Below are 57,671 nucleotides of genomic sequence, written 5' to 3' on the forward strand. Positions count from 1 at the left end.
AGCCAAAAATAGCGACGTGAGAAGACATGATGAGAAAATTATTGAGCGTAAAGTAATAAGGCGACATGAAAGAGAAAAAAATGATGATCGCTATCAAGGCAAAAAAAGCTCTACCCTCTAATAATAAGCGGCCAATATCTAACTTCTTTGGTTGAGCAGACGTTTGAGTGGTCGTAGACATGTGAAACTCCAAATTATTCTTATAGTCTTTTAATGGGCTACCGATTCACCGGATGCCGCCATGATTTTTTCTTTGCTTACTGTTGAGTCAAATTCAGCTGAAATATGACCTTTGTGCATGACAATAATGCGATGAGCAATACTGAGGCACTCAGCAACTTCAGAGGTAGAATAAATGACGGCAAGACCTTCTTTTGCCCGCTCTGAAAGCAACTTAAATACTTCGGCTTTAGCGCCAATATCAATGCCTCGGCTGGGTTCGTCGAGAAGAAGTACTTTAGGGTTAGTGGCTAGCATTTTACCAATGACTACTTTTTGTTGGTTGCCCCCTGACAAAGAGCCAATGGCGGCGTCGGCCCCTGACGTTTTTACCGTCACAGCCTTAATGGATTGGCCTATCAGCGTGTTTTCGGTACTTGATGAGGTGAATAGCTTTTTAGTGAAATCAGAAATACTGGCTAAGGATAGATTTTGGCCAACAGACATGGTTTGGACCAGTCCATCTTTTTGGCGGTCTTCTGGAACTAAAGCCAAACCCATATTAATTCGTTCAGCGATAGAAAGCTTACCGATGTCTTCTGTGCCAAGAAAGATTGTGCCACTTTGTGCGCTAAAGCGCCCTGCGAGGCATTCCATAAATTCGGAGCGCCCAGCGCCCATTAATCCATAGACACAGATTATTTCACCTGCTTTGACTTGCAAAGACAGTTTGTCGACAACATTGAAGTTGGCTCCATTAGGATCTGCGATCACTAGGTCGTTGACTCTTAGTGCTGTATCGCCAAACTCATAGCCTTCGGGTGGCGATCCTAGGTCGAAATTTTCACCGACCATATTACGTACAATCCATTCAAGGTCGATGTCTTTGCGAGGTGCGTACGCTGTCATTGTGCCATCTCTAAGGACAACAGCATGATCTGTGACTAGCAGTGCCTCTTCTAGATGATGTGATATGTAAACAATGGAAACGCCCTTACTGGTTAAATCATGGATCACTTTAAAAAGCACCTCTACTTCTGCAGCACTGAGTGCAGAGGTCGGTTCATCCATGATGAGGACTCTAGATTTTTGTGATATTGCTCGTGCAATTTCGATGATTTGTTGTTGACCGAGGCGTAATTCTTCAACGGGCGTTAATGGATCAATATCTTCTTCAAGATCGGCCATTAGTTCTCGGGTTTGCAGCTCTTCTTCAGCAAAATCAACACGGCCATTGGTAATGATTTCACGACCCATAAAAATGTTGTCGCGTACATTCATATTAGGCGCTAGGCTAAGCTCTTGGTGAATAATAGAGATACCATTTGCTCTAGCTTCATTGGCATTATTAAAGAGAATAGGTGATCCATCTAAAATAATGTCACCTGATGTCGGGGCGATAACGCCAGACAGTATTTTCATTAAAGTGGATTTACCTGCACCATTTTCACCAAACAAAGTCGTTACTTGTCCATGGTAAATATCAAAATTAACACCTTTCAAAGCATGAGTGTTGCCAAAAGATTTGGTTATATGGCGTGCTGCCAAAACAACCTTGCTTGCTGGTTCAGTCGCTGAATGATCGAAAGCTGGATTCATTTCAGATTCATCCTTACGGGCGTGATTAGCCAGTTTTTATCATTGATGAGACGAAATACACCGGATATTTCGACGCTTGTACCGGTTAGCTTGCTTCGGTCAAGATCTTCTAGGATGTCTGCTTTCATCGTTCTGTTTAGAGCGGCGCCCACATCTTGGTATTCGATTTGATTGGTGAATTCGCCGAAGGTTATTTCGCCTGTTGCATCACGTAGGTCTGTGCCATTTATGGCTGGGCCTGTTTGAATTCGAACCGTTTGATTATCTGGGAAGCCGGGGATGTTGACGTTAAAAATGCCGGATTTTCCTGTTGCAATGGTGCCTTCAAAGGAGACTGGGATAACCGGTCCTATTCCACCACTTATCCCATACTTTTGCCCAGCGGCTTTTTTATCGGCTCGCAATGCTTTAAGCAGAGTATTTGCATCAACGGCATTGTCTAAAATATAAGACTTTACTTCTGCGTAGTGGATATTTGCATAGTTGTCTGGAGAGAAAGCTTGTTGTCTTAGATCGTCAGTAGAACCGTTAACAACGACTTTTGTGTCTAATGCCATCGCACCTACGACTACGACAGTCGTAAGAGCGCTTACGATGGCTATCTTTCGTTTTTTCGCAACAATCTGATTAGATTGTTGCGGTTGCAAAGTTTTTTTTATCATTTTTATTTTACTCCGGCTATTTTCCTCTAAAGCACACATGCTTTGCTTTGTGCTATGAGCTGTTTGATCGAGCCAAGATCAAGGTTTGTTTTTAGAGGATTGCATGATCTTTGACCATAACAATGGTATAAAAAAAAACACCTGTCAATGAAATTTATTGCATAAATAACAAAAAAAATCACTCATGTTGTTTGTGTGTTTTTCAAGAATGTATTCGGTGTAGGGTATCTATATGTGTTTTGAGCCTGTGTAAATAAAAAATGTATTTAATAACTTATTGAAAAATAAATATTTTATTTAATTTTTCGGATTGGTTTTTATTTTTTAATACATTCTTTTTTGTCTTTAATGGAGGGGGTGTAGGTGAAAAAAGAAACAAATTCATGGTTGACAGAATGTCGTAGTGAGGAAATAATACACAAAATAAGTAATAAATTTCATTTTGGCTTTGCGTTTCTTAGCCAGAACAAAACGGGGTTCAATCATGCTTCTAATAATAAAGATGTCCCGCTTTGCTTCCCTTTATTGCGCAGGTTTTTGCGTCTGGAGGGCTGACAAGTGATTACCGATCTAATCGTAGGTATTGATGCTGGCACATCGGTGATTAAGGCCGTTGCCTTTTCACTGGATGGCAAGCAAGTTGCCGTATCATCAGTACGAAATACCTATAACACAACGTTCGATGGTGCTGCGACTCAGTCTTTGGGCCAAACATGGGATGATTGTGTTTGTGCGATAAAAGGTTTGAGTCAAAAAATCGAGGGCTTTCAACAGCGAGTGGTTGCTCTGGCTGTAACCGGACAGGGTGATGGAACATGGTTAATAGATGAGGCTGGTGCACCTGTTTGTGACGCCTGGTTATGGCTAGATGGCCGCTCCGCACCAACGGTAGACATCCTTAATGCGAAACCCAATGAACGTCAGCGTTTTGAAAAGACAGGCACGGGTCTCAATACTTGCCAGCAGGGTGTTCAGCTTGCGCATATGGCATCCCACTTCCCACAATTATTAAAAACCGCCACAACGGCTTTTCATTGTAAAGACTGGTTGTACTTTAATTTAACTCAAGTGAGGGCAACTGACCCCTCTGAGGCGAGCTTTACTTTCGGCGATTTTCGTACTCGTCAATACGATGACCAAGTTATCGACAGTCTGGGGCTTGGTGGTTATCGCGCACTTTTACCAGAGATTATTGATGGCAGCGAAACAACACATCCTCTTTCGCAAGAAGCCGCTGACCTAACAGGGTTAAAAGTAGGCATTCCTGTTTCTTTGGCGTATGTGGACATGGTAATGACTGCCTTAGGGGCGGGTGTTCACACTGGACAAGATAACGTTGCTTGCTCGGTCATTGGCTCCACAGGTGTGCACATGAGGTCGGTTTTGTCAGATGATGTTTTTCTGAATGATCAAGGCACTGGTTACGTGATTGCTTTGCCTATTCAGGGAAGGGTTACGCAAGTACAAACTAACATGGCGTCCGCATTAAACCTAGATTGGCTGTTAAATGTTGCCGCGGAATTATTAAAAGACTTTGGTTGTGAATGTACACCTCAAATGTTGGTCAATAAGGTCGAGCATTGGCTACAGGAAGCGGACGAAGGCCAGCTGCTTTATCACCCTTATATTTCTGATGCGGGAGAGCGTGGACCATTTGTTAATGGTCGTGCTAGAGCCAGCTTTACGGGGTTGACTTATCATCACCGATTCCCGGACTTGGTGCGTGCGGTTGTTGAAGGTCTTGCTATGGCAATGCGTGATTGCTATGAGGCGATGGGAGGGCGCACAGAGGAGCTTCGCCTAAGCGGTGGGGCGGTTAGGTCGCCAACTCTGCGGAAAATATTGGCAGCCTCAGTTGGCGCAGGTGTAAGAGTGTCGGGGCGTGAAGAGGCTGGAGCGGCCGGTGCGGCAATGATGGCTGCGGTGGCGATAGGTCAATACAAAACGATGGACGACTGTATTGCTGAGTGGGTAACGCCACTACTTGGTCAGGTTGAAAAGGCAGATGTTGCGCTCGGTGATCGCTATGACAGACTTTTTAAGGTGTTTTATAGGCAACGTTTGGCGCTCCCTGAGACCTGGCTTGCCATGGAGCAGTTAAGATTTTCCAAGTGAATTCTTCAGATAAGTCATAGCCTGATCTTTGGTGGTGAAATAAGAGGTTCTTTATGAATAACGAACAGGTGTTAGATCTTTTTGTGATTGGTGGTGGTATTAACGGTGCTGGTATTGCCCGTGATGCCGCAGGGCGAGGTTTGAGTGTTGCTCTTTGTGAGAAAAACGATTTAGCGCAAGGCACATCGTCTCGCTCTGGAAAGTTGGTGCATGGTGGCTTACGTTATCTTGAATACTATGAATTTCGTTTGGTGCGAGAAGCTTTGATTGAGCGAGAAGTGCTGCTGAATTCTGCCAGTCACATTATTTGGCCTATGCGCTTTGTGTTGCCGCACAGCAAAGAAGATCGTCCGGCATGGTTAGTTCGATTAGGGCTGTTTCTTTATGATCATCTTGGCGGGCGTAAACGTCTTCCGGGAACTCGAACGCTAGATCTCTTACGAGACCCTGAAGGGGCACCAATAAAGGATCAATACACCAAAGGCTTTGAATATTCAGATTGCTGGGTTGATGACTCACGATTGGTGATTTTAAATGCTTTGGATGCCGCAAAAAAAGGTGCCGAAGTACTCACTAGAACGCGTTGTTTATCGGCGAAACGCCAAGATGATCATTGGTTGATCACAACAGAAAATGAATTTACTAAAGAAACGCGTAGCTTTAAGGCAAAGGTCTTAGTGAACGCGGCAGGCCCTTGGGTGCGTAATATTGTTGATGATGTTGCGCATTCACAAAGTTCGCGAAACATTCAGTTGGTCAAAGGTTCTCATATCATCGTGCCTAAATTCTGGCAAGGGCAGCAAGCTTATCTTGTTCAAAATCATGATAAACGCGTGATCTTTATTAACCCTTATGAAGACAATAAAGCATTAATCGGTACCACAGACATTCCCTATAAAGGGCGTGTAGAAGATGTGGCACCAGATGAGTCAGAGATCGAGTATTTGTTAGCGGCTGTCAACCGCTATTTTAAAGAGTCGCTACGTCGCAATGATGTGATTGCCAGTTTTTCTGGTGTTCGCCCTTTGTTTGATGATGGTAAGGGTAATCCTTCTGCGGTAACGCGCGATTATGTGTTTGATCTTGACGAAAGCGGGGGTGTGCCGCTATTAAATGTATTTGGCGGTAAGCTCACTACGTTTCGTAAGCTGTCAGAGCACGCGATTGAAAAGATTGAAAAGTTCTTTCCGAACATGGGGCGTAATTGGACGCGCGGTGCGGTTTTGCCGGGTGGCGATATTCGTAATGCAGACTTCCAAAGCTTTATACAAGACTCTAAAGCCGCTTATAGTTGGATGCCTCGCGCCTTGCTTATTCATTATGGCCGACATTATGGTTCTTTGATTAAAAAAATTGTTGCTGATGCCAAGAGTGTTGACGACCTAGGTATTCATTTTGGTTCGAATCTTTATGAGTCTGAAGTGCGTTATTTGGTTGAAAACGAATGGGCGATGACGCCTGAAGATGTACTGACTCGTCGGACGAAGGAAGGGCTTCATTTGAGTGATGAGCAAAAAGTGTTTTTCTCTGACTGGTTTCAAGGACAGTTTATCACCTCACAAGCTCATTCAAACGCATCATAAGAGAGGCTAAGCATGCCGTTAACATTAGGACTGAATACAAACCCTCTGGTGAACCGATTTGCCGAGCCAGCGGATTTAATCGATACCATTGCGCATGATATTAAAATTCGCGATGTGCAACTGACGCATGAATTCATCAACCCCAGTTGGCCCGCTTCTGTCATTCGTCGGTTAACAAGAGAGATGAAAATGGCCTTGGGGCGTACCGGAGTTCGTATTACATCTGGTATGACAGGTCCCTATGGGCGTTTAAACCATTTTGGTCATCCAGACGCCGACGTTCGCCGTTATTATATTGAATGGTTTAAAATTTTTGCCGATATAACGGCCGATCTAGGTGGCCACGCGGTAGGAACACAGTTTGCCATTATGACTTATAAAGATTTTGACGATGCAGTGCGCCGTGAGGAGTTGACTAAAATCGCGATTGATTGTTGGGCAGAAGTTGCCGAACACGCAAAGCAAGCGGGTTTAGATTATGTGTATTGGGAGCCGATGAGCGTCGGGCGAGAGTTTGGTGACACGATTGCATCTGCGATGACGTTACAGCAGCGCCTAACCGCTGCCAATATGGCGATACCTATGTGGATGATGGCAGACATTGATCATGGGGACGTCACATCCAGTAACCCTGCTGACTACGATCCCTATGCTTGGGCTGAAGTAGTGCCAACGGTGTCGCCCATTATTCATATTAAGCAAAGTTTAATGGATAAGGGAGGGCATCGACCTTTTATCGCTGAATACAACCAAAATGGCCGTATTCAGCCTGCGCCTTTACTCGATACCTTGTATAAAGGTGGAGCGAAGGATAATCAGATTTGTCTTGAATTGAGTTTTAAAGAGCGCGATCCAACAGACTATCAAGTGGTTGATCAAATTGCTGAAAGTGTGGCGTTTTGGGCTCCGCATATTGATAGTGGTGTTCAGGACTTGCATATTTAATGATGGCTTAATGAGAGTGGTCTCTACTTATCTTTCAAACTGTAGTGTTATTATCAATAGTATAAGGTTTCGCTCAGTTTTAATGAGAGGAAATATGAATGACTGATATAAATTAAGACGTGCTGATTTTTACATTGGCCTTGTCCGTCATAATTCAACACCATGGAGTGATAGAGTGTGGATGAAAGAAAATCTAATATTGAGCCAGACAGCTCTTTAGCTATTCGAGCCGCTTGGCTGCATTATGTTGGTGGTTTGACTCAAGCCGCTGTTGCAAAGCGACTTGGATTAACATCGGTTAAGGTTCATCGTTTAATATCAAAAGCGGTTGCTGAAGGGGCTGTAAAAGTCACCATAGATGGCAATGTTACCGAGTGCGTAAAACTGGAAGATCAGCTCATAGCTCGATTTGGTTTGAGTCAGTGCACTGTCGCGCCAGATTTGGGAGAAGAGGGAATACCGCTTAAAACCTTAGGTCAGGCGGGCGCTTTTTATTTACAGAATGTATTGACGACACAGTCTAATATCACGATTGGTTTGGCGCTTGGTCGAGCTTTGGCTGCGGTCGTTCATCAGCTTCCTAAACTTGATATTTCTAATATTCGTTTTGTGTCTTTATTGGGCGGATTAACACGAGACTACTCTATCAATCGAGACGATATTTTACATTGGATTGCTGCCAAAACAGGGGCGCCTGCCTACACCATGCCAGTGCCTTTATTGGCTAATACCGTTGAAGATAGAATGGTTCTCCTTGCTCAAAAAGGCGTGCAAGATGTTTTTACAATGGCCAATAATGCCGATATAAAATTTATTGGGATTGGGACGGTAGCGCAAACCGCGCAGCTAGTATCTTCTGGACCTATTAAACCTGAAGAAATCATTGAAATTGCCCGGTCAGGTGCTGTTGGCGAGGTTATGGGGCATTTTTACGATGAAAATGGGCATTTCGTTGAAACGTCTTTAAGTGCTCGTATGTTATCCGTTTCCTTAGAGGGTAATAAAGGCGAGGTTATTGCTGTTTCTGGTGGGGAAGAAAAGGTTGAAGCTATCCGAGCGGCGCTTAAAGGCGGCTTGCTTACCGGATTGATTACCGATGAGTTAACCGCTCGTGCTGTCCTAGCAAACAATTAGTCGTTACGGCTTATACCCCGTCGTATGGTAAGTTTTGCCTTGTAATGTCAACGCTCACTAAAAAATGCCCATTAACCACCTTTTGATCAAGATGATTACTGGGCTAAGGGTCGAGGTCGTGTAACAACGGCTTTCGCTGTGTCTCATATAAATGTGATATTTTTTGTGATTTTTCACATTACCTAAGCGTCTCCACCGTGTTTTTTCTGTATATCTCCTACTTTACTGTCAAAAATCCATGTTGTAAGTGTTATTCTAGTCTCGACGTTGTGTGAAAACGGGTATGTTTTCGCGCTTTTTTTGTGATTTTAACTCAAAATTTCTTAGGTTTATTGTGTTTATAACATTATATTTAACAAATTAAAGTAAATTTTGTTAAATATAACTTTTAAAATGTTATTTTTAACGTTATAACATGCATAAGAGATTTGCTATCGAAGTGAGTGTTTATGAAGCGTGATGAACGTAGACAGCAAATTATCGATCTCCTTGTTGAAAATGGTGTTGTTGATCTAGAAGAACTGGCGAAACGTTTTGCCGTTTCAAAGATGACAATTCACCGTGATTTAGACGAACTTGAAGCGGGTGGTTTGCTGCGTAAAGTGCGAGGTGGCGCCACTATTGAAGCGGGTATGCAATTTGAAAGTGATTTTAGATTGCGAGAGCGTCAAGGTAGTGCGGCTAAAGAACGTATGGCGTTAGAAGCATTGCAACTGGTCGAGCCGGGGATGACTGTGATGGTCAACGATGGTTCTATGGCTGCTGTGCTTGGGAGCATACTTCCTCGTAAAAAACCGCTGACGGTTATTACCAACAATGCCTCCATTTTGGAAGCATTAAAGCTCGAAAAGGGGATTGATCTTATTGCGCTTGGGGGAATGTATTCTTCTAAGTTTAATGGTTACTTTGGTGTGTTGGCTGAGCAAAATTTAACCAGCTTGCGAGCGGATATTGCTTTTTTATCGAGCCCTGCTGTATCAGGAAACCAAGTGTTTCATATGGATGCAGATGTGATTCGAGTGAAAAAAGCCATGCTTAACGCAGCCGTTAAGACATGTTTGCTGGTTAACCATACACGGTTTGATCATGTAGCACTTCATGTGCTGGCAAATCTCGATGATTTTGACTGGGTCATCACCGACCAAGTTCCGGAGCTAAGCGTTCAACAGCAGTTGGTGAGCGCTGGCATTCAGTTAACTATTGCGAGACCACTGGAAGATACATGACGAATAAAAAGCAGTTTTGGGTTGGTACAAGTTGGAAGATGAATAAGACATTGGCAGAAGCCCAGGCGTTTGCGGCCGCGTTACAGGCTGATGATGTGAATGCGGATGCCAATATTCAACGATTTGTTATTCCTTCATTTACGAATATTCGAGAAGTGAAAAAAGTGCTTCGTGATACGTCGGTAAAGGTTGGAGCTCAAAATATGCATTGGGCAGAAGAAGGCGCATGGACGGGAGAGATTTCTCCACTCATGCTGAAGGACTGCCAGCTCGATATCGTTGAATTGGGTCACTCTGAACGACGCGAGTATTTTGGTGAAACGAATGAGACTGTCGGCCGTAAAGTCGAGTCTGCTGTTCGTCATGGTTTAATTCCTCTTATCTGTGTTGGTGAAACATTGGCAGATAAAGAAAGTGGTCAGGCAGCTTATGTTTTGGCAGAGGAAGTTCGCGGTGCGTTGCAGTTTTTGAGCGACGACCAAAAAAGAGCCCCTATTTTGTTCGCATATGAGCCCGTTTGGGCGATAGGTGAGCGAGGGGTTCCGGCCTCTGCAGAGTATGCCGACGCAAGACAAGCTGAAATTCTGGATGTTGCCAAAAAAGTATTGGGACGCAAAGTTCCTTGTTTATATGGCGGCTCGGTGAACCCTATTAACTGTGAAGAACTTATAGCCTGCGAACACATTGATGGTTTATTTATTGGTCGATCCGCTTGGAACGTTGATGGATATATCGATATTTTGAACAAATGTGCCGCAGTCGTTCGAACGCAACTATAAAACCGAGGATAGCATCATGAGAATTGCAATTGCTGGAGACAGTGCTGGCGAAGGGCTAGCAAAAATTTTAGCTGACCATCTAAAAGATCGTTACGATGTAGAGGAAATTTCTCGTACTGACTCTGGAGAGGTTGAGCCGTTTTATGCCAATTTATCTGATCGTGTCGCCAATGCGGTTTTAGACGGCAAATATGATCGTGCCATTTTATGTTGTGGTACAGGAATTGGTGTGTGCATTGCGGCAAGTAAAGTGCCGGGTATTCGCGCAGCACTCACTCACGACACTTATTCAGCAGAGCGTGCCGCACTTTCTAACAACGCACAAATTATTACCATGGGCGCACGTGTTATTGGACAAGAGTTAGCGAAGTCCATTGCCGATGCTTTTTTGATGCAGGCATTCGATGAAAATGGACGCTCTGCGGATAATGTTAAAGCCATCAACTCTATTGATGAAAAGTATCATTCTCGCCCGTAATTTATCGATTTAGACTGTAAAGTGGAGGTGCTGTGTTAACTCGTAAGCAGAAATCAGAGATGGTAGAAATTGTTCGAGACGTTGCAAAGGTAGAAGTTTTACCAAGGTTTAGAAGGCTTTCGGAGGGTGCTATATCGTCCAAAACAAGCTTTGACGACCTTGTAACTGAAGCAGATGTTGCCTCTGAAAAAGCATTAACACAGCGCTTTCAAGCCTTGTTGCCTCACGCTATCATCATAGGTGAAGAAGCGGTATCAGAAGATGAGTCTGTATTGGATCAAATTGATACGGATGGGCTGGTTATTATCATCGACCCTATTGATGGGACATGGAACTTTGCTCATGGCTTAGCAACCTTTGGTGTATTAATCGCTGCTATTTATCAGGGCAAAACCGTTTATGGTTTGTTATACGATCCTTTAAATGATGACTGGATCGAGGCCAGTTTAGGTGAGGGTGCTTGGTATGTTCGCCCTGATCAATCGCCAAGACGTTTAATACTGAGTGATCAGCCTGTTGACTCTAACCTAGTAGGATTCTTTTCACCCTTTTTGTTTGAGGATTCAGCTGCTCGTGAGCGGGCTGCTCTGCAGCAAGTTAGCTATGCACGTTCTTCTAGTCTGCGCTGCTGTTGTCATGAATATCGAACCATGGTGCAGAACGGTGTTGATTTCTTCATTAGTCCAAAACCAAAGGTATGGGATCATGCCGCTGGTATTCTTGCTTATCAGGAAGCGGGCGGTCATGTGTGTATGCTTGATGGTACGCCTTACAAACCCATGGTCCGAACCGGTGTCATTATCGCTGCACGCACTGAGGTGATTAGAGACCGGATTAGAAAAGACTTCAGTTTTATCGTTTAACAGCGGCTAATTAGTTTGCCAGTTTAGTCATGTCTAGTTGCTTAAATTCAGGTTAAAACGTACGCTTCGAATCTCAGCAGATAGGCTTTTGAAGCTTTATTTGTTGTTCTTGTGAAGGTGCCAGTTTGACTGGTGAAACGGGAAACAGGTGCGTTTTATTAACAATCCCTGTACTGCCCCCGCAACGGTAAATAAGTGGTGTATTTTTCTCGCTTCCACTGTTCATTAATAGCCATATTTTGAATGGGAAGGGACGAGGATTTTTCATAAATACAGATCGGCCAAACACTTATCAGTCCGGAGACCGGCCTTCATTGATTAGGACTTTTGTTCGCTAGCAAACGCAGCGCTGCAAAGTCCGCTAATTTGAATCATACGGGTGAGTATGAAGCCTATTTTGGAGGCACATTGTGCATATTGAACCTGGCGTCGTTGATGGCGCAAAAATAGTGTTAAGTTACGCGACAGCGTTAGCGGCCTTTGGCTTTTCTGCCAAAGCATCTGTTGAAATGATAAAAAAGCATGGGCTAATGTCGTTAGTCAGTCGTAGTGCATTAACAACGCTTTTTGTCTTTGCTTTTTTTGAATTGTTGCCTCATCACGCAGTTGGCGTGTCGGAAGTGCATCTCATATTAGGCTCGACGTTATTTCTTATCTTTGGCCCTGCGGCGGCGTCTATCGGTTTGTTCTTAGGTTTGTTGGTTCAAGGCGTGTTCTTTGCGCAATTCGACCTTCCTCAGTACGGGATGAACGTCACCACCTTGTTGTTGCCCTTGTTTGCGATGTCAGTGGTTGCGCGTCGTATCATTACCGACAATACCGCCTATGTTGATATTTCCTATAAGCAGGCATTGCAGTTGTCTTTAACTTATCAAGGTGGCATTGTCGCTTGGGTGGCTTTTTGGGCATTTTATGGACAAGGTTTTGGCGCGGAAAACTTAGCGTCTGTGGCAACCTTTGGCGTGGCTTATATGAGTGTTGTGCTTATCGAACCTGTTTTGGATCTTGCTGTTTTAGCAGGGGCGAAGAGCCTACATCGTTTTAAACATTCTGCTTTGTTTGAAGCGCGTTTGTTTAATTAATCTATTTTAAGCACTGTTCAAATGCCCACTTTGCTTGCCGCGAAGTGGGCACTTCTTATGACTAAAACTCTCTGCGTCCATGCTCACTAACAAATTCTAAAAAGGCTCGATTGGCTTTTGACAGATAACTGTCTTTGCGCCAAGCAATACCAAGGTCTAACCAGATTGCTGGCTCAAAGGGGCGAGTAATGAGTTCATCATCGTCTTCAATCACCATGGCGAGTAGGGTGGAGATGCCAAAGCCTTGCTGTGTAATGGATTTGATCAGGGGGATTAAGTTGGTCTCGAAGCCAATTTTTGGCGTTCTGTGATAGTCTTTGGCGAGCTTGTCGACGATGCGACGATGAAAATAGCCTTCTTTGAACATCACCAATTCTTCATCAAAGAACCGCTCTGGCGAGATGCTTTTTAGTTGACTAAAAGGATGGTCTGTCGCCACGGTCACCAGCATTTCTTCTCGAATCAGCGCTTGTGTTTCTAAGCCGTCGGGAAGGGTTTCAGCGACAATCACACTGAGATCCAATTCGCCATTCTCTAGCATCTTTTGCAATTGCCAAGTCCCGCCTTCGATGACTTTGAGGGTAATGGTGGGGTATTTATGATGAAACGCCATCAGAATCGGCGGAAAATAATAAGAGCCTAACATACTCGGAATGCCCACTCGCACTTCGCCTTGGCTCAAGCCCTTCAGCTCGCTCATTTCCAACAAAGCATCATCAGTTGCCTGAATGATTTTTTCGGCATGAATCAGCAATTTTTTGCCTTCGTCAGTCAGACCCACATTACGGTCAGCTCGATGAATTAAGGTCAAGCCTAAATCCATCTCCAGTTTTTTAATCGCCATACTCACCGCTGGTTGGGCAACGCTAAGTTGTTGCGCAGCTTTGGTAAAACTCTCGGTTTTTGCAATGGCAATAAAATAACGCAAGGGTTTGATGTCCATCAATAAGCCTTATGGATTGGATAAGATGGATATATTTTATTGATTATTTTGCTGGGCGTATAGTGTCGGCTTAGTGTGTTGTTTTATTCATGTAAGTATTGGTGTCAGATGAAAATAAAGCTTAATTTTCCGCTACCTTGGCTTGTTAAACGCCGACCTAAGCCTTGGAGTTACTAGCATACTCAATGGCCAGAAGTATAAGGATCTTTAATGTGAAATCGCCAACCTGCCGCTGGTAAACCTGTAGCGAACTAGACAAACTGATTTTAAGCTCCGAAACATCTTTTTCACTCATACCACCAGGAATCGGCGCGTCAATACTTTGCGCCACTACTTCTTTAGACTCCTTGATGAGGGGCATTATAGCTGAGACTGTCTGCGTTACTGTTTCTTCTGAAAATCCTCGATCAATAAGGGATTCACGAAGCGCTTTCTCGATTTCAAGGTTATTTCGTATATCCCGACTCGGGAACTCCACAATTTTGCTCATATCGATACCGTTTAACGCCTGTAGCTGCGGCAAATTGCGAGCGCAGCGAGTAATTTGTCCGACAGACTACACTTGTTACGAGTCATTTGGCTCACCAGGCAGTGGATTTCGAGACCGTAGCCCCCAAATAGGTTTTCCGTCTTCAGATGCTCTTGCGCCAATCTTCAACAAAAGACGTTTCGTGGTTTCCTCATCAGCTCCGATTACGTGCTGAAGACGATCAAGCGAGCGCCATTTATGCTTGGGATGATTCAGCATTTCCGTGAGCATTTCTATCTGCGGGCTCTCTTGCCGATCAACTTCCTTTTTGCGCAGATATTCCGCGACGATTTGAACCGATATCGTAGCAACGGAACCAATTACAGCACCGCCCAACCCGATCAACGCTATGAGTATCTTCTCAGTCATGACTATGGCCCGTAACATTTTAATAGTGCGCATGCGCATCTACACTGTTTTTAATTTCCATATAAATCCCTATAAAAAACTGATTTTATGGCACTTTTTAATTTTTCCCACAGGCTGGTTAACTGGAAAAACGAGCATGCATGTTATTTCATTTATCCACAGCACGTTATTTCGGCTCTGTAAATTCTTATCCATTGATACTAAAAGACTTTCTAACTTGCTGCCAGTACAAATGCGCTAAATCATGACTGTTTTTTAGACAAACCGTGCCAATAATGAGCGACCACAAAAATAAACGGCATACTTGTACCGTTTTTTATCAATTATCCACAAGGGGCGTGATGGGTTCTGTGGGAATACAAAGTGAATTCCGCGTCGGGCTGAAGCCGCGACCTACAGGTGAAGGCTGCATTATTTCAATAGTGGATAGTGCCGAAGAAGAGATTAACCCTATCCTCGGTCTTCCCTTGAGACAAAAAGGGAAGGGGCTTGGTGATTAGTCAACATTACCTTGTGCGCTTGAAATCAGCCCGATGCGTTTTTTTCACAAAATGACTCCAGTTTTTTAATCGCCATACTCACCGCTGGTTGGGCAACGCCAAGTGGTTGCGCGGCTTTGGTAAAACTCTCGGTTTTTGCAGTGGCAATGAAATAACGCAGCGGTTCGATGTATATCAATAATTTTTATGGATTTGATAAGGTAGATATATTTTATTGATAAAACGTCAAGGCGTATAGTGTCGCCATACTGTGTTTTGTATTTGAGTCTTATCTGGGTCTTATTGGGAAGTGATTCCCGCGGAGTGTTGTTGTGATTGGAGTGTTGTTGTGATTGAAGTGGGCAGTTCTGTATTTTGGCGGGGCACGGTGGCGCTTATTATTGGCTCTTTTATGATTTTTGCCAATGTCTATGTGACGCAACCCTTGTTGCCGATGATCGCCAACGAGTTTTCCATTAGTCCGTTGCAAGCCAGCGCTAGTTTTACCATTACCACGCTGACACTGGGGATTTCTTTGCTCTTCTATGGCCCGATTTCAGATGCCTTGGGCCGCAAAGGCATTATGGTGATGACCATGGTCGGTATCACTGTCACCACTTTTTGTTTGTCCTTGGTGCAAAGCTACGAATCGTTATTGGCATTGCGGGCTTTACAAGGTTTCTTTTTGGCTGGGTTGCCGGCGATTGCGGTGGCGTATTTGGGTGATGAATACACGCCAGAAGCCTTGCTGGTCGCGGTTGGTTTGTATATTAGCGGTAACACACTAGGCGGCATTGGCGGTCGTTTGATTGGCGGCTTTGTTGGTGAATGGTTAGGGCGTTCGGCGACCTTTGGTGTGATGAGCGCGATTAGCCTGATTTGTTTATTGGCCTTTTTCTTGCTGTTACCAAAATCTCAACATTTTGAACCGAAACCTTTACGTGTTGGCCATATTCTAATGAACATGAAAGGCCATTTGCAGAATCGCCGTTTGCTCACGTGTTATCTGATCGGCGGTTTTAGCTTTTTCATTTTTATTAATCAATACAGCTACGTGACCTTCGTTTTAGAAGCGGCGCCTTATAATCTAACCGCTAAATACGTTGGCTTACTCTTTTTAACCTACTTGTCTGGCACATTGGGTTCCGCTATTTCCGGAAAACTGGCCAAACGCTGGAGCCAGCCCAATATCATGGTATTAGGCACTTGTATCTTTATGTTGGGTTCTTTGGTTACTTTGGGGGATTCTTTACTGGCGATTATCTCGGGCTTATTGATTAACAGCTTTGGTTTCTTTTTATGTCATTCTACGGCCAGCGGGTTTGTCAGCCGTAACGCGAAGCACGCCAAAGCCAGTGCGTCTTCTTTGTATTTGGTGTTTTACTACTTAGGCGCCAGCTTGGGTGGCTTTTATCTTGATCCATTTTGGCAAGCCAATGGCTGGACTGGCGTTATTCTTGGCTCTTGGTTGGTGCTTGGTGCGGTTGTTTTAGCGGGCATGAGCTTGATTCGAGACAGCAAACGTACAAGGCTGTCGGTTCTTGATTAGGCGCGATCATGAGTGGTGTCCTATTCAATCGCGCAACAGTCGCAAGGTGCTCAATCAGGCTTGTTTGGATTGAAGGCAGGGTTCACGCATAGGTTGTGATCAGCACATCGAGCATGGCGGCGGCGGCAATCGAAAGGTTGGATCTGGGCTGACAGATCACGCCAACGCGGCGACGAATTTCGGGTTCTATCACTGGGCGGCAGATGGCGCCTTGTTCCAGGGCTTGTTGGCGACACAGGGCAGGTACGACGGCGACGCCCATGCCTTCGCTGACCATACGTCCTACGGTTGCCAGTTGGTGAGCATCAAAGGCGACGTTGAGTTCGATGCCCGCGTTGCTCAATGTACTTTCTATCATGGTGCGCACGCTGGAAGGGCGCTGTAAGGTAATGAAGTCGTATTCCAAAAGAGCATGCCAAGCAATGGTGTCTTGTGTTTCCAGTGGGTGATTTTTTGGCAAGATGGCGATGAACCTGTCTTCATAGAGTGGGTAGAAAGACAAATCCACAAGGTTGCTCGGCTCGAAGGAAATGCCCAATTCCACTTGGTTGTTGCGCACCATTTCGACCACCATATCGGATAACACATCATCAATAGCGACCTGAATATTTGGGTACGAGGCGTGATAATTACGAATCGCTTTTGGCAATAATGACGCGGCAAAAGACGGCATGGCTGCGATGGTGATTTTACCAAGCTGCAGCGCGAAACGTTGCTTCATCTCGTCTTCGGCGTTTTCCCACTGGGCGAGTAATCGTCTGGCGATGGACACCAAGGCTTCACCTTCTGGAGTGAGCGCAATATGACGTGTGGTGCGCGTAAACAGTTTCCCACCTAAATTATCTTCTAGGCTTTTAATCGACAGGCTCAGCGCGGGCTGTGACAAATGCAGCTGTGTGGCCGCGCTGGCAAAGCTCATGGATTGGGCGACAGCTAAGAAAGCTCGAACTTGTTTGACATTCATTTAGGCAGGCTTCTTTTGTTATTGTTTTGAAAAACTTATTAATAAATAGAAAAAACAAATTTAATTAATTTATTACCTTAGGTCAAACTGGTTGTTATTGACAGGTAATCTAAAAATAACAAATTAGGAGAATAAAATGGCCGGTTTTGACAAAGTCGTTGCTTCTTTTGAAGAAGCCATGATCGGGCTAGAAGATGATATGACGGTGCTGGCAGGTGGTTTTGGTCTGTGCGGTATCCCAGAGAATCTGATTGCTGAAATCAAACGCAAAGGCACAAAAGGGTTAACCGTTGTGTCGAATAATTGCGGAGTGGATGGGTTTGGTTTGGGCATTTTGCTGGAAGATAAGCAAGTCCGCAAAATGGTGTCGTCTTATGTGGGTGAAAATGCCTTGTTCGAAAAGCAATTATTGAACGGCGAGCTGGAAGTCGAACTAACACCACAAGGCACATTGGCGGAAAAAATGCGCGCTGGTGGCGCTGGAATTCCTGCTTTTTATACGGCTACTGGCGTCGGTACACCGGTTGCGGAAGGCAAAGAAACCAAAGTATTTAATGGCCGTGAATACCTGTTGGAAGAAGCCATTGTTGGGGACTTTGCCATTGTGAAGGGCTGGAAAGCCGACCGTTACGGTAATGTCATTTATCGCCATACCGCGCAAAACTTCAATCCCTTAGCCGCAACCGCTGGCAAAATCACCGTTGTAGAAGTGGAAGAAATCGTCGACATAGGTGAGTTAGATCCTGCTCATATCCATACGCCGGGTATTTATGTGGATCGAGTCGTGCTGGGTACGTTTGAAAAACGCATCGAAAAAAGAACCGTTAAAGCCGCCGAATAAGACAACAGAACAAAGCAATATAATAAGACAACAGAATAAAAAAAGAGGTTTCTTATGTCACTGACAAGAGAGCAAATGGCGCAACGTGTTGCCCAAGAATTACAAGATGGTTTTTACGTTAACCTTGGTATTGGTATTCCTACCTTAGTCGCCAATTACGTGCCAAAAAATATGGATGTCATGCTGCAATCTGAAAACGGTTTGCTTGGCATGGGCGAGTTCCCCACCGAAGACACCATTGATGCTGATATGATCAACGCCGGTAAACAAACCGTGACCACGGTGAAAGGCGCGTCGATATTTTCCTCTGCGGAATCTTTTGCCATGATACGTGGCGGCCATGTCGATCTAACGGTGTTGGGCGCCTTCGAAGTGGATGTGAACGGTAATATCGCGTCGTGGATGATTCCTAACAAGTTGATCAAAGGCATGGGCGGCGCGATGGATTTGGTGGCTGGCGCTGAAAACATTATTGTCACCATGACCCATGCGTCTAAAGATGGCGAATCCAAACTGTTGTCGAATTGCTCTTTGCCATTGACGGGCAAAGGTTGTATTAAAAAAGTCCTGACCGATTTGGCTTGGCTAGAAATCGAAGAGGGCGCTTTCGTGTTGAAAGAAAGAGCGCCGGGTGTGTCAGTGGAAGAGATTATCGAAAAAACCCAAGGCAAACTTATCGTACCGGACCATGTGCCAGAAATGGTATTTGCCTAATAACAATTAAAGGAGTTTTTTATGAAAGCCGTCATCGTTGCTGCTGCAAGAACCCCCATTGGTGCTTTTAATGGCGCTTTATCTTCGTTGAGTGCGGTGCAATTAGGCACGCAACTCTTGTCTGGCATGTTAGCCAAACAGCCTATGTTAAAAGATCAGATTGACGAAGTGATTTTAGGCCAAGTGCTGGCGGCGGGCTGTGGTCAAAATCCGGCTCGCCAAACGGCGATTCATGCCGGATTAGCAAAACAGGTTTCTGCCATGACGATTAACAAGGTCTGTGGTTCGGGTTTGAAAGCCGTGCAACTGGCCGCGCAAGCGGTATTGAACGGCGATGCCAAAATGGTGGTTGCCGGTGGACAAGAAAGCATGAGCCAAGCGGCGCATGTGTTACCCAATAGCCGCTCTGGTAAGAAAATGGGCAACTGGGCGCTATTAGATTCCATGGTGACAGACGGTTTATGGGATGCCTTTAACGATTATCACATGGGTCAAACCGCGGAAAACATTGCTTCGCGTTGGGATATCAGCCGTGCAGAGCAAGACGTCTTTGCCGCCAACTCGCAACAAAAAGCCGCACAAGCCCAAGCCGCAGGGCGTTTTGTTGAAGAGATTTTGCCTATTTCCATTCCTCAGCGCAAAGGCGAGCCGGTGATGGTCGACGCCGATGAGCAAATTCGTCCTGATACCACCGCTGAATCCCTTGGCAAACTGCGTCCTGCGTTTGCTAAAGAGGGCACGGTTACTGCTGGCAATGCGTCTACCTTGAACGATGGCGCGGCCATGGTGATTGTCACTTCGGATGTGGAAGCCAAGCGTTTGGGCTTGCCCATTCTTGCGGTGATTGAAGCGTCGAGCAGTATGGGCGTTGATCCAGACATCATGGGAACCGGCCCGATTGCCGCGACGCAAAAAGCATTAGCAAAAGCCAATTGGCAGGTAGCGGACTTGGACTTAATTGAAGCCAACGAAGCCTTTGCCGTGCAAGCCCTTTGTGTCAATAAAGAGCTTGGCTTGGATCCTAACAAGGTAAATGTCAACGGCGGTGCCGTGGCGCTGGGTCATCCTATCGGTGCGTCTGGTTGTCGAATTTTAGTAACGTTACTTCACGAAATGCAGCGTCAAAAACTTAACAAAGGACTGGCAACCTTATGTATTGGCGGCGGCATGGGCGTGGCTATGCTGGTGTCTCGTTAGCTCGAATGACTTGAACTATCCAATAAAAAAATATAATAAATAGGAAATACTGATGAATACTCTCGAACAAAAACAAACCGGTTTACAAAAAGTCAGTCAATTTTTTGTGGCGCTGTTACAGCGCTACCTGCCTGATCCTTTCATCTTCGCGATTGGATTAACCTTTGTGGTTTTCCTTTTTGTCATGCCAAGTACTGGGCAGGGGCCGATGCAAGTGGTGAACGCATGGGCCGGTGGCTTTTGGAATTTGCTTAGCTTCTCCATGCAAATGGCGATGGTGGTGGTAACGGGCCATGCGATGGCGAGTGCGCCAGCGTTTAAGCGTAAATTGGCGATGCTGGCCGGTGCGGCGAAAACACCGGGCCAAGCGATTATCCTAGTGACCGCTATCAGCGCGATGGCGTGCTGGGTGAACTGGGGATTCGGTTTGGTGGTGGGCGCGATTTTTGCCAAAGAAATCGCCGCTCGTGTTAAAGGGGTGGATTACCGCTTGTTGATCGCCTCAGCATACAGTGGCTTTTTGTTCTGGCACGGTGGTTTGTCGGGCTCTATTCCCTTGTCTATTGCGGGTGGTGCGAATATAGAAAAGGTAACAAATGGCGCGGTGACTGCTGCGATTCCAACCTCTGAAACGATCTTTTCTACAATGAACTTAACCATCTTGGCGGTGATGTTTGTCACTATTCCGTTGTTGAATCGTTTGATGCACCCTGCACCACAAGACACCATCACGATTGATGCGGAACTACTCAAAGAGCCAGAGGTTGTTGCTATTGAAAAAGCGGACATGACGCCAGCGGAACGTTTAGAGAATAGTCGTGTTTTGTCATTGCTGTTAGGCGTAATGGGCTTTGCGTATATTATTTATTATTTCATCAATAATGGTTTTGCGCTGAACTTGAATCTGGTCAATTTTATCTTTTTGTTTTCCGCTATTTTGTTACATGGCACGCCAAAGAGTTTGTTGATTTCGATTTCCCAAGGGGCGCGTAACTGTTCGGGTATCTTGCTGCAATTCCCATTTTACGCAGGGATTATGGGTATGATGACGGCAACGGGGGATTCTGGCGCGTCACTGGCGGGGTTGATTTCTCAAGCATTTGTGTCCATTTCTAATGAAACGACTTTCCCGCTTTTCACCTTTTTGAGTGCGGGTATTGTTAACTTCTTTGTTCCTTCTGGTGGTGGTCAGTGGGCGGTACAAGCGCCGATCATGATGCCAGCTGGTGCCGCGTTGGGGGTTGACGCTGCGAAAACCGCGATGGCGATTGCTTGGGGCGATGCCTGGACTAACATGATTCAGCCGTTTTGGGCATTGCCAGCGCTTGCGATTGCAGGGCTGGGTGCAAAAGATGTAATGGGTTACTGCCTCATGGCGTTGATCGGTTCTGGTGTGATCATCTCTCTTGGCTTTTTGATTTTCTAACAAGGTTTTAAAGTGTCAAAGGGGCAGACGCTTTTAAGGGTTCTGCCCCTTTTTAATGCCCAAATAATGGCATGAAATAAGCAAGCAATATGCTGATTTTCTTAGAAAATAGCCTTTTATGGTTAAATTGTTATAGATGCTATCGGCACCGTTTTTTTGTATAAATACGCTTTATAATGCAGCGTATTTTTTGCATTGAAACGGATAGGAAATGGTCATTGAGCAAGGTGGTAGCGGAAAAAGCATAAGCCGTAAAAATATCCGTAGTAGAGGCATGGTGTCGCTATTCAGAAAATATTGCATTGGCTTTATTTTGCTGTCTGCGTTACCCGCATATGCAGATATAAATTGGATGTCGGCTACTCTGGATAATGATTTTTTTGTCAATGAAGACAATGGTTATACCAATGGTATTTATATTTCATTTTACGATGTAAATGATAAGCCGCTATCGATTCAAGCGCCTGATATTTGGGTAAAACCGTTAATGTGGAGTATGCCCAACAGCCCCAATGTCGACAGTACTATCAAGCTATACAGTCTTGGTCAAACGTTAGCCACGCCTTATGATATTGGCATGCCAGTCCCGCCAGAAGGGTCTTTCCCTTACTCTGGATTATTGAGCTTTACCAATGCTTATATTTTGGTTACTGCTGATTATGCCGACAGAGTCAGCACCACGCTGGGGGTGGTTGGCCCTCTTGCCATGGGGGAGCAAACGCAAAAAGCAGTGCATAAAGTGATTAGTGCTAAAACCCCAAAAGGCTGGGACACACAATTAGAAAATGAAGTCGTGTTTGAATTGTCTCGTGGTCGAACATGGCGTTCTTGGGTATCTGATACCGGTAAAATGGATTTACTGTCAAGCGTTAACGCCAGCGTTGGCACGCTAAAAAGTGCAGCCAGCACGGGGGCTATGCTGCGCTATGGGCAAAACCTGAAAGACTCTTACGCGACCGCGTTATTAGCCGAATCCAGAACCTCGAATCCTATCGCTGTGAATCAAGGCTGGTTTGTGTACCTTGGCTTGAGTCTAAATTATACTTTTAATCAGATCTTCACCGATGGCAACACCTTCCGTGACAGTCGTTCCATAGACTACGATCATAACAACAATATGTTTTCATCAGGCGTTACTTACTCTTGGGGTGATGCCGCGTTATCTTTTGCGATTAATTCCCCTTTTAGCTTTAGCGGTGATGAACATGACCGAGAAATGGACAAGTACACTCGCTATGGCACCTTCACTTTTGCTTGGCAGCTTTGATCGCTAGCGAGCCTAAAGAAGGCCTTTTGGGTATTGGGGCAATCAGATGAAAGCGGTTAAATAGTGTTTCCACTCCAGTGTTTTGCCGTAATAGTGACCGTGAGAGAGGTGCTGTAGCTTGCCGTCTTTCTCAACCACTAGGGTTGGGTAACCCCTGACTTGCATTTTTTCCATTAATTGGTGGCTTTGTTGTACTTGCTTTAGCATGTTAGGTTCTGAATTGGCCATTTTTTCATTCCAAATCGTTTCATCCAATCCCATCGAAACCGCTAGCTTGGCCAACACATCCAGCTTTTCCAAATGTTCACCTTGTTGATAATGGGCGATTTGAATAGCCGCTAGCATTTTGTGGGCTTCGATGCCCATTTCTTGGCCGACAAAGATGGCGCGTGTTGTCGCGTAAGAATCAACAACAAACTCATCAGCCGCCATCACTCTTGCCTTATAAGACTCACCAAACAGCACGTTTGTCATGGCGGCAATTTTCTTGTCTGCTTGCAAAATATGCTGTCTAAAAGAGGTATCAATGGCACGCTTCGGAATCATCCCACCAGGGTGATAGATAAGCTCGAACTCAGGTGTATTTGCTAACACCTCAATCAAAGGGGAGGCACCGTAGCACCAGCCACACATAGGGTCGAAGAAGTAATGGATCTTGGTCATGGGCGGTTACCTTATCTTAAAAGCGTGTTTAAAAGAGTTTCCTTAATGTTACTAAGCATAAAGAATTGTCTTGCTCTGAAAAATACATGAAAATGAACATGATTGTTTCTTATATCGTTCAAATGGAAGGGTGGAAAATGGACAGAGTGACCGCCGCTAAGGTCTTTATTGATGTTGCCCAATCGCGGAGCTTTTCTCGCACAGCAGATCGTTTGAATATGTCGCGCCCTATGGTGACGCGTTATATAGAAGCCATGGAAGATTGGTTGAAAATCCGTTTGTTGCATCGCACAACCCGAAAAATCTCCCTCACCAGTGCTGGCGAAGCCTGCTTAAAAGACGTGGAACAGTGGTTGGAGCAAGCGGATAAAATCACCGCCTTGGTCAACACCAGCGAAGCGCTATCGGGCGTGGTGCGAATCACCTCCAGCATGTCGTTTGGTTTCTCCCAACTGATGCCTGCCATTCAAGACTTTATGGAGAAACACCCCAAAGTCCATATTGATATTGATCTAGAAGACAGCACGGCAGATTTAACGGAAAAAAGTATCGACCTTGCCATACGCCTCGCCTCGAACCCAGATCCGTCGTTAATCGGTAAACCCATTGCCGTGTGTGAATCCGTGTTGGTGGCGTCTCCGGCGTATCTTGAAAAAGTACAACAAACGATAGGCGACATTACCCATCCGCAAGACTTAATACACCACGATTGCTTAGGTTACAAAAACTTAGCACGCCACATCTGGCACCTATCTCAGAACGAGCAATTTGAATCGGTTTCTTTGGATTGTCGTTTAAGCATCAACGAAGCCACGGCACTGTTACACGCCACACTAAATGGCATGGGCGTTTGTCTACAGCCGACTTATTTAGCCAACCGCTACATTCAAAACGGCAGCTTGCAACATCTTTTGCCCGACTGGAAACCCAAAGACCTGATTATCTACGCGCTGTATTCGTCTCGAAAACATTTATCGCCCAATGTACGCGCCTTGATCGACCATTTAGAAAGCTACTTTGCCGAGCACCCTTGGTGAGAATGTTTGATTGGACATAAGGTTTTAATTCAATCTATTTCCTAAACCACTCCGCTAATGCTTGCCATTGTTGTTCTGACTGAGCGGCGAGCATTTCGCCGTCTAGCATGGTTGGGCGGTACTCTTGGCCGTCGAGTGTTCGGCAGACGCCGCCCGCTTCGGTGTGAATCAGTACGCCGGCAGCGTGATCCCAAGGCAGCATTTTATAGGTCAGGCTGAAGTGAAAGTGACCTTGGGCGATTTGTCGATACGCTGGGCAAGAGGGTAGGTTGTTGATGCGTACAAAGCGTGCGGCTTTTTGTGCGAAGTCGTGTTTTTTCTGACCTTTATAGGCGTTGACCGACATGATGCCGGTGAGTTTATCTAGGTCTGGTTCGGCTTTTATGTGTAAAGGCAAGGGCGCTTGTGCTGGTTGAGTTTTGCCTTTTTCACTCATGGCGGTACGCTGAAAAAACGCGCCTTCGCCTAGATTGGCGTAAATCCAGTCGTCGTTTACGGGGTCATACAATAAGCCAAAGCGCGTTACGCCTTTTACCACTACGGCGAGTATGATGCCGAAATCTGATAAGCCATGGGCGTAGTTCCAAGTACCATCGATTGGGTCGATAATCACGCAGGTGTCGGCGGTGGTAATTTTGTCTGTGGTCGATGGGTCTTCGGCGACGGCTTCTTCACCAACGATTTCCCAATCCGCAAAGGCGTGCTGAATTTCATTTGTTATAAAGGCTTCACTGGCTTTGTCGGCAATGGTGACAAGGTCGGTTAGGCTGCTTTTGGTTTCCACATCGGCGGCGCTTAACTGACGAAAGTTTGGCATGACGATCTCTTGTCCGGCTCGACGGACGATGCTGATCAGTCTTGCTTGCGTCGCTTTATCGAGGTTCATGCATTGCTCCTATTCTTTATGTTAAAGATGGGATAATTATACGCGATGCACATGAGGGTTTGTTAATAAATCCATTCTCTGGGAAGGCTACGCCAATTGCCTTGTGCCGCTGCTGTCACTTTGGTGGTGCAGTAAGTTGTCGACGGTGGTTTGGGCAATGTGGTTCAGTGCTTCTATGGTGAAGTAGCCTTGGTGACCGGTGACGACGACGTTAGGGAAGGTGAGCATGAGCTGAAAAACGCTGTCTTGAATGATGTGAGACGACATGTCTTCAAAGAAGATTTTGTTTTCTTGTTCGTAGACATCTAAGCCTAAATAGCCAATTTTTCCGCTGTACAGCGCGTCGATGGCTTCTTGTGCATGAACCAATGCACCACGACTGGTGTTGATGATCATTACGCCGTCTTTCATTTTTGCTAGGCTGTTTTTGCTGATGAGGTGATGAGTCGATGTGTTCAATGGGCAATGTAGGCTAATGATGTCGCTTTGTTGGTAGAGTTCATCAAGAGGGATGTATTGGCAGCCTTGGTCAATAAGCTCTTGTGATGGGGATAAGTCATAGCACAATACTTCGCAGCCGAAGCCTTTCATGATGCGGCAAAATGCGGTGCCAATGCGACCCGTGCCAATGCAGCCAACGGTTTTGCCCGCTAAGTTAAATCCCATTAGCCCTTCTAAGGCAAAGTTGCCTTCTTTGACTCTATGATAGGCGCGGTGTGTTTTGCGATTTAGCGTCATGATAAGCGCAACGGCGTGTTCGGCAACCGAGGTGGGACTGTAATCGGGCACATGGAAGACTTTAATGCCTTCGGCTTTTGCGGCTTCTAGGTCGACGTTATTAAAGCCTGCGCAACGTAAGGCGATGGTTTTGACGCCTTGTTGTTTTAACAGACGAATGACGTCGGCATTGACATCGTCGTTGACGAAGCACGAAACCGCATCAAAACCTTTTACTAAGCTGATTGTCTCCATGCTTAGGCGACTTTCAAAGTAAGTCATGGACAAGTCAGCATCGTTTGTGGCGCTGGCGAGGGTTCTTTTGTCGTAAGGTTTGCAGGAAAAAACAGCAACTTTCATAAAACGTGATCCTGTCGTTTTGTCAAAAAGGGTCTGTTATTTATAACCTATAAACATTGCTCATGCTTGGGTTGCCGCTACATACCTTGACCTAAAGCAATAGTAAATGCTTTAGCCGTTAACAGTCCGTGTTACTGAGACAAGGTGTCTAGGGTTTTGAGTAACCAATCCAGTTCTTGGTCGCTGTCTAGGCGCGCCGCCATGACTTTTTCGTGTTCCATGACGCGTTCCGTGAGGTTTTGGAAAAAAGTTTTACCCTGTTTGGTCATAAAGAGGGCGTAAGAGCGGCGATCATTAATCGCTGGGCGGCGCTCAAGAATGTCCATCTTTTCAAGCTTATCGACGGCGGCGACCATGGCGGATCTGTCGTTACCAAGGGCTTGGGCGACAGCGGTTTGAGTCAAACCAGGGTTACGTTCAACAATGGCAATAATAGCGAATAGACCAGGACTGATGCCCAAGTCGGAACAGACTTCAGAAAACTTAGTAAAAAAGTTCATTTGAGCACGACGCAGGCGATAACCAACGAGGCTGTTTAAGATGCCAAAGTCTATTGATGGGTCGGTTTTTTTTGTATCGTCAGCCATGTCTGTCTCATTTCTTGTCGAATAATTGAGTATTGTAATATAGAACGCCGCTTTGATGTACCTCAAAACGATTGAATTTAAGATAATTGAATTTAAGATAATTGGACGTTGTATCAATAAAGCGTGAGCATGATGCCCACGCTTTTTGAGTGACTAACCGATCAGGTGAACCAAGCCTAGGGTAATGCCTGGGAAGAGGATCAACAAGGCGACCCTGACAAAGTCAGAGATCAAGAATGGAATCACGCCTTTAAAGCACTCTTTGAGTTTTAAAGAGTCATCAAAGGACTTGATAATAAAGACGTTCATGCCCACCGGAGGCGTGATCAACCCGACTTCCACCACAATAAGCGCGAGTATACCAAACCAAATACCCAAATCGGCTTGCGGTATGCCAAAATCCATCACCATGATGATTGGAAAATAAATCGGAATGGTCAGTAGTATCATCGCCAGACTGTCTAAAAAGCAGCCCATGACTAAATAGGTCAGTAGCATGCAAACCAATATAGTGTAAGGCGATAAGCCAGAATTCTGTATGAGTTCTACGCCCAAGTCCGGTAATCTTGATAAAGCAATAAAGACACTAAAAAGGTCGGCTCCGAGTACGATGAAAAAGATCATCGCCGACGAAACAGCGGTGCGCATCAAGCAGACTAATAAGCCATCCAGACGCATTTTTCCATGGGTAAAGGCCAGCATGGCGGTTAAAATAACCCCAACCGACGCGGCTTCAGTCGGAGTGAAAAACCCCAGATAAATACCGCCCAATACGACTAAGAAAATCCCCGTAATGTGCCAAACGTCTTTAGTGGATTTGATTTTTTGCGCCCAAGTGGTTTTCTCGCCACGAGGCCCAGAATTCGGATAAATACGCACATAAATGGCAATGGCAAGAATATAACCACCCGCCGCTAAAAAGCCCGGTATAAAAGCCGCAATGAACATTTTGGCAATATTTTGCTCGGTGAGTACCGCAAAAATGATCAACACCATAGACGGTGGAATCAAAATCCCCAAGGTGCCGCCAGCGGCCAAGGCGCCCGCTGCTAAGCTGCCCGAATATTTAAGGCGTTTCATTTCGGGGAGTGCGACTTTACCCATGGTCGACGCGGTTGCCAAAGAGGAACCACAAATGGCACCAAATGCCGCGCAACCAGCAATAGCCGCCATGGCGATACCGCCCCGCTGGCGACCAATCCATGTGTTACAGGTGCGGAATAATTCTGCGGTGATGCCTGAACGGGTGGCCAGTTCGCCCATTAATAAAAATAACGGCACAACCGACAAATCGTAGGTGGAGAACTTAGCCACAGGTGCGGTGCCAAGGTATTCCAGCAAAGCCGGAACGCCACCGATAAGAGAATAGCCAACCGCGCCACAAACCAGCATGGTTAACGCAATAGGGATGCGTATGCTCATTAGAACGAGCAGGGCTGCCATCATGAAAAAGGCCAGCTCAATATTACTCATGTTTACCTCCAACGAACACAGTGAACAGATTATAAAGACCACACAGTCCACAAAGTGTCATGGCGACCACGCCCACAATGTAGGTCCACCAAGTCGGTAAGGCGAGCAATATGGATTGCTCCATATACTCTTTGGCTTCGAAGCCGCTTAAGCCCATTCGATAGACAAAGAGAAATGCCACCAAGGTAAAAATGAGATCGCTAAGCGTATCCAATTTATGCAGAGTGCTTGGTTTACAATGTGCGGTGAATAAATCCACAACGACATGGCCTTTTTTGATGTAGCACTCAGGTAAGAAAAGAAAAACCGCCATGGCGAGGCCCATTTCAGTGATTTCGTAATCGCCTTCTATCGACTGCCCAATGGTGGTTCGACCAATAATGCTGGCGACGGTAATCGCCGCCAGCATTAACATGATAAAACCACCGGCTAGCGCAAATAGACTCGACAAACGACCTAAGAAAGATCGTTGTATATCTGTCGTTAATTTGATCATGCTAACTCATCCAACCAGACGGTTTAAAAGTCTTCGTATTTTTTGATCAGTGCTTTGGTTTTATCCAAAAGGCGCTGACCCTCGTAGCCATCGTCCGTCATATCTTCTACCCATTTTTCACTGACAGGCGCCATGGCGTCTTCCCAGCGTTGGTGTTCGTCTCCTTCGATATAATCAAACGTATTGCCATTATCAACGGCATACTTACGTGAACTCACTTCATAGTTATCAAACAGATCGCCGATATGACCGGCGAAAGGAACGCCTGAGTTTTGATCAATGATCTTTTGTAGATCGGCTGGCATATCGTTATAGACTTTTTTATTCATCGAAAACACAAAGGTGTTGGTGTACAAGCCGGTGCCTTTAAATTCGGTATGGTATTTTACTAACTCGTATATTTTCATTGGATAAACGATTTCAAACGGTAATACCGCGACATCAAAGACGCCTTTTGAAATTGCGCTGGCCATATCAGTGACTGGCATGAAAATAGTGTTTGTGCCGATTTCATTAAAGCCTTCAGACATAACTTTATTGGGCGCGCGTACTTTCATACCTTTGATATCTTCGAGTGTTTTGATGGCTTTATCTCTGGAATGAAAAGAGCCAGATGCATGCGTATGCAGTGCAATTACATGCACGTCTTTTAGCTCATCTTGCATTTCTGTTTCGCCGTACTCTTGTAATGCCATACTGGTTGCCTTGGCAGTGCCAGGGATAAAGGGCAGTTCAAACGACGTCATTTTAGGAAAGCGCCCGGGCGTATAACCGGCAATTGTCCACGACAAATCGACGATTCCCTTGCGAACTTGGTCAAAAAGCTGTGGTGGTTTGCCGCCTAGCTGCATGGCGGGATACACATCAATTTTTATGCGGCCATTGGAGTCTGCTTCGACTTTTTCCGCCCAAGGCGTTAGGAACTGAGTGTGGGCCATCGACATGGGGGGAAGCATGTGATGAAGCTTTAGCGTGTATTCAGGGTCTGCCGCGGCGGCGTTGATTGACACAAGAGAGCCTGCCAGTAACGCGATGCTTTTTAGCATGATTTTGTTCATTTTAATCACCTTTGTTTTTGTTGTTATCCGTTGCGTTTTATTATTTTTCAACATGGGCTTACACCAACGTCCATGGTTTTTCCCGATTCCTTCCTGAGAGTGAATCCATTTTTGACACAAATTGTTGTGCTTTTCAACAATTGTGTTTATAGATTTTTTGCTCAAGGTATTCAAAAAAGACAATCTTAGCAAAAACGTTTGTAAAAAAAATAGTTGTGATGTACAACATTAATAGATCCCCAACCCACTAAACAACGATAAAAAATATTTGAGGGTAAAAAATGAGCAAGATTATTTCCCTAGCGCAAGCTGCTAATTTGATCCCTGATGGTGCCAATGTTGCTTGGTCTACCGTGGGCATGTCGTATTTTGCTGAAGCGGTTGCCAAGGCGGTTGAGCAACGTTTTGAAACAACAGGTCATCCACAACAGTTAACGCTTATCCATGATTGTGGTTGTGGGGATGGCAAAGACGCGGGCATGTCACGCATGGCGCATCCAAATTTGGTGAAGCGTTTGATTTCTGGTCACACCGGCCAAGCGCCTAAAATGGCACAGATGATCACCGACAATGCCATTGAGGCCTATCTGCTTCCGCAAGGGGTGTTGACCACCATGTGGCGTCAAATTGCCGGTAATAAACCGGGGGTGATTACCAAAGTCGGTATGGGCACCTATGTTGACCCTTTGATTAGTGGCGGTAAGGTTACTTCCTTGACCACCGAAGAGTTGGTTAAACGCATCACTATTGAAGACGAAGAATGGTTGCTGTACAAAAAATTCCCGCTCGATGTGGTGGTGATTCGTGCGACAACCGCCGATGAAGACGGCAACTTGTCGGTTGAAGAAGAAGCCATGTTGGCGGAAATATTGCCCATGGCGCAAGCCGCAAAAAACAGTGGTGGCATTGTGATTGCGCAAGTGAAATACATTGCCGAGCGCCATTCTATTCACCCTAAAGAAGTCAAAGTCCCCGGTGTGCTGGTGGATTACATCACTGTCGCGCCCGCCGAAGATCACAAACAAACCATTACCACCACCTATAACCCAGGTTTGGCGGGTAATTCTCGTGTGCCATTAAATGCCTTGCCGCCTATGCTGTTCAGTGATCGCAAAGTCATTGCCCGTCGTGCCGCCATGGAGCTGAAAGCCAATGTCATGGTGAACCTAGGGATTGGTATGCCAGACGGTGTCGCGGCGATTGCGGCAGAAGAAAAAGTCTCTCATTTGTTTACCTTAACCACAGAACTTGGCACTTACGGCGGTATTCCCGCGTCTGGCGGTGACTTTGGCGCAGCGTGGAATGCCGATGCGATTATTGAGCACGAAGCGCAGTTCGATTTTTACGATGGCGGCGGTTTGGATATTGCCTTCTTGGGGCTGGCGCAAGCCGACAAAGACGGCAATTTAAACGTCAGTAAATTTGGTCCTAAAGTGGTCGGGCCGGGCGGTTTTATCAATATTTCCCAGAGTGCGAAAAAAGTCGTGTTCTGCGGCACGTTAGTGAATGGCGCTAAGCTGGGCTTCGAAAACGGCAAGATGAAAGTATTAGAAGAAGGCAAGGTGCAGAAGTTTGTCGAAGCGGTTGATCACATTACTTTTAGTGGTGCGGTTGCGCGCGCGAATCATCAGCCTGTGGTGTTTGTCACCGAACGCTGCGTGTTGGAACTGCGTCAAGAAGGTATGGTGCTGACCGAAGTTGCACCGGGATTGGATTTAGAAAAAGACGTGCTAAGTGTGATGGCGTTTCGTCCCATCATAGCCGATGACCTGAAAACCATGCCAGAGGCGATATTCGCTGAACAGTGGGGCGGTTTAGGCGACATCATGGCGGCGGCCAATCCGTTATAAAAACAACAAGAATCAATCAGCGAGAAAATCTTATGTCTATCAAGAATGTCGAAATTCCTTACGGTGCTTACTGGAGTACGCCGTTTACCAAATGGCAAGGTTCATTGCAGCATTTGCATTCGATGAAATTTGCCGCTCATGTGGCAAAAAATGAGCTAGCGAAACGCAATATTGATCCGTTGGTGTTTGACTCTGGTGTGCTGGGGATGACCGTCAATCAGTATCAATCTTTTAACGGTGCGCCGTGGCCCTTGTATGAGATTGGCGCGGTGAATACCGCCGGTCACGCCGTGAATCAAGTGTGTGCCACCAGTGCTCGTGGTTTGTTTGCCGCGGCGTCGGAAATTGTCTGTGGCATGGCAAAGGTATCTTTGTTGATCACCGCCGATCGCTGTTCAAACGGCCCACATATTTACTACCCGAATGCCAAAGGCCCAGCGGGGGCGTCGGAAGACCAAGTGACCTACAACATGATGAACGATTGTGTGGGCGGTCATTCGATGATGCAAACCGGCGAAAATGTCGCCAAGCGTTTTGACATCACGCGCGAAGAATTAGACCGAGTCACTTTCCGTCGTTTTGAGCAGTACCAAGATGCATTGAAAGACGATCAAGCCTTTCAAAAACGATATATGACGCTGCCTTTGTCCGTGCCAAGCGCCAACTTTAAAAAAGAAGAGACGGTGGTGACTGGCGATGAAGGCATTTTTCCAACCACGTTGGAAGGCTTGCAAAAGCTAAAACCGATTCAAGAGGGCGGGGTGATTACGTTTGGCAATCAAACCCATCCTGCTGATGGCAATGCGTCGGCGATTCTTTGTCGCTCAGAAGACGTGGCGTCTTTAACCTCGCGTCCTGAAATCAAGATAGAAGTGTTGGGTTTTGGGCAAGCACGAGACGATTTGGCCTTCATGCCAGCCGCCCCAATCGAAGCGGCAAAACGCGCCCTTGCGGTAGCGGGTATCGATATTAAACAAGTGAAAGCCATCAAAACCCACAACCCCTTTGCTGTCAACGATGTGGCCTTTGCCAAAGCAATGGACATTGATGTGATGACCATGAACAACTACGGCTGCTCGTTAATTTGGGGGCATCCTCAAGGGCCAACGGGCATGCGCGCCATTATCGAGCTGATTGAAGAGCTGACCATTTTGGGTGGCGGTTATGGTTTGTTCACCGGCTGTGCTGCTGGGGACACTGGAATGGCCGTCGTAATAAAAGTATCTGATCGCTAATTATAAGATTAAAGGTAATCCAAGATGACATATCAATTTATTAATTATTCCGTAGAAAATGGCGTGGCGCATTTGCAGCTTAATCGCCCTGAGAAGAAAAACGCCATCAATGACAGCTTGTGTCTTGAGATTGAGCACGTTTTTTTGAATTTAGCCGATGAGGTCAATGTCATTGTGCTGTCTGGTGCGGGCCCTGAATTTTGTTCTGGTTTGGATCTTTTAGAGCACAAAGCGCGCGAACCTTTCCAAGTGGTGAAGCATTCGCAAATGTGGCATCGCGTGTTTGGTCACATTCGTGAGTCAGGTATTCCGGTGGTGGCGGCCATGCACGGCGCGGTGATTGGCGGCGGTTTGGAATTGGCGATTTGTGCCCATGTTCGTGTCACCGAAGAAAACACCTTTTACCGTTTGCCGGAAGGCAAGCATGGCATTTTTGTGGGAGGCGGTGCGTCGGTTAATGTGGCGAATGTGATTGGCGTCAGCCGCATGACCGAAATGATGCTGACGGGTCGAGATGTAAAAGCCGATGAAGGTTTGCGTATTGGTCTAGCGCATTATGTGGTGGGTAATGGTGAGGCTTTGGCAAAAGCTTTCGAGATCGCCCAAGGCATTGGCAAGAACTCCAAATATTCTAACTGGGCAATGACCACAGGACTGAGCCGTATTAGCAATATGTCGGCACAGGAAGGTTTGTACACCGAGTCATTGATTTGCGGTATTACGCAAACCAGCGACGAAGTAAAAGCCCGTATTGATGCGTTTTTGAATCGTAAAAAAAGCTAAGAAGTTTATGCATAGCATGAATCTTGATACTTAATTCACTTGCGCCTGTTTCGCAAGCTCAACGCGTCAGCGTGAATCAAATATCAAGGTTCTTTTTATCAGGGAACGAGGGGAATCTTGGTATGCAGTTCTTAAAATAAAAAGTACTTGCGCCTGTTTCGCAAGCTCAACGCGTCAGCGTGAATCAAATACCAAGGTTCTTTTTATCAGGGAACGAGGGGAATCTTGGTATGCAGTTCTTAAAATAAAAAGTACTTGCGCCTGTTTCGCAAGCTCAACGCGTCAGCGTGAATCAAATACCAAGGTTCTTTTTATCAGGGAACGAGGGGAATCTTGGTATGCAGTTCTTAAAATAAAAAGTACTTGCGCCTGTTTCGCAAGCTCAACGCGTCAGTGTGAATCAAATACCAAGGTTCTTTTTATCAGGGAACGAGGAAAAGACTGAGTAAATTTATTCTTTGTCATAAAAATAACAGCAAGATCAGGAGTATTTAAATGCAAATTCAAGACAAACATTTTGTGGTGACTGGTGGTGCTTCGGGTATTGGTGAAGCGGTGGCACGTCGTTTACACGGACTCGGGGCAAAAGTCACCTTGGCCGATGTCAATGAAGCTGGGTTGGCGCGTGTAAAAGCGGCGTTAGGCGAATGCGTACAAGGCTGCGTGACGGACATTGTTGACGAAGCATCCGTGCAAAGTGCGTTGGATAAAGCGGTTGAAGCCTTTGGTCCGATTAGTGGTTTGGTGAACTGCGCGGGTATTCCCGGGGCAGAACGCATCGTTGGTCGTGAAGGTCCCCATCGTTTGGCGTCTTTTCAGCGGGCGGTATCAGTGAACTTAATTGGCACTTTTAATATGATTCGTTTGGTGGCTGACAAAATGCAGCATAACGAACCAGAAGCCAATTTAGAGCGCGGCGTGATGATTAATACCGCCTCTGTGGCGGCGTTTGATGGCCAGATTGGGCAGGCCGGTTATGCCGCTTCCAAAGGCGGTGTTTGCGCCATGACTTTGCCGATTGCTCGTGAATTAGCGCGCTTTGGCATTCGTGTGATGACCATTGCGCCAGGGTTATTCAAAACCCCCATGATGGATGTATTGCCAGAAGAAGTGCAAAAGTCCTTGGGTGAATCTGTGCCATTTCCGCCGCGTCTTGGTGAACCAGATGAATACGCCGCGTTGGCTCAGCACATCATTGAAAACAGCATGCTGAATGGCGAAGTGATTCGTCTTGACGGTGCCATTCGTATGGCCGCGAAATAATTTTATTTTTGTATTTTGGAGTCGATGATGACCTATCAAGCACCTTATAAAGACATGCAGTTGCTGGTGGCTCAGGCTTACCAGCAACAAGGCTTGGATGCCATTGACGCCATGCAAGGCTTTGATCCTGAGCTAGCGAATGCGGTGATGGAAGAAGCGGCGAAATTTGCTTCTGGCGTCCTTGCGCCGCTAAACGCTGTGGGTGATGTGCAAGGCTGTCGTTTTCAAGGTGGCCATAGTCAAAAGGGTAATAGTCAAAAGGGAAAAGTAACGACAGCGGACGGCTGGCGAGAAGCGTATCAGCAATTTGCCGAATCGGGCTGGATTGGCTTGGCGCTGCCAGAGGCGTTTGGTGGTCAAGGTTTGCCCAAATACATTGCTCAGCCAGTGAATGAAATGTGGCTGTCAGCGAATTTAGCCTTTGTGATGTTTCAGGCTTTGGCACAAGGTGGCGCGGAGATTTTATTAAACTTTGCCAACGAATCCATTCAACAGCGCTATTTGCCCAAGATAGTCACTGGCGAGTGGACGGTGGCGATGGCACTGACGGAACCCAATGCGGGTTCGGATTTAGGGGCGTTGAATACTAAGGCGATTCCCCAGTCTGACGGCACGTATAAAATCAAAGGTCAGAAGATCTACATTACCTATGGTGAGCATGATCTGACGGACAATATCGCTCATTTGGTGCTGGCCAGAACGCCAGACGCACCCGCTGGCAGCCGTGGTATTTCGTTGTTTATCGTGCCCAAACATCGTGTTACTGATGATGGAACATTGGGGGATTTTAACGATGTTCGCTGTACGGGTATTGAACACAAAATGGGGCTTCATGGCAGCCCAACTTGTTCCATGAGTTACGGTGATCAAGACGATTGTATTGGCGAATTAGTGGGTGAGCTGAACCAAGGCTTAATGGCGATGTTCGTGTTGATGAATGAGGCCCGTTTAAGCTGTGGTTTACAAGGGGTGGCATTGGGTGAATTAGGTTATCAGCGGGCTTTGGCATACGCCAAAGAACGCACCCAAGGCACTAACAACCAAGGTGAAAAAGTCGCCATTGTAGAACACGCTGATGTGAAGCGCATGTTGTTGGAAATGCGTTCAGAAACCTTTGCTTTGCGTGCCTTGGGTTATCAGATCGCGGCGCAAATTGATGCCAGCGAATTGGCTATTGATGAAACGAAAAGCAATCAATCGAAAAAAGATCGAATCGCTTTGCTGACGCCGATCTTTAAAGCCTTTGCGACAGAGCGCGCCAATATAATGGCGGGCCAAGTGATTCAAGTTTTTGGCGGCATGGGGTTTGTGGAAGAAACCGGTGTCGCGCAGATTATGCGTGATGCTCGGGTCACGACCATTTATGAAGGTACAACAGGTATTCAAGCCCGTGACTTGGTGTTTAGAAAAGTGCGTGGCGATCAGGGGAAAGCGCTGAGCGAATTATTGGCCGACATGACGCAATTAGTCCGCACCTTTGAAGCCGATGCTGTATTCGCCGCCATGGCGAAAGAAACTCAGCAAGTGATTACTAGGGTAACGTCTTTGTTGGATTCTCATTTGCTAAACCGTGACCGTGATGCGGCGTCTTTGCAGGCCGTGTCGGTGCCTTTTTTAGAGGCCATGGGGATTTTGTGTTGCGCTTGGCAGCTTTTTAATGTGTTGGCTTATCAGCAAACGGAAGAACACATCGACGCGTCTTACCGACAGAATATTAGCGCGCTAAGCGCATTTTATGGCGCTTATCGTTTGCCTGCCGCTATGGCGGCTTTGAAGGTCGTTGAAAACGCGGGCCTAGGTCTTAGCGAGTATGAATTTTGAAACTGGCCGCTTAGGTCAAAGTCGAGAAAACAATAACAATACGGCAGTGGTTGAATAAACCACTCCCTAACACTCTATCCGTATAAAAATAATCAAAGTGCTCTTTAGGGCAAAATATAAGAGTAGGGGCAAAATATGAACGTAGGAGCAAAAAATGAACGCTGAATTCCATCCAATCAAGGTCGTCACGCACCCTATTACTATTGAAAAACGCGCAGACGGTGTACAAATTATCAGCAGCCAAAAAGCCTTGGATGACTACGCCCGTTGCTGGACAGACCAACTTGAATACTGGGCCAAAAAAACGCCTGAGCAACTGTTTGTCGCCGAGCGTGATGATCAGGGCGAATGGCAAAAAGTCACCTATGCGCAAGCGGTCACTCGAGTACGTAAAATTGCTGCTTGGTTATTAACGCAGCCCGTTTCGGTAGAGCGTCCGATTGTCTTTTTGTGTGGTAACAGCGTAGAGCATTTGATGCTGGCGTTGGCGGGTATGTATGTGGGTATTGCTCATGCGCCGCTTTCTCCTGCGTATTCTCTGATTGCAACGGACTATTCTAAGTTGCAGCATATTTTTGACACATTGACGCCTGGGTTGATTGTGGTGGATGAATTGGCGCCTTATGAAAAGGCCATTCAGTCCGTTTGTCAGGACACGAGCACGCCGGTTGTGGTCATCAAAGGCGACATCACGGCGCAAAAAATTAGCAACCCGACCTTGTCGTTTGAGTCTTTTTGGGATTTTCCAGAAGCCGCCACAGTGGACACGCACAATGCCAAGGTCAATGGCGATACCATTGCTAAAATCTTGTTTACCTCTGGTACAACGGGCATGCCTAAAGGCGTAATGAATACCCAGCGGATGATTTGTGCCAACCAAGTGATGATTCATCAAGTGATGCAGTTTCTGAAAGACCAGCCACCAGTGATGGTCGATTGGTTACCTTGGAATCACACCTTTGGCGGTAACCACAATATCGGTATTGCTTTGTACAACGGCGGTAGTCTGTATCTTGATGACGGTAAGCCGACGGAAAAACTGTTTGCGAAGACCTTGAAAAACCTGTCTGAAATCTCTCCTACTGTGTATTTCAACGTGCCAAAAGGTTTTGAATTGTTGGTGAAAAGCTTGAAAGCCGACAGCGAGTTAGCCGAGAAGTTTTTTGCCCGTTTGCAGTTTACCTTTTTTGCCGCGGCGGGTTTGGCGCAGCATATTTGGGATGATCTGGATGCCTTGGCGATTCAATATACGGGTAAAAAAATCCCTATGCTAACGGGGCTGGGCTGCACGGAAACCGCGCCTTCCGCGACGTTTGCCTCGGTGGAAGAGTCGACCTCTGGGGTGATTGGTGTGCCTGCACCGGGTGTTTCTATTAAGTTGGTTCCAAATGAAGGCAAGTTAGAAGCTCGTGTGAAGGCGGAAACCGTGATGCCGGGTTATTGGCGTCAGCCTGAGTTGACGGCAAAAGCGTTTGATGAAGAAGGCTATTATTGTCTCGGCGACGCGATTGCTTATCTGGATGAAAATGCGCCGCAGCGGGGCTTCCGTTTTGATGGTCGTGTCTCGGAAGACTTTAAACTCGACAGTGGTACTTGGGTCAGTGCTGGCACCTTGCGGGCAAAATTCATCAGTGCGTTTGCGCCCTTTGTGCAAGATGTTGTGTTGTGCGGCACAAACCGTGGCTATATCACCGCGCTGATTTTCCCCGATTGGGCTCACTGTCAGGCGATCCTTCCCCATGACTTGGTTGAAACCAATGAAGAGCTGATTGCTCATAGTGCAGTGCGCGACGCTTTTAAACAGAAGTTGGTTGAGTTTACGAAAAACAGCACGGGTAGCTCGACTGTGGTTCAGCGTATTTTGTTGCAGGCGGTGCCACCCAGCATTGATGCTCATGAGATCACCGATAAAGGTTCATTAAATCAGCGCGCGGTGCAGGCTTATCGTGAAGATCAGATCGCGCTACTGTATCAGGAGCCCTTGTCGGATTTGGTGATTAGTCTTTAAAGAATAATTATTTCTAGGGAATATTATGTTTAAAAATGAACGTCAAATACAAATCGAGTGGGGCGACTGCGATGCCGCCGATATTGTGTTTTTCCCACGCTATTTTGCCTTTTTTGATGCCTCGACAGGGGCATTGTTTGAGGCGATGGGCTACACGTTGCGACATGTTCGTGACGAACTAAAAGACGTTGGTTTTCCCATGGTGGATATTCGCTCACAATTTTTTAAGCCCTCAAAGTATGGCGATAAAGTGGTGATTAAGAGTGAAATTTTACAAGTGGGTCGTGCCAGTTTTGGTGTTCGTCACCAGCTCTTTAATGGCGACGATCTGGCGGTGGAATGTTTGGAGAAGCGAGTTTGGGCTTGCCACGATGAATCGGGGGCGCTGAAAGCCAAAGCCATTCCAGACGATATTAGAGCGCGTATGCTGAATGAAAACTGACAGAGCAGTGTTGAGGATAATGGTAAAATGAAAATATTAGTGGGCGTTAAACGTGTCATTGACTACAACGTCAAGGTGCGTGTCAAAGCCGATCAGAGCAATGTGGATTTAACCAATGTCAAAATGGCGATGAATCCGTTTTGTGAAATTGCCGTTGAAGAAGCGGTGCGCCTAAAAGAAGCGGGTGTTGCCTCTGAAGTGATTGTGATGAGTGTGGGCACAACACAAAGCCAAGAGCAACTGCGTAACGCCATGGCGTTAGGCGCTGATCGAGGTATTTTGGTGACGGTTGATGGTGAGATTGAGCCTTTAAATGTGGCGAAAGCCTTTGCGGCTGTGGTGGAAAAAGAGCAGCCCGGTTTAGTGATTTTAGGCAAACAGTCGATTGATTCGGACAATAATCAGGTAGGGCAAATGCTGGCGGCGCTGACGAAGCGTTCTCAAGGTACTTTTGCTTCTAAGCTTGTGGTGGAAGGTGAAAAAGCCCTTGTGACGCGTGAAATCGACGGTGGATTGCGCACGATAGCGCTGACATTACCGGCGATTGTGACAACGGATTTGCGCCTTAATGAACCGCGTTACGCCAAATTACCCGACATCATGAAAGCCAAACGCAAGCCACTGGACACTTTTTCATTGGCCGATTTAGGGCTGACGGCACAGTCCCATTGTCGATTAGATAAAGTCGAAGCGCCAGCCACTCGCAGCGCGGGTATTAAAGTCGCATCAGTGGACGAATTGATTGCTAAATTGAAAGACGAGGCGAAGGTGATTTAATGACGACTTTATTAATTGCAGAACATAATTCAAGTGAACTTTCGCCTGCGACCTTATCGGCGTTGACGGCGGCTCACGCCATTGGCGATGAAGTGCATATTCTGCTTGCAGGCAAAGAAGTGGCATCCGTCGCTGACGTCGCAGCGCGTTTGTCTGGTGTGAGCAAGGTGCTTTGTGCGGCGTCCGACGTTTATGAATATGCTTTGGCAGAACCCATGGGGGATCTGATCGTACACTTGTCTGAGCATTATTCGCATCTTGTTGCGCCGTCTAATTCGGCATCGAAAGATTTTATGCCCAGAGTTGCCGCCTTGTTGGATGTGGGTCAGGTGTCGGATATTTGTGCGGTGTTGAGCGCCGATCAGTTTAAACGTCCGATTTATGCCGGTAATGCGATTGCCACCGTGACGGTGCTCGATGATAAAAAAGTCATCACGGTACGTGCGTCTTCTTTTGATAAAACGACTCAACAGGCTGAGCAAGCTTGCACGATTGAGACGCTTGATTTTATGGCGGACAACCACTTGTCGAGTTGGCAGTCGGATGATATTACCGAGTCGGCGCGCCCTGATCTTGCCAGTGCCAGTCGTATTGTGTCGGGTGGTCGTGGTGTGGGCAGTGGCGAGAATTTTGCCTTGGTAGACGCCTTAGCCGATAAATTAGGCGCAGCGGTAGGGGCGTCTCGTGCGGCGGTGGATGCGGGGTTTGTGTCAAACGATTTGCAAGTGGGGCAGACCGGTAAAATTGTTGCGCCAGACTTGTACATGGCGTTTGGCATTTCCGGCGCGATTCAGCATTTGGCCGGTATGAAGGATTCAAAAGTCATCGTCGCGGTAAACAAAGACGAAGACGCGCCTATTTTCCAGATTGCCGATTATGGCTTGGTGGGAGACCTTTTTACGGTGCTGCCTGAAATGACCCGCAAACTTTAGGGGGTTGCAGCAGGGTAAGCGTATGACGGTTTGATGGGACCGTTTGATTAAATAGTCAGTGCAGATTTGGTGATGTTAACCGAGCCTAGGCTCGGTTTTTTTTATTTGCTGGAGTCGGTTTGAGAGCAAAGCTCAATCACCCGTTTGCCGCTGATGATTAAAAAACAGCAAGTGGTGATCGCCAAGGCACAAAGGTGAAGAATATCGAAGGTTAGTGTGCTTTCCATGTTGGTTCCTTTTTTAGTGTCTGTTGTTATTGTTTTATCTAATAAAAGTTTTTTAAGAAACGCTTGTCTGAAAAAAATAGCTAAGAAAAGTCTGCTTAATAAAAGCACAGGATAACTGCCTCGTCCATATTATTTGCATATTTTGTTGCGGCGGATAGAGTGATCGTCCGCCCGGTGGTGCCGGGGCGGACTTTGCTAGTTGGCCTATGGTGGCTTGATGGCATAGAAATAAACTAAAGCGCCGCAACCGCGATGCCGTTGTTTTCCTCTTGGTCGGCTTCTAGTTCGATCGCAATGCTTTTGGAGGTGGGCGTGTGGCTGAATTCGCCATAGCTGTCCAATGGAACCAATGGGTTGGTTTCTGGGTAGTAAGCGGCAATATTGCCAGCTGGGATGCTATAAGGCACCAGTTTGAAGCCACTGATTTTGCGCTCCACTCCATCGTCCCATAGTGAACGAAGGGTGACGCTTTGGCCTTCTTCAAAGCCTAGCCGTTGTATGTCTGCAGGGTTGATAAACACCACTTTGCGCTCGCCTTTTATGCCGCGGTATCGGTCGTTCATGCCATAAATGGTGGTGTTGTATTGGTCATGGGAGCGTAGCGTTTGCATGATGAGCGTTTTGTCTGACAGCAAATCTTGTGCGCGTTTTGGTAAAATTGACTCCGGTAACACATGGGTATGGCAAATGGCTTTGCCTGCCGGTGTGTTCCAATGTCTTTCCCGCGCGCTGTTGCCTAAGTAAAATCCACCATCTTGTAAAATGCGTTGGTTAAAGTCGTGAAAGCCCGGTACCACTGCGGCAATGTGTTGACGAATTAGATCGTAGTCGCTGACCACTTCCGCCCAATCAATTGGGAAATTACCTAGGGTGGCTTGTGCGATTCCCGCGACGATGGCGGGTTCGGATTTTTGTTCTTTGCTTAAGGGTTCCAGTACGCCGCCAGAGGCGTGAATCATGCTGAAGGAATCTTCCACGGTGACTTTTTGCTGGCCTTTGGCTTGATGATCTATGTCGGTACGGCCAAGGCAAGGCAATATAATCGCCTCAGTGCCGGTAATAAGGTGAGAGCGGTTTAACTTAGTGCTGATTTGTACGGTGAGCTGGCATTGTTTTAAGGCGTGCTCTGTGGCTTGGGTGTCGGGCGTGGAGGCGGCGAAATTTCCCCCTAGGGCGATAAAAACCCCTACTTTGCCATCACGCATGGCGCGTATGGTATCGACAACCGCCAAACCGTGTTCCTGCGGCGGGGTAAAGTTGAAGTGTTTCTCCAGCGCATCCAGAAACGCCTGAGAAGGGCGCTCATTAATCCCCATGGTTCTATCACCTTGCACATTACTGTGACCGCGAACCGGGCACAGCCCAGCGCCAGGTTTGCCCAAGTTGCCACGTAAGGCCATTAAGTTGACCATTTCATGAATGATCGCCACCGAATGATGGTGTTGCGTAATGCCCATTGCCCACGTGAGGATGACGCTTTCTGCGTTGGCATAAACATTGGCCGCGTGGGTGATGTCTTCTTTTGTGAGCCCCGACTGTTCAATGATGTCTTGCCAAGGGGTTTGTTTGACTTGTTCTAGGTAGGCATCTAAGCCTTGGGTGTGTTGTTGGATAAAGTCGTGATCAAACACCGCCTTGCCTTGTTGTTGAGCAGCGTCCTCTAAGTCGATAAGTACTTTCACCATGCCACGCACCACCGCCATGTCGCCGCCAATTTTGGGACAAAAGTAACCGGTATTGGTGGGTTTGGAACCATTGGTGAGCATTTCGATGGGGTTCTGTGGGTTCTGAAAACGCTCTAAGCCACGTTCGTGCAGTGTATTGAAGCTCAATAGCTGCGCGCCGCGTTGTACTACTTCTTTCAGTGTTTCTAACATGCGCGGGTGGTTGGTACCCGGGTTTTGGCCGAATACAAACACCGCATCGGCGCGTTCAAAATCGTCAATTTCTACCGTGCCTTTGCCAATGCCAATGCTGCTGGTGAGAGCGTAACCGCTGGCTTCGTGACACATGTTTGAACAGTCAGGGAAATTGTTGGTGCCATAGGCGCGGGCAAAAAGCTGATATAGAAAAGCGGCTTCATTGCTGGCGCGTCCCGAGGTGTAAAAGGCCACCTTGTTTGGGTCGGTTTGGCTTTTTAGGGTGTCGGCGATGTGTTGGTACGCCTGCTGCCAAGAAATCGCTTCGTAATGGTCGGTTGCTCGGTTGTAACGCATGGGCTCGGTGAGTCGACCTTGATATTCAAGGAAGTAATCACTTTGTGTATTGAGCCAGCTGACACTGTGTTCTGCCATGAAGGCGGCGTCGACTTTGCGCGAGGTGGCTTCCCAGTTAACCGCTTTGGCACCGTTTTCACAAAAACGGATTTTCGCCGGGTCGTGTTTTTCGCCCCACGCGCAGCCTGGGCAATCAAAGCCATGGGGCTGGTTGGTTTTTAATAAGGTGTGAATATTACGCACAGCATTTTCGCTTTTTAGCCAATGCTTGGTGGTACTTTGCAGCGCTCCCCAGCCACCCGCAGGGCCTTTATAGGGTGTATAAAAATCTGGCTTTTTAGTCATTGTTTTTGCCCTCTGATTGGATTGAAGACGCAAATATTCGTGGTGCGTCTTGCTTGGGTAAATGAATTAAGGTGAGACCATAATATTGCGCCAGTTTGACGGCGAGTGTGCTGGGTGATGCCAAATGTATTAAATGTGACAGCCCTACTCGAACGGCTTTTTGAACCAACTCTGTGCTGCATCGGCTTGACATTAATACGCTGTGATTGTGTAAATTTATCTTCTGTTGCAGCGCGTAGCCAATCACCTTATCGAGCGCATTATGCCGACCGATGTCTTCCATGCAAACAATAGGGTCGCCTTCTGGTGACAATAGCAAGGCGGCATGGATGGCGCCCGTTATGTTACCGAGCTGCTGGTAGTCCGATAAAAGTGACCGTAGCGTAGGCAACGCCGCCGCGTTTATTAAGCGGCTGGGTGGCAGTTTAGGTAAGGCTGGAATCGCTTGGGATAACGATTCTACGCCACACAATCCGCAACCTGTTGCGCCAAGGTGTGATTGCCTCTTTTGTTTAAACTGGGCGAATTGACGAGGGCTCAAGGTTAGTTCAATGGCCACGCTTGTTATGTCTGGCTGGGTGTGGGCTGGGTGTATTTCAATGTCTCTTATGTCGCTTAATTGTTCGATCATGCCTTCGCTTCGAGCAAAGCCAATGACGAAGGCGTCGAGCTGTATCGGGGTCGCCATCATCACGGCATGGGTAATACCATTGACGCTAATCGCCACGGGGGTTTCTTCCACAAGGTCGGTGCATTGCTGTGTGTTCAATGCGTCGTAGCGGTGAAATGGGCTGCGCTGGTAGCCTGTTAAAGAAAGCAGTGAGTCAGACATAAACGTGTGTGCTATTCGTCATAAAATGAACTTTATAGTACGTAGCGTGAGGGAAGGCGTCCAATGATTTTGTTTGCGCGGTTTGTATAGTTGGTGAATGGAAAAGAATGGAACGAGTAAAAGCAAGCGCATCAGTGAGCTTTACAGGGTGGAAGTATTTCTTTGGCTGCAAAAATGCCGTATTCTACGCCGAATTTTTAAGCCTTAATAACTTTTTCGTATGATTCCTGTAAGGTTTTATAAGTAAATAATATGAGTTTTTGTCATCTAGCAAGAATATAGACAGATTCCTGTATTGGTTACGTTTCGTGTCACTTTTTGTATTACGAGTTTTTTAATTTATGCCATTTATTAAACGCCTTTTTAGTTGGGCTTTGTCTGGGCCACGAGTATGGTTCTGGCTATTTTTTGTTGTTTTTATATTTTTATTGCTGGTCTACAAATCATTGGTGCCGGTCACAGACAATCCGCAAGATTATGTCTTGCCGGACAACAAGTCTTCCGCTGATGCGCCAAGAGCCCCTCGCCTTGCTTCAAATCAGACCGCTGAAGAAGTCGATCAAGCGGAGCTAAGTGCGGATGAAAGCGATGCCGAGGCTCGATTTACCATCATTGACCCTTTGCAACAAATAGAGACGGTCAAGGCGCCGATTCCAGCGATCGAATATGTGATTAAGTCTGGCGATACCTTAGGGCGTATTTTTTCGCGTTTGGGTTTATCAAGAGAGTCGATGTACGCCGTGCTTGAAGCGGATCAAGAGTATTTGGTGCTTGAGCCCTTGATACCCAAGGATAAATTTACCTTCAAGATTGACGAAAAAGGCGAATTGCTGCAAATCACGCGCCGCCTTGATGTCAGTAAAAGTGTCTCTTATGTTAGGCACGGTCGTGGTGGTTTTACCTATGAAGAGCAGATTAAACCCATCCGCTATACGCAGACGGTGATTCATAGCAAGATTACGAGCAGTTTTTATCTTTCCGCGAAAAAAATTGGCTTATCCGATGCAAATATTTTGATGATACACGATGTTTTACAAGGACGAGTGAATTTCCGTAAGGATTTGAGGGTGGATGACACCTTTGATGTCGTGGTTAAAAAAGGCAGTATCGATGGCATTCGAGTCGGGGAAACCCAACTTGAGGCGTTGCAAATAACCGTGAAAGGGCAAACCTATCGAGCCTTTTTTCATTCAGACGGTCGTTTTTATGACCAAGATGGCAATAGCTTAACGCCCGCGTTGTTGCGTTGGCCAACAAAGCAAGAGTATCGAATTAGTTCGTCATTCAATGCCAATCGTTTGCACCCCATTACGGGGCACCCAGCGCCACATAATGGCGTGGATTTAGCGACGCCGAGTGGCACAGAGGTTCTGGCCACTGGCGATGGCATAGTGACACGAGTTGCTAATCATAAGTACGCGGGAAAATATGTGGTGGTGAACTACACCGGACCATACGGCTCGCGGTTTTTGCATTTGAACAAGGTGTTGGTTAAACAAGGTCAGCAGGTTAAGCGTGGTCAAGTGATTGCGCTGTCTGGTAATACTGGCCGCACCACAGGCGCGCATTTGCATTATGAGCTGCATGTAAGAGGCCGCCCCGTTAATCCAATGACAGCGCAAATTCCGACGACGCAATCGGTTCCTCAGTCACAACGCCAAGAATACGATGCGAATGTGCAGCAGTGGATTGAAATGATGACATCTAAGGCGGCCGAAAAACCGTACAATATTTAACCTAGTCATCGCGTTAAAGCACCATGAAAAAAGGCGTTTCTTTGCGAGAAGAAACGCCTTTTTTTATACGCTACTGCGGTCCATTACCGCCGTTGCTTACAGGCTTTTCCGATAGGACTTGTTGCCGGCGACAAAAAGAACGAGGAATACGACAAGGCCGATACATTGAACCCATAATGGCAGATTTGGCCACAGCATCATCCCTGAGGCGATGAGGGCGAGGACTCTTGGTAAGAGGGATAATTTGTCTTCTAAATACCCTTCCATCGCGGCCACCAAGGCGTACATACCAAAAATAGCAAAGAAGGACAGGCGCAGTAGGGTTTCGGTGTCGCCTCCTATTAAGGGGGTATACGCCATCAATAGTGGAACAATATACAGGCCTTTTGCGAGTTTCCATGCTGTCATGCCGGTGAGCATGGGGGGCGTTTTGGCAATGGCTGCGGCAGCAAACGCGGTCAAACAGACTGGCGGTGTGACGTTGCTGTCTTGAGACAACCAAAAAATGATCATGTGAGCCGTTACCAAGATCATCGCAACGCTTTGAGCCCCTAAAGCTTGGTCCATCAGCATGCTTTTGAAATCATTGGGCACTTGCGCTAACAAGGCCTGAGCTTGTTCCATTGGCATGCCTTGCGCGAGCGAGGCAATGGCGGAAGGATCGACTAGCATAAAGACTGCGCTGGCAGCGTCAGGCAGATTACCCGCTGACATCATTTCTAATAATTGGCTTTCTGCTATGAGGTTAAAAAGCGCCGGTGCCGACAGAGTGCCTAATACGATATAAGCCGCCGTAACGGGTAAGCCCATGCCCAAAATGAGCGACGCAATGGCCACCAAAACGATGGTGAAGAAAAGACTGCCGCCCGCCCAATTGGTAATCAATAACGAAAAGGTGTTGCCTACGCCTGTGGTGCTGATGACATTAACAACGAGGCCTATGCCAACCAGTAAAACCGCTGTGGTTGACATGTTTTTGGCGCCTTGTGCCATGGCGTCGAGTATTGCGGCGGGACCCATGCGATATTTTTTAGATAAAAAAGACGCCGCAATGACCGCAAGAATACTGATGCCTGCCGCATAAGTGGGTGTGAAGCCTTGCACCAACAGCGTCACTAGTACGCCAAGCGGCACAATATGGTGCCAGCCTTCTTTGAGGACTTGCGAGATATTGATCGCGTCATCGCTGTCTGTCGCAATGACTTTACTGCGTTTGGCTTCTACTCGAACAAAAAAACCGACTGAGAGAAAATACAATAGGGCAGGAATGGCGGCGACACTGATAATAGTGACGTAGGATACTTGCGTATAAGACGCCATAATAAAAGCCCCAGCGCCCATGACGGGTGGCATCAGCTGTCCGCCTGTTGACGCAGCGGCTTCAATGCCGGCGGCAAAGCGTGCGGGAAATCCCGCTTTGCGCATTAAGGGAATAGTGATCACCCCAGTTGATACGGTATTGGCAACGGATGAGCCTGACACTGAGCCCATTAAGCCAGAGCCAAGTACAGCGACAAAGCCGGGCCCGCCAATCATTTTACTGGCCAGTGATCGAGACAGATTAATGATAAAATCGCCGGCCCCAGATTTCACTAAAAAAGCACCAAACAGAATAAACATGAAGACAAAGCTCCAGGATATTCTGGAAATAGAACCAAACATTCCGTCGGTACTAAAGAAACTGCGATACAAGAGTGTTTCAAGCGTGAGTCCTGGAAAGTTAAACATTCCCCCAAGCCAGCGCCCCCACAGCACGACATACGTCAGCGCGACGATGATAAGACAAGGAATAAACCAGCCACTGGTGCGGCGGATCAGTTCCAGCGACAACAGTACCGCCACACTAGAGACAACCCAGTCAGCGCTGTTAAACGTCACCCCACGGGCATACAGTGCGTCTTCAAAAAAGATGATATAAAGCACCATGCCGATTAGCGCGAGCACGATGGCGGAGTCAAATATGAGGGCTATTTTACTGTCTCGCCAGTTTGGATTGGCGGGAATCAGTAACGCACACAAAATGCCAAAGCCTGCGAAGTGAAAAGCCGATACCCAAAGTTCTGGTAAGGTGGCGATGGTGTTGATGTAAATATGTGCCGTGGCCAGAAAGATCGACAGGACAAAAACGAACCGATTTAGCCAAAGTCCTGAGCGGTGTTTCGTTTCAAAATCGTCAAGATTGATGTCTTCTTGAGGCGGGGTTGGTTGCGTTGAAGCAGTCATAGACAAGCTACCTTTAGTGAAAAACGGTGGTACAAATTCGTTGTGCGAGTCAAGTCAGTCGTACGAATCAGAATGAATCAGCAGTACAAGCGAGTAGGGCAAAGAAGCGCCGTACTTTTGTACGGCGCAGTAACGATTGTGGTCGTTATTTCGCGATCAGGCGAGCAGGAATGTCGATACCACGTTCACGATAGTAACGCGCCGCACCCGGATGCAGTGGAACAGGCAAGCCTGCAATGGCTTTTTCAAGTGACATCACCGAGGTGGCTTTATGAATGGCGCTTAAATACGACAAGTTCTCATACAACGCCTTGGTTAATTCATAGACATCGTCTTCTGATAGATCCGCTCGAGTCGCTAGAAAGTTAGGTTGAGCTACTGTGTTGATGTCTTTAGTTTGGCCTGGGTAAGTATTGGCGGGAATGACATAACGTGTCCATAGTTCATAGTTTCCATTTGCCGCTTTGACTTCCTCGTCGGTGAAGTCCAATACTTTCACCTTGTCTCCCATCGACGCGTAAAGCCGTGTCACGGCACTTACTGGAACGCCTGCTGGGGTGTTCATGCCATCAATGTTGCCATTTTGCATGGCATCAGCGCTGGCGCCGTATCCCATATAAGCGAGGGCAAATTTATCGGCATCAATGTTCAGGCCATTTAGTTGCTGACGACCAGACCCTTCTGTGCCAGAGTTTTTCGTGCCGATGGAAAATTTATTGTTTGTGCCTTCTAGGCCTTTTAAATCCGCCATGGTGCCGGTTTTGGCCAAATCACTTTTGAGAACAAAGTGTTCAACGTTTTGCCAGAGCATAGACACGGAACGTAATTCCGTTTGTTTGCCAGAACTTTCGAATGGGCCTTCACCATCCCAAGCCCAGGCGCCGTATAAGCCTTGTAAAATGGCAAACTGTGCTTGGTTTTCGCGCAGTAATTTGATGTTTTCACCCGATCCTGCTGAGCTGATAGCAGAAACAGAAAGGCCAAACTTGGGTTCTAGTTTGACTTTACTTAAGGTTGCGATGGCCACCCCAACAGGGTAGTAAGTGCCGCCTGTTGACGCCGTTGCTAGAATATAATTGCGGTTTTCAGCCGCAAAGGTGCTGGCAGCGGATAATGTCATGGCAGCGGCGGTGGCACCGCAAAGTATGGTTTTTGTAATAAGGCCCAATTTCATATTATTTTTCTCCTATTAATGGGGTAGTGTCATCTTACTTATAGCGATTATCGTGCCAGATTTTTAAATTATTGATATATAAAGGTTAATTATTTTAAATGATGTTTTTATGCTTTTTTCGTGCACCTTTAAGCGGTTTATTGCTTATGATGGTAGGCTTTTCGTCGGCAATAAATAGCTCATGGTAAAACGGAATAAACCTCTTCATTGACGTGTGATTTGAGGCAATATGAATTTTCTAATAAGCAAGATATTGCCGATGGCTTAAGGTGAGTAAAAATGAAACATGATCATAACATTCGCGTTGTATTGTTTGATTTGGGCAATGTGTTGGTGGACTTGGGGGATGTCGCTGAACTGTGTGCGATGTTGAATACACAAGGGGCAGAGTCCGATGTTTGGCTGGCGTGGTTACGTTCTCCTGCTGTCGCGGCGTTTGATTCCGGTAAGATCTCGTTTGACAAGTTTGCCGATAGCCTGCTAAAAGAAGTGGGCAGTACGTTAAATAAAGAGGTATTCAAAGCGTCTTTTAAGGCATGGCCGAGAGGTTTGTTCGCGGGTGCGCTCGACTTGGTTAAGGCAGTGAAACCTGAATATCATCGTGCTATTTTATCGAATACTAATGCCGCCCATTGGCCAAGGTTAATGGATGAAATGGCTCTCGCGGGCGTATTCCACAGTTATTATGCTTCCCATCAGGTGGGGTTTGTAAAACCAGACGCTGAAATATATCAGCATGTTATTCGCCGTTTACAGGTGGCGCCTGAGCAGATTCTGTTTGTGGACGACAATCAAGTGAATATTGATGCGGCAAATGCGATGGGCATGCAGGCTTATCGCGTGAAAGGGGTGGAGGAGGCGCGTCACGTGCTTCATTTACATGGGGTGTTATCCAACTAAGTGATAAGGCGAATTGGATGTTGTTGAGTCCAGAGGTTTCTATGCGTACATTTGATGGACAATCTTCTACTATTTATTCTCGTACTCGGCCTATGTATCCAGCTGAGTTGTATTATTGGTTGTCTCAGCAAGTTGCTTCATCAAGTGTTGTATGGGATTGCGCTTGTGGAACGGGACAAGCCTCGGTGGATTTGGCGGCGTATTTTGATCGGGTGGAAGCCTCGGATATTAGCGAGTCTCAGATCACCGCTGCTACGCCGCATCGCAAGGTGAATTATCAGGTTTTTCCTGCTGAGAAAACCCTTTATCCAGACCATTATTTTGATGTGGTGTGTGTCGCTCATGCCCTGCATTGGTTTGATCTAGAAGCCTTTTGGCGTGAGCTTAAACGGGTATTAAAACCGGGTGGCGTGTTTGTCTGCTGGGGCTATAACTGGCTGCAAGTGGGCGAGGCCGAAGACAAGGCTATCGCCGAGTCTGTGTTACCTCATCTTGCGCCTTATTGGCCACCAGAAAGTCGATTGTTATGGAATCAGTATCGTGATATTGCGTTTCCTTTTGAGTTAATAGAGGTGCCTGACTTTGAACTGCGCTGTCATTGGTCGGTGGCACAGACGTTGGATTTTATTCGCACCTGGTCTGCTTCCCAACTGCATATTGAGGAGCACGGCGATGACTTTTTGCATCAGGCTTCTCCCGTGATTCGGGAGGCGTGGTCTGAGCCGACGAAGAAACAAGAAATACGTTTGCCTTTTTTTGTGAAAGCCGGTCGGCTGCCTTAATATCCTATTTATCATAAGGTGAATTTGCCATAAGACTAAAGTGGAATAGATCCATGTGTCCGGCAGGTTATAGTAGTTCAGCATCCGAATAACAAATTTAACAATGGAGCGGGTTATGAAATCATCCTATAGCGCAACCTCAAATGAGGCGGCAAAAAATGCCAATGTGAGTCAAGCAGAGTTTGAACAACGCTATCAAGAGTCGATTGCAAACCCAGATGAGTTTTGGGGTCGAGAAGGTAAGCGTCTAGATTGGTTTAAACCTTATACTAAGGTGAAAAACACGTCTTTTAAACGTGGCGAGGTAAGCATTAAATGGTTTGAAGATGGTGAGCTAAACGTTGCCCATAACTGCATTGATCGTCATTTGGCGACGTCGGCAAACAAGGTGGCTTATTATTGCGAAGGCGATAAAGAAAGTGATGAAAAAGTCGCTATCACCTATCAAACACTACACGATGAAGTGGGCCGTTTGGCCAATCTCCTAAAACGTCAAGGCGTGAAAAAAGGCGACAGAGTTGCTATTTACATGCCGATGATTCCTCAAGCGGTTTACGCTATGTTAGCGTGCGCACGAATTGGTGCTATCCATTCGGTTATTTTCGGCGGTTTTTCTGCCAATGCTATCGCGGATCGATTGAGCGATTGTGAAGTCAAGCTGGTGATTACTGCAGATGAAGGTCGTCGGGCAGGTAATACCATACCGCTTAAACACAATGTTGATATGGCGCTGGAGAACAATGCGTGCCCAACGGTTGAAACCGTGATCGTTTATCGCTACACCGAAAAAGACGTGCCTTGGTTTGAAGGGCGGGATTTGGATTGGAGTGTTGCAGTCGAAAACGAAAGTACAGACTGTCCAGCAGAACCGATGAACGCAGAAGATCCGCTGTTTATTCTCTATACGTCTGGCTCAACAGGTAAGCCAAAAGGCGTTGTCCATACTACTGGCGGGTATTTGGCTTATGTGTCGTTAACTCATGAGTTGGTGTTTGATCTTAAAGCTGATGATGTTTTTTGGTGTGCTGCAGATGTGGGCTGGATTACGGGCCACAGTTATATGGTATATGGGCCACTGGCGAATGGCGCGACGAGTATTTTATTTGAAGGGGTGCCAACGTACCCAGATTCAGGCCGAATTGGTCGGGTCGTTGATAAGTTTGGCGTCACTATTTTGTATACCGCGCCAACGGCGATTCGTGCTTTGATGGCGAAAGGCGATGAAGCAACACGTACTAGTCAGCGTGATTCATTGCGTATTTTGGGCAGTGTTGGCGAGCCGATCAATCCAGAAGCGTGGACCTGGTACTACAATGAGATTGGTCATGCGTCTTGCCCTGTTGTGGATACGTGGTGGCAAACTGAAACCGGTGGCATGATGATGACGCCACGCATTGTACAAGGCGATATTAAACCAGGCTCTTGTACTGGGCCCTTGTATGGCGTACAGCCAGCATTGGTGGATGCGCAAGGCGTGTTATTGGATGGTCAGGGTGTTCAAGTTGATGGCGGTTTGGTGATCACAGACTCTTGGCCAGGTCAGGCGCGTACGGTATATGGTGACCATGAGCGTTTTGAACAGACTTATTTCAGTACTTTCGATGGCATGTATTTTACTGGGGATGGCGCATCGCGCGATGCCGATGGTCATTATTGGATAACCGGTCGCATGGACGATGTGTTGAACGTATCGGGTCATCGACTAGGAACCGCGGAAATAGAAAGTGCTCTTGTGGCGCATCCTGCGGTTGCAGAAGCGGCGATCGTTGGTTATCCGCATGGCATTAAGGGACAAGGCATCTATGTTTATGTCAGCGCTGTGGCGGGTATAACACCAGATGAAGAGCTGACTAAGTCATTGAAGCAGTTTGTGCGTCAAGAAATAGGCCCTATTGCGACCCCAGATTTAATTCAATGGGCGAGTAAAGGCCTGCCAAAAACGCGCTCTGGTAAGATTATGCGGCGCATTTTAAGAAAAATTGCAGCGAACGAACATGATCAATTGGGCGATACCAGTACCTTGGCTGATCCTAGTGTGGTTGATGATTTAATCGAAAACCGTTTAAATGTGTGATCGTTTACATGTTTAAAAAGGATAGACAGTGATTTCACTTGTTATTGCAGATGATCACCCCTTGTTTCGCAGTGCACTATGCGGTGCGCTGCGGGCAGAAATTAAGGGGATTGCTATCGTCGAGTCCCATGATTTGGACTCGACGTTGCAATGTCTAGAGACGGTAAGTGATCTTGATTTACTGTTGTTGGATTTGAATATGCCCGGTAGTGGTGAACTGTATGGGCTGATTCGAATTCGTAAGGATTTTCCAGATGTTCCGGTTGCTGTTATTTCTGGCAGCGAAGACAGTGTGATGGTCGCAAAAGTGATTGATGCTGGCGCGCTTGGGTTTATTCCAAAGACCAGTGAGCCGGCTACTTATGTGCAAGCCATTCACGCTATTTTGGCGGGTGATATCTGGTTGCCTGACGATCTCAGGCAAGCTGTTGCTAACCAACCTAAACCTGATTTATCGATGCAAAATAAAGTCGCAGAGCTTACTCCGCAGCAATACAAAGTGCTTTGCTATTTACATGAAGGATTACTGAATAAGCAAATTGCGTACGAATTATCGATTTCAGAAGCAACGGTAAAAGCGCATATCACGGCGATTTTTCGCAAGTTGGGGATCAATAATAGAACGCAAGCGGTTTTGGTCGCCAGTGATCTAAAGTTGCAAATGACCATCATATGACTACCTAACGAACTGTCTAGCGTTAATCCCTTAGGGTAAATTCCCCGCAGCTTGCTGCGTAAATCACTAAAATCCAGCTTTGTCATTCCCGCCTTCGAGGTTGTCGCTAAACGACTTTCGTTGATCTTGTAGGTCGCGATTTATCCTGAAAAAAGTAGGCCGACAAAAAACGCATTACGACAAATTACGCCTTGTCGGGCTAAAGCCACGACCTACAAAAAAACAATATAAATCAACTCATTGTAGGCTAAATAGCGTCACACGCCTGATTACGGTCGTACCTCCCTCATCAGGCCTACAAAACGTATCCAACCTCCTTCGCGGGGTTATTCATTTTTTGTCTTTGCCTTCTTGGCAGCGGCATGAAGGGATTGGGTCAATACCACCTTCGTGCCATGGGTGGCACTTGGACAACCTTTTTAACCCTAGATACACGCCTTTTATTACCCCGAAAGTGTCAATGGCTTGAATCATATATTGAGAGCAGCTTGGGTAAAAACGGCAGTTATTGCCCAATAGCGGGCTGATTAAAAACTGGTAGCCTTTGACGAATAAAATGAAGATTTTTTTGATCATAGTACGGTTTAGTCGGTTTGGGTTGTGGTCATTTTTGTGTAAATAATGGCGTCTATTTGTTACTGTAGCGGAACTATATCACGGAATCGATTTTATTATGCCTGATCAACATCTGACGCTTGATGCGAGCAAAATTGTTGCTTATCAAGGCGAGCCTGGGGCGTATTCCCATTTGGCTTGCAAACATACTTTCCCTGACTGGACCAGTGTCAATTGTGCGACTTTTGTAGACGCCTTACAAATGGTAGAGCAAGGCGATGCTTATTACGCCATGATTCCCGTAGAAAATTCGACGGCTGGACGCGTTGAGGAAATTTATCGCGAATTAAAGCGCACTCAACTTTATGTGGTAAAAGAGCATTTTGAGCCGGTAAATCACTGTCTGATCGCCCGTCATGCAATGACGTTAGAACAAATTACGCGCATTGGCAGTCACCCACAAGCGTTGGCTCAGTGTGACGCTAACATCAAAGCCTTAGGGGCGAAAAGCCTAGCCATGTACGATACTGCTGGCGCGGCTAAGCACATTGCCGAATTCGAAGAGCCAGGCTTAGCGGTGATCTCCTCTGAGTTAGCGGCTGAGCTTTATGGCTTAAACGTATTGAAAACCTATTTTAATGATTCGGTTGGTAACACCACGCGCTTTTTGGTGTTTGCCCGCCAGCAAAAAATGCCAGTGTACGAAACTGGGCAAACTTACATTACCTCTTTTATGTTCCGTGTTCGAAACATCCCCGCCGCGCTTTATAAAGCCATGGGCGGTTTTGCTACACAGGGAATTAATATGTTAAAGCTGGAAAGTTACATGGTGAATGGGCATTTTACCGCGACACAGTTTTATGTGGATGTCGAGGCTCACTTTCAATCCGCTGCGATGCAGGCGGCGCTTGAAGAATTGGGTTTCTTTTCGGAAGAGGTGCGCATCTTAGGTACCTATTTGGCGGATGATTATAGGCTCAAGTAACGATGCCTTGGTTTCGCGGTCAAAAATACCCCAGCCAAGAGTCCTGTCGCGTCCACTTGGTTGGTTATTGATGGGGCGTTTATTCAGCCAATCAACATGCGTATCGCCTATATTTTCAGCATACTGAAACCGATAAGGTAGATGACAATGGGGGCCTTTCCGGACATAATAATTTGACCTAAGACAGTGTGTTTTATGTCTTCACCCGTATCGCTTTCTAACGTGGATGAATGGAAACGTGAAAAGGATTTTTTTTATTGTGTTGTTCCTGCTGGGGTCGATGAACGCCTCAGCCGTGACTTATGTGATACATGATATTGATGAAAGTTCAGTACGTTCACTGACGTTCCTGCTGTCTAAGCTTGTGCCGTCCAATACTCTTTTAACGCCCATCCGTCATGATGTTTTTGAGCAATACGAATCCAGTTTAAAGGCGGACGATATTGTTGTGACCATTGGTGTTGATCGTTTTCGTCAGGCGTGCGGGTTTGATTTTGATGGCGCGGTGATGGCGTTGTTTATTGGACGAGAAGAATACCGTCATGTGTTGCCTGATTGCCCAATGCCAACGACAGGGGTTTTTTCAGGTGCGCCGTTAGCAAAGAATTTGGCGCTATTAGAAACTATTTGGCTTGACCAAAAACCATTAGCGCTACTCTACAGCGATAATGTGTTAATCGATGAAAATGAAATGACAGCGCTGGCGGCAGAGTATGGTTTTGAGTTTCAGTTCTTGCAAACGCAGACAGATCGTCTTTCAGTATTGAGGTCGGTAAATATTGTATTAGAGCGTTCTGGGCTTATTTTTTCAGTGGTGGATACTGAGTTGTACAAGAATGGCAATGCACAAGCCATGCTTAAACAGCTTTTTAATCAACAACAGCTGATGATCGGGCCTGCTTTTTCGTTTGTGCGTGCAGGTTCGTTGTTTGCTGTTTATTCTGATACGCAGGCCAAGCTAGAAGCATTGGCGGAACGCATCAGAAGATGGCAAACAGAGAAGCACATGCTGGACGCAATCTACCCCGAAAAGCTAAGAGTCAGCTTTAACCCTTCCCTTATCAAAGCCCATGGTGTTGTCCCGCCGTCGGCGTCTTTTTTGAACGACCGCTATGGTCTGTGCGCCGAGACGCTGTGTGACTGATTATTGCAAAAAGCGTTTTACTAGGCTGGTAAAGGGCAGCGGTTTTTCCGCGTGCAGCCAATGACCCGCGCCGGAGATAATTTTAAAGCGGGCATTTGGAAAAGCGGCCAAAATAGCCTCTTGATATTCCGCTACGATATAGTCTGAGTTTTCACCTTTGATAAACAGCGTTGGGATATCGACAGGGTGCTCAATACGCGGTTTTTTCAGAATGACGGAATAGCTGTCCGCTATATTGTCCACGGCGAGGGCGAGTTTAAAGCCTGTATCGCTTTTTACTAGGTTTTTTAATAAAAATTGCCTTACGGCTAGATTTGGCTCGTATTGACTCAATTGAGTATCGGCGGCTTTTCTTGATTCAGGCTGTGATTGATCAATCGCCTTTAAGCCTTCCAAAATACGGGTGTGACTGGGTTGATAATCGACAGGAGCGATGTCGACAATGATGAGCTTTTCGATCTGTTTGGCGTTTGCCATTGCGGCCATTTGCATGGCAACTTTCCCGCCCATC

Annotated in this window: 53 protein-coding genes, 1 pseudogene and 1 riboswitch (2 of these 55 cut by a window edge); of the genes and pseudogenes, 32 read left to right on the forward strand and 22 right to left on the reverse strand. The window is 46.5% G+C overall.

Annotated elements, in window-relative coordinates:
* The 3 genes in view from J8N69_RS12385 to J8N69_RS12395 are tightly spaced (at most 29 nt apart) and all read right to left on the reverse strand, a layout consistent with a single transcriptional unit that may run on beyond the window.
* Positions 1-181 carry the 5' portion of an ABC transporter permease gene (locus J8N69_RS12385; protein WP_168825951.1) on the reverse strand. It extends 854 nt beyond the left edge of the window, so the window shows 181 of its 1,035 coding nt (coding positions 1-181); its start codon is at positions 179-181; the stop codon falls past the left edge of the window.
* Positions 182-210: 29 nt separating this feature from the next.
* A complete protein-coding gene (locus J8N69_RS12390) occupies positions 211-1,758 on the reverse strand; it encodes a sugar ABC transporter ATP-binding protein (protein WP_168825953.1) in 1,548 nt (515 codons plus the stop codon).
* Entirely contained in the window at positions 1,755-2,315 is a 561-nt protein-coding gene (locus J8N69_RS12395; protein WP_229426376.1) for a DUF2291 family protein, read from the reverse strand. The genes J8N69_RS12390 and J8N69_RS12395 overlap by 4 nt, the downstream gene beginning before the upstream one ends.
* A gap of 663 nt (positions 2,316-2,978) precedes the next feature.
* Between J8N69_RS12395 and J8N69_RS12400 the strand changes: the two genes are divergently transcribed.
* The 9 genes from J8N69_RS12400 (at position 2,979) to J8N69_RS12440 (ending at position 12,625) form a co-directional block, all read left to right on the forward strand.
* Entirely contained in the window at positions 2,979-4,535 is a 1,557-nt protein-coding gene (locus J8N69_RS12400) for an FGGY-family carbohydrate kinase (protein WP_211085089.1), read from the forward strand.
* A gap of 53 nt (positions 4,536-4,588) precedes the next feature.
* The gene (locus J8N69_RS12405) at positions 4,589-6,118 is read left to right on the forward strand and encodes a glycerol-3-phosphate dehydrogenase (RefSeq protein WP_168825957.1); all 1,530 of its coding nucleotides are present in this window, start codon (positions 4,589-4,591) and stop codon (positions 6,116-6,118) included.
* Between the two features lie 12 nt (positions 6,119-6,130).
* Positions 6,131-7,063, forward strand: coding sequence for a sugar phosphate isomerase/epimerase family protein (locus J8N69_RS12410; protein WP_168825959.1), 933 nt, complete (start codon positions 6,131-6,133; stop codon positions 7,061-7,063).
* A 177-nt stretch (positions 7,064-7,240) separates the two neighbouring features.
* Positions 7,241-8,197, forward strand: a complete 957-nt coding sequence (locus J8N69_RS12415) for a sugar-binding transcriptional regulator (protein ID WP_211085091.1) — start codon at positions 7,241-7,243, stop codon at positions 8,195-8,197.
* A 449-nt stretch (positions 8,198-8,646) separates the two neighbouring features.
* The gene (locus J8N69_RS12420; protein ID WP_168825961.1) at positions 8,647-9,423 is read left to right on the forward strand and encodes a DeoR/GlpR family DNA-binding transcription regulator; all 777 of its coding nucleotides are present in this window, start codon (positions 8,647-8,649) and stop codon (positions 9,421-9,423) included.
* Positions 9,420-10,202, forward strand: coding sequence for a triose-phosphate isomerase (locus J8N69_RS12425; RefSeq protein ID WP_168825962.1), 783 nt, complete (start codon positions 9,420-9,422; stop codon positions 10,200-10,202). Before J8N69_RS12420 ends, J8N69_RS12425 begins: the two co-directional genes overlap by 4 nt.
* 16 nt (positions 10,203-10,218) lie before the next feature.
* On the forward strand, positions 10,219-10,680 hold the full coding sequence (gene derI / locus J8N69_RS12430; protein WP_168825964.1) for a D-erythrulose-4-phosphate isomerase: 462 nt from the start codon (positions 10,219-10,221) through the stop codon (positions 10,678-10,680).
* A gap of 32 nt (positions 10,681-10,712) precedes the next feature.
* Positions 10,713-11,543 carry an inositol monophosphatase family protein gene (locus tag J8N69_RS12435; RefSeq protein WP_168825966.1) on the forward strand — a complete coding sequence of 277 codons (831 nt, stop codon included), beginning with the start codon at positions 10,713-10,715 and terminating at the stop codon, positions 11,541-11,543.
* 98 nt (positions 11,544-11,641) lie between these two features.
* A riboswitch (cobalamin riboswitch) is annotated at positions 11,642-11,870 on the forward strand.
* Positions 11,871-11,953: 83 nt separating this feature from the next.
* Complete coding sequence (locus tag J8N69_RS12440) at positions 11,954-12,625, forward strand: energy-coupling factor ABC transporter permease (RefSeq protein ID WP_168825968.1); 672 nt, start codon at positions 11,954-11,956, stop codon at positions 12,623-12,625.
* Between the two features lie 61 nt (positions 12,626-12,686).
* Here J8N69_RS12440 and J8N69_RS12445 read toward each other — a convergent pair whose 3' ends face one another.
* From J8N69_RS12445 to J8N69_RS12460, 4 genes and pseudogenes are all read right to left on the reverse strand, one after another.
* The gene (locus J8N69_RS12445; protein ID WP_168825970.1) at positions 12,687-13,568 is read right to left on the reverse strand and encodes a LysR family transcriptional regulator; all 882 of its coding nucleotides are present in this window, start codon (positions 13,566-13,568) and stop codon (positions 12,687-12,689) included.
* 157 nt (positions 13,569-13,725) lie between these two features.
* Complete coding sequence (locus tag J8N69_RS12450; protein WP_168825971.1) at positions 13,726-14,058, reverse strand: hypothetical protein; 333 nt, start codon at positions 14,056-14,058, stop codon at positions 13,726-13,728.
* Between the two features lie 75 nt (positions 14,059-14,133).
* Positions 14,134-14,499, reverse strand: coding sequence for a hypothetical protein (locus J8N69_RS12455; protein ID WP_227803886.1), 366 nt, complete (start codon positions 14,497-14,499; stop codon positions 14,134-14,136).
* A gap of 519 nt (positions 14,500-15,018) precedes the next feature.
* A pseudogene (locus tag J8N69_RS12460) lies at positions 15,019-15,141 on the reverse strand (helix-turn-helix domain-containing protein); the annotation flags it as partial.
* A 153-nt stretch (positions 15,142-15,294) separates the two neighbouring features.
* Here J8N69_RS12460 and J8N69_RS12465 point away from each other — a divergent pair.
* The gene (locus tag J8N69_RS12465; protein ID WP_168825975.1) at positions 15,295-16,494 is read left to right on the forward strand and encodes an MFS transporter; all 1,200 of its coding nucleotides are present in this window, start codon (positions 15,295-15,297) and stop codon (positions 16,492-16,494) included.
* Between the two features lie 82 nt (positions 16,495-16,576).
* Here the strand turns inward: J8N69_RS12465 and J8N69_RS12470 are convergent, their stop codons facing one another.
* Positions 16,577-17,458: a LysR family transcriptional regulator gene (locus tag J8N69_RS12470; RefSeq protein ID WP_168825977.1), complete on the reverse strand. Its 882-nt coding sequence runs from the start codon at positions 17,456-17,458 to the stop codon at positions 16,577-16,579.
* Positions 17,459-17,594: 136 nt separating this feature from the next.
* Here J8N69_RS12470 and J8N69_RS12475 point away from each other — a divergent pair, with 136 nt between their 5' ends.
* The 5 genes from J8N69_RS12475 (at position 17,595) to J8N69_RS12495 (ending at position 22,903) form a co-directional block, all read left to right on the forward strand.
* Entirely contained in the window at positions 17,595-18,299 is a 705-nt protein-coding gene (locus tag J8N69_RS12475; protein WP_168825979.1) for a CoA transferase subunit A, read from the forward strand.
* Between the two features lie 54 nt (positions 18,300-18,353).
* Positions 18,354-19,013 (forward strand): CoA transferase subunit B, encoded by a 660-nt coding sequence (locus J8N69_RS12480; RefSeq protein ID WP_168825981.1) that lies wholly within the window; start codon positions 18,354-18,356, stop codon positions 19,011-19,013.
* Positions 19,014-19,034: 21 nt separating this feature from the next.
* Positions 19,035-20,210: an acetyl-CoA C-acetyltransferase gene (locus J8N69_RS12485; RefSeq protein ID WP_168825983.1), complete on the forward strand. Its 1,176-nt coding sequence runs from the start codon at positions 19,035-19,037 to the stop codon at positions 20,208-20,210.
* Positions 20,211-20,262: 52 nt separating this feature from the next.
* Complete coding sequence (locus J8N69_RS12490; RefSeq protein ID WP_168825985.1) at positions 20,263-21,636, forward strand: short-chain fatty acid transporter; 1,374 nt, start codon at positions 20,263-20,265, stop codon at positions 21,634-21,636.
* Between the two features lie 211 nt (positions 21,637-21,847).
* Positions 21,848-22,903 (forward strand): lipid A deacylase LpxR family protein, encoded by a 1,056-nt coding sequence (locus tag J8N69_RS12495; RefSeq protein WP_168825987.1) that lies wholly within the window; start codon positions 21,848-21,850, stop codon positions 22,901-22,903.
* 42 nt (positions 22,904-22,945) lie between these two features.
* Here J8N69_RS12495 and J8N69_RS12500 read toward each other — a convergent pair whose 3' ends face one another.
* Positions 22,946-23,566 carry a DsbA family protein gene (locus tag J8N69_RS12500; protein ID WP_168825989.1) on the reverse strand — a complete coding sequence of 207 codons (621 nt, stop codon included), beginning with the start codon at positions 23,564-23,566 and terminating at the stop codon, positions 22,946-22,948.
* Positions 23,567-23,664: 98 nt separating this feature from the next.
* Between J8N69_RS12500 and J8N69_RS12505 the strand changes: the two genes are divergently transcribed.
* Complete coding sequence (locus J8N69_RS12505; protein ID WP_227803887.1) at positions 23,665-24,603, forward strand: LysR family transcriptional regulator; 939 nt, start codon at positions 23,665-23,667, stop codon at positions 24,601-24,603.
* A gap of 34 nt (positions 24,604-24,637) precedes the next feature.
* On the opposite strand, the gene J8N69_RS12510 is transcribed toward J8N69_RS12505, so the two are convergent.
* The 6 genes from J8N69_RS12510 to J8N69_RS12535 all read right to left on the reverse strand — a co-directional run bounded on the left by J8N69_RS12510 (position 24,638) and on the right by J8N69_RS12535 (position 30,180).
* The gene (locus J8N69_RS12510; protein ID WP_168825991.1) at positions 24,638-25,489 is read right to left on the reverse strand and encodes an inositol monophosphatase family protein; all 852 of its coding nucleotides are present in this window, start codon (positions 25,487-25,489) and stop codon (positions 24,638-24,640) included.
* A gap of 87 nt (positions 25,490-25,576) precedes the next feature.
* Positions 25,577-26,566 carry a 2-hydroxyacid dehydrogenase gene (locus J8N69_RS12515; protein ID WP_168825994.1) on the reverse strand — a complete coding sequence of 330 codons (990 nt, stop codon included), beginning with the start codon at positions 26,564-26,566 and terminating at the stop codon, positions 25,577-25,579.
* Positions 26,567-26,697: 131 nt separating this feature from the next.
* Positions 26,698-27,153 (reverse strand): MarR family winged helix-turn-helix transcriptional regulator, encoded by a 456-nt coding sequence (locus J8N69_RS12520; RefSeq protein ID WP_168825996.1) that lies wholly within the window; start codon positions 27,151-27,153, stop codon positions 26,698-26,700.
* A 153-nt stretch (positions 27,154-27,306) separates the two neighbouring features.
* On the reverse strand, positions 27,307-28,626 hold the full coding sequence (locus J8N69_RS12525) for a TRAP transporter large permease (RefSeq protein ID WP_168826006.1): 1,320 nt from the start codon (positions 28,624-28,626) through the stop codon (positions 27,307-27,309).
* Complete coding sequence (locus J8N69_RS12530; RefSeq protein ID WP_168826008.1) at positions 28,619-29,122, reverse strand: TRAP transporter small permease; 504 nt, start codon at positions 29,120-29,122, stop codon at positions 28,619-28,621. The genes J8N69_RS12525 and J8N69_RS12530 overlap by 8 nt, the downstream gene beginning before the upstream one ends.
* A 23-nt stretch (positions 29,123-29,145) precedes the next feature.
* Positions 29,146-30,180 (reverse strand): TRAP transporter substrate-binding protein, encoded by a 1,035-nt coding sequence (locus tag J8N69_RS12535; protein ID WP_168826010.1) that lies wholly within the window; start codon positions 30,178-30,180, stop codon positions 29,146-29,148.
* A 281-nt stretch (positions 30,181-30,461) separates the two neighbouring features.
* Here J8N69_RS12535 and J8N69_RS12540 point away from each other — a divergent pair, with 281 nt between their 5' ends.
* The 9 genes from J8N69_RS12540 to J8N69_RS12580 all read left to right on the forward strand — a co-directional run bounded on the left by J8N69_RS12540 (position 30,462) and on the right by J8N69_RS12580 (position 41,291).
* Positions 30,462-32,030 (forward strand): acyl CoA:acetate/3-ketoacid CoA transferase, encoded by a 1,569-nt coding sequence (locus tag J8N69_RS12540; protein WP_168826012.1) that lies wholly within the window; start codon positions 30,462-30,464, stop codon positions 32,028-32,030.
* A gap of 32 nt (positions 32,031-32,062) precedes the next feature.
* On the forward strand, positions 32,063-33,265 hold the full coding sequence (locus tag J8N69_RS12545) for a thiolase family protein (protein WP_168826014.1): 1,203 nt from the start codon (positions 32,063-32,065) through the stop codon (positions 33,263-33,265).
* Between the two features lie 24 nt (positions 33,266-33,289).
* Complete coding sequence (locus tag J8N69_RS12550; protein WP_168826016.1) at positions 33,290-34,048, forward strand: crotonase/enoyl-CoA hydratase family protein; 759 nt, start codon at positions 33,290-33,292, stop codon at positions 34,046-34,048.
* A gap of 495 nt (positions 34,049-34,543) precedes the next feature.
* A complete protein-coding gene (locus J8N69_RS12555) occupies positions 34,544-35,311 on the forward strand; it encodes a 3-hydroxyacyl-CoA dehydrogenase (protein ID WP_168826025.1) in 768 nt (255 codons plus the stop codon).
* Positions 35,312-35,338: 27 nt separating this feature from the next.
* Positions 35,339-37,132 carry an acyl-CoA dehydrogenase gene (locus tag J8N69_RS12560; protein ID WP_168826028.1) on the forward strand — a complete coding sequence of 598 codons (1,794 nt, stop codon included), beginning with the start codon at positions 35,339-35,341 and terminating at the stop codon, positions 37,130-37,132.
* Between the two features lie 154 nt (positions 37,133-37,286).
* A complete protein-coding gene (locus J8N69_RS12565) occupies positions 37,287-39,140 on the forward strand; it encodes a feruloyl-CoA synthase (protein WP_168826030.1) in 1,854 nt (617 codons plus the stop codon).
* Positions 39,141-39,165: 25 nt separating this feature from the next.
* A complete protein-coding gene (locus J8N69_RS12570; protein WP_168826032.1) occupies positions 39,166-39,582 on the forward strand; it encodes an acyl-CoA thioesterase in 417 nt (138 codons plus the stop codon).
* A gap of 27 nt (positions 39,583-39,609) precedes the next feature.
* Positions 39,610-40,359, forward strand: coding sequence for an electron transfer flavoprotein subunit beta/FixA family protein (locus J8N69_RS12575; RefSeq protein ID WP_168826034.1), 750 nt, complete (start codon positions 39,610-39,612; stop codon positions 40,357-40,359).
* On the forward strand, positions 40,359-41,291 hold the full coding sequence (locus J8N69_RS12580; RefSeq protein WP_168826036.1) for an electron transfer flavoprotein subunit alpha/FixB family protein: 933 nt from the start codon (positions 40,359-40,361) through the stop codon (positions 41,289-41,291). The genes J8N69_RS12575 and J8N69_RS12580 overlap by 1 nt, the downstream gene beginning before the upstream one ends.
* Positions 41,292-41,392: 101 nt before the next feature.
* On the opposite strand, the gene J8N69_RS17135 is transcribed toward J8N69_RS12580, so the two are convergent.
* From J8N69_RS17135 to fdhD, 3 genes are all read right to left on the reverse strand, one after another.
* Positions 41,393-41,518, reverse strand: coding sequence for a hypothetical protein (locus tag J8N69_RS17135; RefSeq protein ID WP_268921713.1), 126 nt, complete (start codon positions 41,516-41,518; stop codon positions 41,393-41,395).
* Between the two features lie 233 nt (positions 41,519-41,751).
* Positions 41,752-44,079 carry an FdhF/YdeP family oxidoreductase gene (locus J8N69_RS12585; protein WP_168826038.1) on the reverse strand — a complete coding sequence of 776 codons (2,328 nt, stop codon included), beginning with the start codon at positions 44,077-44,079 and terminating at the stop codon, positions 41,752-41,754.
* Positions 44,072-44,911, reverse strand: coding sequence for a formate dehydrogenase accessory sulfurtransferase FdhD (gene fdhD / locus J8N69_RS12590; RefSeq protein WP_168826040.1), 840 nt, complete (start codon positions 44,909-44,911; stop codon positions 44,072-44,074). Before fdhD ends, J8N69_RS12585 begins: the two co-directional genes overlap by 8 nt.
* 341 nt (positions 44,912-45,252) lie before the next feature.
* Here fdhD and J8N69_RS12595 point away from each other — a divergent pair, with 341 nt between their 5' ends.
* A complete protein-coding gene (locus J8N69_RS12595) occupies positions 45,253-46,647 on the forward strand; it encodes a peptidoglycan DD-metalloendopeptidase family protein (RefSeq protein ID WP_168826042.1) in 1,395 nt (464 codons plus the stop codon).
* Between the two features lie 96 nt (positions 46,648-46,743).
* Here J8N69_RS12595 and J8N69_RS12600 read toward each other — a convergent pair whose 3' ends face one another.
* Both J8N69_RS12600 and J8N69_RS12605 read right to left on the reverse strand, forming a co-directional pair.
* The gene (locus J8N69_RS12600) at positions 46,744-48,870 is read right to left on the reverse strand and encodes a TRAP transporter permease (protein ID WP_168826044.1); all 2,127 of its coding nucleotides are present in this window, start codon (positions 48,868-48,870) and stop codon (positions 46,744-46,746) included.
* Between the two features lie 145 nt (positions 48,871-49,015).
* Complete coding sequence (locus tag J8N69_RS12605) at positions 49,016-50,044, reverse strand: TAXI family TRAP transporter solute-binding subunit (RefSeq protein WP_168826046.1); 1,029 nt, start codon at positions 50,042-50,044, stop codon at positions 49,016-49,018.
* Between the two features lie 279 nt (positions 50,045-50,323).
* Between J8N69_RS12605 and J8N69_RS12610 the strand changes: the two genes are divergently transcribed.
* From J8N69_RS12610 to J8N69_RS12625, 4 genes are all read left to right on the forward strand, one after another.
* Positions 50,324-50,944 carry an HAD family hydrolase gene (locus tag J8N69_RS12610; RefSeq protein ID WP_168826048.1) on the forward strand — a complete coding sequence of 207 codons (621 nt, stop codon included), beginning with the start codon at positions 50,324-50,326 and terminating at the stop codon, positions 50,942-50,944.
* A gap of 17 nt (positions 50,945-50,961) precedes the next feature.
* Positions 50,962-51,726 carry a class I SAM-dependent methyltransferase gene (locus tag J8N69_RS12615; RefSeq protein WP_227803888.1) on the forward strand — a complete coding sequence of 255 codons (765 nt, stop codon included), beginning with the start codon at positions 50,962-50,964 and terminating at the stop codon, positions 51,724-51,726.
* Positions 51,727-51,841: 115 nt separating this feature from the next.
* The gene (acs, locus tag J8N69_RS12620; protein WP_168826050.1) at positions 51,842-53,800 is read left to right on the forward strand and encodes an acetate--CoA ligase; all 1,959 of its coding nucleotides are present in this window, start codon (positions 51,842-51,844) and stop codon (positions 53,798-53,800) included.
* Between the two features lie 28 nt (positions 53,801-53,828).
* On the forward strand, positions 53,829-54,476 hold the full coding sequence (locus J8N69_RS12625; RefSeq protein WP_168826052.1) for a LuxR C-terminal-related transcriptional regulator: 648 nt from the start codon (positions 53,829-53,831) through the stop codon (positions 54,474-54,476).
* Between the two features lie 330 nt (positions 54,477-54,806).
* Here the strand turns inward: J8N69_RS12625 and yidD are convergent, their stop codons facing one another.
* A complete protein-coding gene (gene yidD / locus J8N69_RS12630; protein WP_168826054.1) occupies positions 54,807-55,052 on the reverse strand; it encodes a membrane protein insertion efficiency factor YidD in 246 nt (81 codons plus the stop codon).
* 97 nt (positions 55,053-55,149) lie between these two features.
* Between yidD and J8N69_RS12635 the strand changes: the two genes are divergently transcribed.
* The gene (locus J8N69_RS12635) at positions 55,150-56,016 is read left to right on the forward strand and encodes a prephenate dehydratase (protein ID WP_168826056.1); all 867 of its coding nucleotides are present in this window, start codon (positions 55,150-55,152) and stop codon (positions 56,014-56,016) included.
* A 238-nt stretch (positions 56,017-56,254) separates the two neighbouring features.
* Positions 56,255-57,160 (forward strand): hypothetical protein, encoded by a 906-nt coding sequence (locus tag J8N69_RS12640; protein WP_227803889.1) that lies wholly within the window; start codon positions 56,255-56,257, stop codon positions 57,158-57,160.
* Here the strand turns inward: J8N69_RS12640 and J8N69_RS12645 are convergent, their stop codons facing one another.
* Positions 57,161-57,671, reverse strand: partial view of an alpha/beta fold hydrolase gene (locus J8N69_RS12645; protein WP_168826060.1) — the 3' portion only. The gene runs 251 nt beyond the window's last position; the window shows 511 of its 762 coding nt (coding positions 252-762); its start codon lies off the right edge, out of view; the stop codon is at positions 57,161-57,163.

The sequence above is a fragment of the Marinomonas profundi genome (assembly GCF_020694005.1).
Lineage (GTDB): Bacteria > Pseudomonadota > Gammaproteobacteria > Pseudomonadales > Marinomonadaceae > Marinomonas > Marinomonas profundi.

What these genes read in the sequence shown, in the direction of transcription:
- J8N69_RS12500 (WP_168825989.1), bottom strand. Translation starts at nt 23,566, where the DNA reads ATGACCAAGATCCATTACTTCTTCGACCCTATGTGTGGCTGGTGCTAC.
- acs (WP_168826050.1), top strand. Translation starts at nt 51,842, where the DNA reads ATGAAATCATCCTATAGCGCAACCTCAAATGAGGCGGCAAAAAATGCC.
- J8N69_RS12455 (WP_227803886.1), bottom strand. Translation starts at nt 14,499, where the DNA reads ATGCGCACTATTAAAATGTTACGGGCCATAGTCATGACTGAGAAGATA.
- J8N69_RS12425 (WP_168825962.1), top strand. Translation starts at nt 9,420, where the DNA reads ATGACGAATAAAAAGCAGTTTTGGGTTGGTACAAGTTGGAAGATGAAT.
- J8N69_RS12490 (WP_168825985.1), top strand. Translation starts at nt 20,263, where the DNA reads ATGAATACTCTCGAACAAAAACAAACCGGTTTACAAAAAGTCAGTCAA.
- J8N69_RS12390 (WP_168825953.1), bottom strand. Translation starts at nt 1,758, where the DNA reads ATGAATCCAGCTTTCGATCATTCAGCGACTGAACCAGCAAGCAAGGTT.
- J8N69_RS12555 (WP_168826025.1), top strand. Translation starts at nt 34,544, where the DNA reads ATGCAAATTCAAGACAAACATTTTGTGGTGACTGGTGGTGCTTCGGGT.
- J8N69_RS12515 (WP_168825994.1), bottom strand. Translation starts at nt 26,566, where the DNA reads ATGAAAGTTGCTGTTTTTTCCTGCAAACCTTACGACAAAAGAACCCTC.
- J8N69_RS12585 (WP_168826038.1), bottom strand. Translation starts at nt 44,079, where the DNA reads ATGACTAAAAAGCCAGATTTTTATACACCCTATAAAGGCCCTGCGGGT.
- derI (WP_168825964.1), top strand. Translation starts at nt 10,219, where the DNA reads ATGAGAATTGCAATTGCTGGAGACAGTGCTGGCGAAGGGCTAGCAAAA.
- J8N69_RS12395 (WP_229426376.1), bottom strand. Translation starts at nt 2,315, where the DNA reads ATGGCATTAGACACAAAAGTCGTTGTTAACGGTTCTACTGACGATCTA.
- J8N69_RS12420 (WP_168825961.1), top strand. Translation starts at nt 8,647, where the DNA reads ATGAAGCGTGATGAACGTAGACAGCAAATTATCGATCTCCTTGTTGAA.
- J8N69_RS12615 (WP_227803888.1), top strand. Translation starts at nt 50,962, where the DNA reads ATGTTGTTGAGTCCAGAGGTTTCTATGCGTACATTTGATGGACAATCT.
- J8N69_RS12580 (WP_168826036.1), top strand. Translation starts at nt 40,359, where the DNA reads ATGACGACTTTATTAATTGCAGAACATAATTCAAGTGAACTTTCGCCT.
- J8N69_RS12520 (WP_168825996.1), bottom strand. Translation starts at nt 27,153, where the DNA reads ATGGCTGACGATACAAAAAAAACCGACCCATCAATAGACTTTGGCATC.
- J8N69_RS12450 (WP_168825971.1), bottom strand. Translation starts at nt 14,058, where the DNA reads ATGAGCAAAATTGTGGAGTTCCCGAGTCGGGATATACGAAATAACCTT.
- J8N69_RS12600 (WP_168826044.1), bottom strand. Translation starts at nt 48,870, where the DNA reads ATGACTGCTTCAACGCAACCAACCCCGCCTCAAGAAGACATCAATCTT.
- J8N69_RS12510 (WP_168825991.1), bottom strand. Translation starts at nt 25,489, where the DNA reads ATGAACCTCGATAAAGCGACGCAAGCAAGACTGATCAGCATCGTCCGT.
- J8N69_RS12540 (WP_168826012.1), top strand. Translation starts at nt 30,462, where the DNA reads ATGAGCAAGATTATTTCCCTAGCGCAAGCTGCTAATTTGATCCCTGAT.
- J8N69_RS12565 (WP_168826030.1), top strand. Translation starts at nt 37,287, where the DNA reads ATGAACGCTGAATTCCATCCAATCAAGGTCGTCACGCACCCTATTACT.
- J8N69_RS12545 (WP_168826014.1), top strand. Translation starts at nt 32,063, where the DNA reads ATGTCTATCAAGAATGTCGAAATTCCTTACGGTGCTTACTGGAGTACG.
- J8N69_RS12410 (WP_168825959.1), top strand. Translation starts at nt 6,131, where the DNA reads ATGCCGTTAACATTAGGACTGAATACAAACCCTCTGGTGAACCGATTT.
- J8N69_RS12575 (WP_168826034.1), top strand. Translation starts at nt 39,610, where the DNA reads ATGAAAATATTAGTGGGCGTTAAACGTGTCATTGACTACAACGTCAAG.
- J8N69_RS12605 (WP_168826046.1), bottom strand. Translation starts at nt 50,044, where the DNA reads ATGAAATTGGGCCTTATTACAAAAACCATACTTTGCGGTGCCACCGCC.
- J8N69_RS12475 (WP_168825979.1), top strand. Translation starts at nt 17,595, where the DNA reads ATGGCCGGTTTTGACAAAGTCGTTGCTTCTTTTGAAGAAGCCATGATC.
- J8N69_RS12635 (WP_168826056.1), top strand. Translation starts at nt 55,150, where the DNA reads ATGCCTGATCAACATCTGACGCTTGATGCGAGCAAAATTGTTGCTTAT.
- J8N69_RS12530 (WP_168826008.1), bottom strand. Translation starts at nt 29,122, where the DNA reads ATGATCAAATTAACGACAGATATACAACGATCTTTCTTAGGTCGTTTG.
- J8N69_RS12610 (WP_168826048.1), top strand. Translation starts at nt 50,324, where the DNA reads ATGAAACATGATCATAACATTCGCGTTGTATTGTTTGATTTGGGCAAT.
- yidD (WP_168826054.1), bottom strand. Translation starts at nt 55,052, where the DNA reads ATGATCAAAAAAATCTTCATTTTATTCGTCAAAGGCTACCAGTTTTTA.
- J8N69_RS12480 (WP_168825981.1), top strand. Translation starts at nt 18,354, where the DNA reads ATGTCACTGACAAGAGAGCAAATGGCGCAACGTGTTGCCCAAGAATTA.
- J8N69_RS17135 (WP_268921713.1), bottom strand. Translation starts at nt 41,518, where the DNA reads ATGGAAAGCACACTAACCTTCGATATTCTTCACCTTTGTGCCTTGGCG.
- J8N69_RS12445 (WP_168825970.1), bottom strand. Translation starts at nt 13,568, where the DNA reads ATGGACATCAAACCCTTGCGTTATTTTATTGCCATTGCAAAAACCGAG.
- J8N69_RS12525 (WP_168826006.1), bottom strand. Translation starts at nt 28,626, where the DNA reads ATGAGTAATATTGAGCTGGCCTTTTTCATGATGGCAGCCCTGCTCGTT.
- J8N69_RS12470 (WP_168825977.1), bottom strand. Translation starts at nt 17,458, where the DNA reads ATGAATGTCAAACAAGTTCGAGCTTTCTTAGCTGTCGCCCAATCCATG.
- J8N69_RS12570 (WP_168826032.1), top strand. Translation starts at nt 39,166, where the DNA reads ATGTTTAAAAATGAACGTCAAATACAAATCGAGTGGGGCGACTGCGAT.
- J8N69_RS12535 (WP_168826010.1), bottom strand. Translation starts at nt 30,180, where the DNA reads ATGAACAAAATCATGCTAAAAAGCATCGCGTTACTGGCAGGCTCTCTT.
- J8N69_RS12405 (WP_168825957.1), top strand. Translation starts at nt 4,589, where the DNA reads ATGAATAACGAACAGGTGTTAGATCTTTTTGTGATTGGTGGTGGTATT.
- J8N69_RS12560 (WP_168826028.1), top strand. Translation starts at nt 35,339, where the DNA reads ATGACCTATCAAGCACCTTATAAAGACATGCAGTTGCTGGTGGCTCAG.
- J8N69_RS12505 (WP_227803887.1), top strand. Translation starts at nt 23,665, where the DNA reads ATGATTGTTTCTTATATCGTTCAAATGGAAGGGTGGAAAATGGACAGA.
- J8N69_RS12495 (WP_168825987.1), top strand. Translation starts at nt 21,848, where the DNA reads ATGGTCATTGAGCAAGGTGGTAGCGGAAAAAGCATAAGCCGTAAAAAT.
- J8N69_RS12485 (WP_168825983.1), top strand. Translation starts at nt 19,035, where the DNA reads ATGAAAGCCGTCATCGTTGCTGCTGCAAGAACCCCCATTGGTGCTTTT.
- J8N69_RS12595 (WP_168826042.1), top strand. Translation starts at nt 45,253, where the DNA reads ATGCCATTTATTAAACGCCTTTTTAGTTGGGCTTTGTCTGGGCCACGA.
- fdhD (WP_168826040.1), bottom strand. Translation starts at nt 44,911, where the DNA reads ATGTCTGACTCACTGCTTTCTTTAACAGGCTACCAGCGCAGCCCATTT.
- J8N69_RS12550 (WP_168826016.1), top strand. Translation starts at nt 33,290, where the DNA reads ATGACATATCAATTTATTAATTATTCCGTAGAAAATGGCGTGGCGCAT.